A 56,724-nucleotide genomic window follows, 5' to 3' on the forward strand; every position below is an offset into this window, starting at 1 on the left:
CTACCCCGCCCCATGCAGGTGAGCCAAGTATCAACCGGCGACGGAATAATTGCTATCGAGAAAGCTAAAGCCGAAGGGGGTGCCCCTCACCCGCCCCCGCTCCGCCCTTTCAACCCGGCCCAGCCGGCCGGATCGGGGGCTGATCATCAGAGCCAGTGTCGCGCTTCTAACTGGATAACAGCGTCGCAGCCCTATTCAGCTTTGACATTGTATCATGCAGCGAGTGCGCGGCGAATGGCTTGCCCTCCTCGGGTTACAACGCTCTCAGCTGTTTGCGAAAGACCTCAGCCTGTCGCCGGTCAGCCGATAGCGAATCCACTCGTTCATCGGATCGGCGCCGATCGCTTCGTAGACACGGATCGCCGGCTCGTTCCAATCGAGCACGCTCCATTCGAAGCGGCCGCAGCCTTTCTCCAATGCGATCTGCGCCAGCCGTTTCAACATAGCTTTCCCGGCACCCAGACCGCGGGCCTTCGGCGTAACATAGAGGTCCTCGAGGTAAAGTCCGTTCCTGGCCTGCCAAGTGGAATAGCTGAAGAACCAGATGGCCATGCCGACCGGTTCGCCATGATGTTCGCATATCAAGGCGCGTGTCACCGACTTGGATCCAAAGATCGATTCCTCGATTGTCTCGACAGTCGCGGCAACTTCGTGTTCGGCCTTCTCGTAGATCGCCAGTTCGCGAATGAAACCGAGAAGCGTCGCCGCATCTTCACGGACTGCCTCACGTAAGGTCAGCGTCATGGAAAATCCTTTGGAAATAACCAGCTAAGACTGTTTTTGGAAGCAAGGCACGATGTCAGGTCCGCCTCGCGAACATTACTCGGCGGCACTCTTGATCTCCGGCGCTTCGAGTTCGTAGGAATATCCGTCGAGCATGCCATAAGCCTGCTCGATATTCCCGATTTCCGTCTCCGCCTTGCTGATTGCATCGTCGATGGCTTCGCAGCGCGATTTCAGCATGCGCCCGAGGACGTCCGCATCCGGCTTTCTGCCGATACGGTCGATGTGGTTGCGGATTCTCGCCCTGTGCCGCTCCATTTCGAGAATATGGAAGCGCGCATTGACGATCTTGTCGGTCAGCTTTCGGCGCATGGCCGCGACCGGATCGAAACTGCCCGGTTCACGTTCGTCCAGGATGATCTCGTTGACCAGCGTCTCCAGGATCACAAGCCCCTGCAGGTCTTTGGTATCGGCAAGTTCAGGATCGTAGCCGGTATCGTCATAGACTTTGCGCCGGACCGGGTCTGACAGCAATTCATAGGACATGGTGAGCTTACTGAAGGCGTCGACGTCGCCGCCGGTATCGGGGTGGACGCTTTTCGCACGTCTGCGATAGGCCGATTTGATGGCAGCGCCATCCGCCTCGCGGGAAACACCAAGCATCTCATAAGGGTCGATCACAGTGTCACCTGCTTTCGGCAATCAATTTCATCGTCGTAACGGCTAAGGCCCACGGGCTCAACCCATTATCCATTCTTGTGGCCAATTTAGGGGCACCCGCGCCCTGCCCGCTTTTCCCACACTCTATTTGAACCGCCAAAACCGCGATGGACGCCGGCCGTCAGAAACGGGCGCCATTAGGAAGCTTACGACAACGCAGGGCAACAGGACCAGGAATGTCGCGACGAGGCTGACGTGCTCGGCAATGAACCCCAGAAGCGGCGGGACACCGATGGTCGAGAGCATCAATGTCAGCGATAGCGCCGCGAGATTTTCCGAGGGCTTCCCATTGCCGAGCGTGATAGTCGCCGAGACGGCCAAAGGAAAGGCGAGTGCCACACCGCAACCGATCAGAAAAAGCGCTATTCCTGCAGATATAGGGCCGAGCGCGGTTACCAGAAGCGCGATGCCCATGGCAACCGAAACAGCCGACGCCCGCACCAGGATGATGGGGCCGAAACGGTCCCTCAGCATATCCCCCGAGAGCCGGGTCAAGCCCATGCCGATCGTGAAGGCGGCGTAGAGCACGCCCGCGACTGCCGGATCGGCGCCAAGCTCCTCCCGGAGGAAGAATATCCCCCAATCGTAAATTGCGCCTTCGACGATGCAGAGACCGAACACCATCACGCAGATCAGCAGGATTGTACGGTCCGGCAGGACGTAAGCCGATCGTTTTCGGTCCGGTTGGGTTTCGGGAGAGACGTCTCTTGGCGTAACAGCGAATACCAGCAGACAGGCTACGATCACGAACCCAGCCGCCAGCGTCTGCTGGACAAAGGGCGTTATCGCCTTCTCGGCCAGAAAGCCTGAGCACAGGGAGCCGACCAGAAGCCCAACCGACCAGAAGCCGTGGGAGCGCGCCAGCACCTTCGTCCCGCTGCGCTGCTCTATACCCGCCGAAATCATGTTGGCCGCAACATCGAAAATCGTGCGAAAGAACCCGAAGAGAAAGAAGCACAGAACGAAACCGCCGACCGGCAGAATGGTCAGCGCGGGCGTCAGCAAGGCGCAAAGCGGCAAAGTGGCGAGCGCCGTCAGCCTCGGGGTGAATCTATCCGTGACGCGACCGGCGATCGGCAGCGCCAGAAACGTCCCGACGGGCGCACTCAACAAGGCAAATCCGAGAACAGCCTTGTCGATGCCCATCGAAGCCTGGATGGCCGGCAGCCGCGTAAAGAGCGAAATGAACAGTATGGCGTTGCTGAAATAAAGCAGCGCGGGAGGCAAAAGAAACTTCATGAAATTGCTGTCCGGGCGAATCACAGATCCCGAACCATTCCTGCCAGCGGCGGAGGAAGCCGACAAGAACTGATAACGGAAGGCAGCCTTGCATCGGCAAGAGAAGAGGAAAATCGGCGAGAGGCTGATTGAGACACCCTCGCCCGCAGCGGCCATCGTTTTGGGTTCGGCTGCTGTTTCCAAGGCTCTGCTCGAAAAATTTGCAGGCGCCATCTTCCCCTTCCACGGAAAGGCGCTACGCTTCTTATACCCGCACCTGGAGAGAGCCGATGTCCGTTCGATTTATTGCCGTCGTTCTGAGTTTCGTTTTCTTTTCCGCCACCTCTCCCAGAGCGGAAGACCCGGTTGCGGAAGCTCAGGCCGTTATTTCCGACCAGATCGATGCATTGAAGAAAAATGACGCGGAGAAAGCCTATTCTTTCGCCTCACCCGGCATCCGCAGCCTTTATCCGAGCCAAGATCAGTTCCTGAACATGGTGCGCGAGACTTACGAGCCCGTCTATCACGCCGGCAACTATGCTTTCGGCCGCTCAAAAATGATCGGCGGCGGCGAGGTCGTGCTGCAGGAGGTGATGATCAGCGCCAAGGAAGGCAAGGACTGGACCGCCATCTACGAGATGCGGCTGATGGATGATGGAAGCTACAAGGTCAATGGCGTGCGGATGATCCGCAATACCGCAAGCCAGGGCATCTGATCCTTCCGTTCCTTGCCCGCAGCCTCACACCGGGTCGATATCGCCCTTTGCCCAGGTTTCCTGGGTCTCCGCATAAAAATCGCCAAAACGGCCTTCTGCAATCGACTGGCGAATGCCCTTCATCAGATCCTGGTAATAATGCAGGTTGTTCCAGGAGAGCAGCATGCCGCCGAGGGCTTCGTCGGAACGGACCAGGTGGTGCAGATAGGCGCGGGAATAGTCGCGTGCAGCCGGGCAGTCCGACTCCTCGTCCAGCGGGCGCAAGTCCTCCGCATGACGGGCATTGCGGATATTGACCTTGCCCCGCCGCGTGAATGCCAGCCCATGACGGCCGGAGCGGGTCGGCATGACACAGTCGAACATGTCGATACCGCGGGCCACGGATTTCAGGATGTCATCGGGAGTACCGACGCCCATCAGGTAACGCGGTTTTTCCGCCGGCAGCACCGGCAGCGTGGTTTCCAGCATCTTCAGCATGACGTCCTGCGGCTCTCCGACAGCAAGGCCGCCGACGGCATATCCCTTGAGGTCCAGCTGTCTCAGGCCTTCCGCCGACCGAATTCGCAGATCCGGCTGATCGCCGCCCTGCACAATGCCGAACATTGCCTTGCCTGGCTGGTCCCCAAAAGCGACGCGGCAACGCTCCGCCCAGCGCAGGGACAATTCCATAGCCCTTTCGATCTCCTTGGGCTCCGCCGGCAGGGCCACGCATTCGTCGAGCTGCATCTGGATGTCGGAGCCCAGCAGACCCTGGATCTCGATCGAACGCTCCGGGGACATATGGTGCAGGCTGCCGTCCACATGACTCTTGAAGGTGACGCCCTTCTCATCGAGCTTGCGCAGGCCCGAAAGGGACATGACTTGAAACCCGCCGCTATCGGTCAGGATCGGATGGGACCAGCGGATAAGGTTGTGGAGGCCACCCAGACGTGCGACCCGTTCCGCGCCCGGACGCAGCATCAGGTGATAGGTATTGCCGAGTATGATATCGGCGCCGGTATCGCGTACCTGGTCCAGGTACATCGCCTTGACAGTGCCGACAGTCCCAACCGGCATGAAGGCCGGTGTCCGTATCGCGCCGCGAGGCATGGTGATCTCGCCGAGACGCGCGCCGCCATCGGTAGCCTTGAGATTGAACTGAAACGTCTCGGTCATTTTGAGGCCCGGAAAAGAAGGCTTGCGTCGCCGTAGGAATAAAAGCGGTAGCCGGATTGGATTGCGTGGGTATAGGCCGAGCGCATGGTCTCGAGCCCCGAAAAAGCCGACACCAGCATGAAAAGCGTCGACCTTGGTAGGTGGAAATTGGTCATAAGGATATCTACGGCCTTGAAGCGATAACCGGGCGTGATGAAAATATCCGTCGCTCCGCTCCAGGCGTGAATTCGGCCGTCTTCACTCGCGGCGCTTTCGATGAGACGTAGCGAGGTCGTGCCGACGCAGACGATCCGGCCGCCCCTCGCCTTTACGGCATTCAGCCGCGCCGCCGTCTCGGCGCTCACGTGACCGATTTCCTCATGCATCTTGTGATCGGCCGTATCATCGGCTTTGACCGGCAAAAATGTACCGGCGCCGACATGGAGCGTCACGAAATGTCGCTCGATACCTGCAGCGTCCAGCGCCGCAAACAGCTCCGGCGTGAAATGCAGGCCAGCGGTAGGAGCTGCGACGGCGCCTTTCTCCCTGGCATAGATGGTCTGGTAGTCCTTCCGGTCGCGATCGTCCTCGGGCCGCTTGTCAGCGATATAGGGTGGCAGCGGGATGTGCCCTACGGCCATGATCGCCTCGTCGAGCGCAGGTCCAGTGAGATCAAACAGCAAGGTGATTTCACCCCCCTCGCCCTTTGCCTCGACCGTTGCGTTCAAAGTCCCGAGCAGACAGGCATTGCCGGTATGGCCGAAGGCGATGCGGTCGCCGACCTTGATACGCTTGCCAGGTCTGGCAAATGCCTTCCAGCGTTCGGGGCCGGCACGCATGTGAAGGGTCGCAGACACCGGAAGTTCGTTGCCACCCTCCCTGATCCGCTGGCCTTCGAGCTGCGCCGGGATCACTTTCGTGTCGTTGAAAACCAGCGCGTCGCCGGCCCTGAGGAAGCGCGCCAAGTCGGACACGCAGTGATCGGCAAGCAGCGGCTCGCCATCGGGCCGGACGACGAGCAGCCGTGCACTGTCGCGAGGGCTGGCAGGCCGCAGCGCAATATTCTCCTCCGGCAGATCGAAATCGAACAGATCAACGCGCATTGAAAAATCCAGAAAAGCGAAACCCGCCCCGCCGAAAAGGCAGAGCGGGCCTTCGTTCGATTGATATCAGACGTCTGCAGCGACCCGCAGCGAAACGATCGAATCCGGATCCTTGACGGGCTCGCCCTTCTTGATCTGGTCGACGAAGTCCATGCCTTCGATAACCTGCCCCCAGACCGTGTACTGCTTGTTGAGCCACGGAGCATCCGTAAAGCAGATGAAGAACTGCGAGTTTGCCGAGTTCGGGTTTTGCGAGCGGGCCATGGAGCAGGTGCCGCGGACATGAGGCACGGCGGAAAATTCAGCCTTCAGATCCGGCTTTTCGGAGCCGCCCATGCCGGCACGGGCCGGGTTGAAGCTCTCGCCCCCCTGCTTGCCGAACTTCACGTCGCCGGTCTGGGCCATGAAATCCGGGATGACGCGGTGGAATACCACGCCGTCATAGGCATTTTCGCGAGCAAGCTCCTTGATGCGCGCGACATGGCCGGGAGCCAGATCCGGCAGGAGCGAGATGACGACCTTGCCCTTGGTCGTTTCCATGATGAGAGTGTTTTCCGGATCCTTGATCTCGGCCATGTGCCTTCTCCTTTATACGGCGCCCGGGACGTTCGTCCGCGACTGGGCGACCTTTTGCCTACTTCTTGCCGACGGTGACCTTGATCATCTTGTCGGGGTTCGTCACCTCGCCGTTGCGGCCCTGGCCACGCTTGATCTTGTCGACGAATTCCATGCCGGACACGACCTTGCCGACCACCGTGTACTGTCCGTTCAGGAACGAACCCTCATCGAACATGATAAAGAACTGCGAATTGGCGGAATTGGGATCCTGTGAACGCGCCATGCCGACGGTTCCACGCTGGAACGGCACCTTCGAGAATTCGGCCGGAAGGTCCGGCAGGTCGGAGCCGCCGGTGCCGGCGCGCGCCGGATTGAAGTTCTTGCCATCCTGCTTGCCGAACTCGACGTCGCCGGTCTGCGCCATGAATCCATCGATCACCCGGTGGAACACGACATTGTCGTATGCTCCCTTGGCAGCAAGCGCCTTGACCTGGGCCACATGTTTGGGCGCCGTTTCCGGCATCAGCTGGATCACAACCGGCCCGTCCTTGAGTTGGACGGTCAGAAAGTCGTCAGGTGCTGCCGAAGCCGGCAGGATCATCGAAGCAAAGGCGAAAGCGCCGGCGATAGCGAGACGAAACAGTTTCATGACAAGAACTCCGGATTTCGGAAACGATCAGCGTTTCAGCTTGTTGTTCAGCGCGTTAAGGACCGCCGCGGGAACGAAGGCACTCACATCGCCGCCCATGGAGGCGATCTGCCGGACCAATGTGCCGGTAATGGGGCGAGTGGCGACGCCAGCCGGCAGAAAGACGGTCTGGATATCCGGCGCCATCTGGCGGTTCATGCCGGCCATCTGCATTTCATAATCGAGATCGGTGCCATCGCGAAGGCCGCGGATCAGCAGCCCCGCACCGTTGGTGCGGGCAGCATCAACGACCAGCCGGTCGAAGGAGACGATGGACAGGCTGTCGGCACGCCCCGGCAACGCCTCCTCGAGTGAGGCCCGGATCAGGTCGGCCCTTTCCTCGAAGGAGAACATCGGCGCCTTGCCCGGATGAATGCCGATGGCGACAATGAGTTTATCGGCAACGTTCAACGCCTGCACAAGCACGTCCAGATGGCCGTTCGTCATCGGATCGAAGGAGCCGGGATAAAAAGCGGTCGTCATGCTTTACGTCTTGGCCTGTTTCAACAGAATTTCCTGCGCCTTTTGTCATGGAAGCGGGGCATCCGCAAGCGCCTCCCCCTTTCTGAACAGGAGATGAATGGCCCGTTCAAGCGCGTTTCACAGCGAGTATGGTCTATAGGCATCGTGACGGAGACAATCCGTCCATACCGAGGGAGAAACGAAGGGAATGCTGGCAGTCATGGTATTGACCGCGGTTGTTCTTGCCTTGGCTGCGGAAGCCATAGTCGTTGCTTACGAGACGAGCTGGGCCTGACGAACCCAATTCTGAACGCCAGATGAACAGAGCGTTCAAGGATGCTTCAGAGCGGCCTAGGTAAGTTTCTCTCAAAATGCGGTGGAACCTGTTTGCGCGATGCGCGTTCAGGCAAACGAGAAGGACAGACGGAGATGATCGCGAAAAGGAAAACGGTCATGCCTGACAAGATCACCATGATCAACCTGGTGTGGACGGCAATGATCGCTGTAATGCTGACGGCAACAGTCACCCTTTATCAAGATAAATCCGATTTGGCAGATCTGAACTATCCGCAGGTGACCGGTCGTTATAACGACCTCTCCTATTACTGAGCGATACGCTCGCGAGAAAGGATGACCATGTTCGTGACGTTGACTGTACTTGCAGGCTTGATCAGCATCATGTTCGTGGCATCCGTGGCCTCCACGATTTCCGAGCTTCGCCGCGAACGCGACGATATGAAGGATTTTCGGGACTTCGCAAAACGGCACAGCGCGTTCTGACCATTTGACAGTAGCGAACTGAGCTTTAGCAGACTCCCGTCGCAATCAGTTCAAAGAAAAGCCGGAGGATCCTTGATCCTCCGGCTTTTACTTTATTCACTTTCCGGGACGGGCCGGCCTATTCTGCCGCACCCTCGTCATTTGCCGGACTTTCATCCGGAGCGGAGCCGAGATCGCCGGTTTCGGCGGTTATCTCTTCCGGCAGGCCGCTGCCGTTTTCGTCGTCGCTTTCCGGCTCGCTGATGCGCTCGACCGAGACGACCTTTTCATCCTTGGCGGTCGAGAAGATTGTCACGCCCTTGGTCGCACGGCTGGCTATACGGATGCCGTTGACCGGCACGCGGATCAGCACACCACCATCCGACACGAGCATGATCTGATCGGCGTCCTCGATCGGGAAGGCAGCCACAAGCTCGCCGATCTCCGCCGTCTTGGAGGTATCGGTGGCGCGGATGCCCTTGCCGCCGCGGCCCGAGGTGCGGAAGTCGTAGGAAGACGACCGCTTGCCAAAACCCCTCTCCGAGACCGTGAGCACGAACTGCTCGCGCGCCTTGAGCTCCTCATAACGCTCGTCGGAAAGCTGCCCTTCCTCAGTGACTTCCTCGCCCACGAGAGCGATATCCTCTTCATCCACACCAGCGGCGCGACGTTCGGCTGCAGAGCGCTTGAGATAGGCGGCACGCTCCCAGGGCTCTGCGTCCACATGGCCGACAATGGTCATGGAGATAATGCGGTCGTTATCGCCGAGCGTGATGCCGCGTACGCCGATCGAGTTGCGGCCGGCAAAGACGCGCACATCGCCGACGGGGAAGCGAATGCACTGGCCGAGCGCGGTGGTCAGCAGCACGTCGTCCTGATCGGTACAGGTCTCGACCGAGAGGATTTCGTCGCCCTCTTCCTCGAGCTTCATGGCGATCTTGCCGTTGCGGTTCACCTGAACAAAATCCGACAGCTTGTTGCGGCGAACGGTGCCGCGAGTCGTCGAGAACATCACATCCAGGTTATCCCAGGTTGATTCATCCTCAGGCAGCGGCATGATCGTGGTGATGCGTTCGCCGGGTTCCAGCGGCAGCATGTTGATCAGCGCCTTGCCGCGCGATTGCGGTGTACCGATCGGCAGACGCCAGACCTTTTCCTTGTACACGATGCCGCGCGAGGAGAAGAACAGAACCGGTGTGTGGGTGTTCGCGACGAACAGGCGCGTGACGAAATCCTCGTCGCGCGTCGCCATGCCGGACCGGCCTTTGCCGCCGCGGCGCTGGGCACGATAAGTGCCGAGCGCCACGCGCTTGATGTAACCAAGATGGGAAACGGTCACGACCATGTCTTCACGGGCGATGAGATCCTCATCGTCCATGTCCGGACCGCCTTCCATGATTTCTGTGCGGCGCGGCGTGCCGAATTCGTCGCGCACCTCGGCCATTTCGTCCTTGACGATCTGCTGGATGCGCAGTCTCGACGACAGAATGTCCAGATAATCGCTGATCTCGGCCCCGATCTTGTTAAGTTCGTCGCCGATTTCGTCGCGGCCGAGCGCCGTCAGGCGGGCCAGACGAAGCTCGAGGATGGCGCGGGCCTGTTCCTCGGACAGATTATAGGTGCCATCGTCATTGATCCGGTGGCGCGGATCGTCGATGAGGCGTATCAGCGCCTCGACATCCTGAGCAGGCCAGCGGCGTGTCATCAACTGCTCACGCGCAGTCTGCGGATCGGGCGCGCGGCGGATCAGAAGAATGATCTCGTCTATATTGGCGACGGCAATGGCCAGACCGACCAAGACATGCGCACGTTCACGCGCCTTGCGCAGCAAATACTTCGTGCGGCGGCTGACGACTTCCTCGCGGAAGGACACGAAAGCCCTCAGCATGTCGATCAGGGTGAGCTGTTCCGGCTTGCCGCCGTTGAGAGCCACCATGTTGCAGCCGAACGAGGTTTGCAGCGGCGTATAGCGATAAAGCTGATTGAGTATCACTTCCGCATTGGCGTCGCGCTTCAGCTCCACCACGACGCGATAGCCCTGGCGGTCGGACTCGTCACGCAGATCGGAAATGCCTTCGATACGCTTTTCGCGCACCAGTTCGCCGATCTTTTCGACCATCGCCGCCTTGTTCACCTGAAAGGGAACTTCGGTGATGATGATCTGCTCGCGGTCGCCGCGCATCGGCTCGATCGTGGCGCGGCCGCGCATGATCACGGATCCGCGCCCGGTTTCATAGGCCGACCGGATTCCGGAGCGTCCAAGGATCATCGCGCCGGTCGGGAAATCGGGACCCGGGATGATCTGCATCAGCTCGGGCAGTTCGATCGCCGGATTGTCGATCAGCGCGATACAGCCGTCGATAACCTCGGAAAGATTGTGCGGCGGTATGTTGGTCGCCATGCCGACGGCGATGCCGCCTGCACCATTGACCAAAAGGTTCGGGAATTTCGCCGGAACCACGACAGGCTCGGAGAGCGTGCCATCGTAGTTGTCGCGGAAATCGACGGTTTCCTTGTCGAGATCGTCGAGCAGGGCGTGGGCGGCTTTCTCGAGGCGGCATTCGGTGTAGCGTTCGGCCGCCGGCGGGTCGCCGTCGATCGAGCCGAAATTGCCCTGACCATCGATCAGGGGCAGGCGGAGAGACCAATCCTGCGCCATGCGCGCCAGCGCGTCATAGATCGCCGAGTTGCCGTGCGGATGGAATTTACCCATCACGTCCCCGGTCACGCGGGCGCATTTGACATATTTCTTGTTCCAGTCGATGCCGAGTTCCGACATGCCGTAAAGGATGCGCCGGTGGACCGGTTTCAGTCCGTCGCGCACATCTGGAAGTGCGCGGCTGACGATCACGCTCATGGCGTAATCGAGGTAGGACCGCTGCATCTCTTCCATAATGGAAATGGGTTCAATGCCTGGAGGCAGCTTTCCGCCGCCGGGTGTGCTTTGCTCAGTCAAATCGGATCACGATCTCTGTTCGGAATCAGTTTCTTTTTTATAGCGGAAAGCGGTTCCGAGCGCCAATTTCCACCGTGGTTTTGAACAGCTTTTGCGGTCTTTTCCAGGCATTTCCCCTGGGACGCGATGACGGCGGAAAGCCGTGAGGCGGGCTTTCCTAAACCGTGCGCCTGTCCTAACAATCTTCAAGTCCAACTGCAAGGATCGCAGAGGTCCAGGAGAAGATATGGCAAGCCCCGATATGCTGGTCAATGCGTTGACCACGATGCTCGTAACGCTCGATCCACCGGGGCTGGCGCCGGTCTTTCTCGGCCTGACGGTCGGCATGACGGGAATCCAGCGCCGCCACGTCGCCTTTCGCGGCTCCCTGATCGCGTTCGGCATCCTGGCGCTCTTTGCCCTGTTCGGATCGAACGTCCTGGGTCTGCTCGGAATATCGATCGGCGCCTTCCGCATTGCGGGCGGCTTGCTGCTTTTCTGGATATCCTTCGAAATGGTCTTCGAAAAGCGCCAGGAACGGAAGGAAAAGACGTCCCAGGCCGCAATCACGATCGACCACCTTCACAATATCGCTGTCTTTCCGCTGGCTCTTCCGTTGATAGCCGGGCCCGGTGCGATCTCCGCCACCGTACTGCTCGCCGGCGCCTTCCCGGGCCCACTCGACCGGACTCTGCTGATCGGCGTCATCGCACTCATTATGGGGCTCGTCTACGTGACGCTTCTGGTGGCGGAACGGCTCGACCGTTTCCTCGGTGTGACCGGCCGCGCAATTCTCACGCGCCTGCTCGGCGTCATCCTGGCCGCTCTCTCGGTGCAGTTCGTGCTCGACGGCGTTCGCTCGGCCTTCAATCTCTAATATTTCGAAAACGTCATATGGCGCGACATTGCAGGTTTTTCTGCTAAAAGCCGCGGCAAAGAGAATCAAAGAAGGTTTTGCCATGCGGCGTGTGTTGCGGCGGCTTTTTCCCGAAGCCACCTCCATCAGTGCGAAAGAACGGTTGCGCGCAGCCTCGGGAGCCCTGGCCGGGATCCTCGCAACAGGTTTGCTCGGCAGTCTGGCGCTGCGAGCTGACGCCTCTCTTCCGGCGCTGATCGCGCCGATGGGAGCCTCCGCCGTCCTTTTGTTCGCGGTCCCGTCCAGTCCCCTCGCCCAACCCTGGTCGATTCTCTGCGGCAATATCGTTGCCGCATTTGTAGGAGTCACCACGGCGCTCGCGATAGAGGACCCGTTCCTGGCGTCCGCGATCGCCATTGGCGTCGCAATCGCTGCGATGATGGCACTGCGATGCCTGCACCCGCCAAGCGGAGCCATCGCGCTGACCGCCGTTCTGGGCGGGCCTGCCATTCATGATCTGGGATACGGTTTCGTATTCTGGCCGGTCGCCGGCAACTCGCTCGCCCTGCTGCTTCTTGCCTTGGTCTTCAACAACCTGACGGGGCGCCCCTACCCTCATTCCATAAAGCCGCCGGCAACCGATCACGGTACCGCCGATCCCGCTCCGATGCAGCGGATCGGCTTTACTTCAGCCGACCTCGACGATGTCCTGAAGGAATACGATGAGTTTCTGGATATCGACCGCGAAGACCTGGAGACTATCCTCAGAAGAACCGAACTGCGATCCTACCGGAGACGCGCAACGCATCTCGACTGCGCCAGCATTATGTCTCGCGATGTAGTGGCGGTTGCGCCCGACAATTCGCTGAAAGAAGCGCAGGACGTGATGCGCAGCCACCATTTCCGGGCGTTGCCAGTCACCAACGATCGTGCCGAGGTCGTGGGCATCGTCACCCAGACGGATTTCCTGGATAAGGCGACCTGGACCAAGGGGCGCCCGAGAATTGGCCTTGCTCAGCGGATTAGGCTTGTGCTGTCGGGGGCAAGCGCCCCGAACGACACCGTCAAGGATATCATGACCACACCGGTCCGGACCGTTGCGCCCGACACGCCCATTGCCGACGCGATCGTCATCTTTGCGGAAGAAGGGCTGCACTATCTGCCGGTGACCGGCGGAACCAACAAGCTGGTGGGGATACTATCGCAGTCGGACGTGCTGGTGGCGATGCTCGCAGACAGCGCCAACCAGAATTACGAAGCGCGCCTGACCGCCTGAAAATAACGCGCGCGGGGCAATCCACAAGCAACACCGGATCGGCGAGTGCCGCTTGGATCAGAACGGAATATCGTCGTCGAGATCGCGGGAAAAATTGCCGCCGGCAGGCTGATTGCCGCCGCGGCTCGAGCCGCTGGAACCGCCCGAGGACCGGCGGTCATGATCATTTCCACCGCCATAGCCGCCGCCGAAGTCGTCACCGCCGAAGTCATTGCCGCCGCGGGCTCCGCGGTCGCCACCGCCCTCACCCCGGCCGTCCAGCATGGTCAGCGTCGAGTTGAACCCCTGCAGCACAATTTCGGTCGAATACCGGTCGTTGCCGGTCTGATCCTGCCATTTGCGGGTCTGCAGCGCGCCTTCGATATAGAGCTTTGCGCCCTTCTTCACATACTGCTCGACCACCTTGCAGAGACCTTCGTTGAAGACCACTACGGTGTGCCATTCGGTCTTTTCCCGCCGCTCGCCGGAATTGCGGTCGCGCCAGGTCTCGGAAGTCGCGATGCGAAGATTGGCGATCGGCCGACCGTCTTGCGTGCGGCGAATTTCCGGATCGGCGCCTACATTTCCAATCAGGATCACCTTGTTCACGCTACCAGCCATAACTTTCACCTCATCCGCCGCCTGCTTTGCGGCCTTGAAACCAATCGTATCACTTTAGCCCATCGACATGCCCGGTTGGGCATTCATGAATTTTAATCCACAGGCAAATTGTTCTTTATTTGTTCTATTTTATTCCTATAGTGCTGTCAACCGACTCGGAACGGTCCGCAATCGCAGCAGTTTCGTCTCGACAGGCACGGATCAATCACTACATAAGGACCTCGATCCTCCCAAAGAGCATGATGATGAGTGAACTCAAAACCATTTCCATACGTGGCGCGCGCGAGCATAATCTTAAGGGCATCGACCTCGATCTGCCGCGCAATTCGCTGATCGTCATGACGGGCCTTTCGGGGTCGGGCAAATCGTCGCTTGCCTTCGACACGATCTATGCGGAAGGCCAACGTCGTTATGTGGAGAGCCTGTCGGCCTATGCGCGCCAGTTTCTGGAAATGATGCAGAAGCCGGATGTCGATCAGATCGACGGCCTTTCGCCGGCAATTTCGATCGAGCAGAAAACGACCTCGCGCAACCCGCGCTCGACGGTCGGCACGGTCACCGAGATCTACGACTATATGCGCCTGCTTTTTGCGCGCGTCGGCGTGCCCTATTCGCCGGCAACAGGCCTGCCGATCGAAAGCCAGACCGTCAGCCAGATGGTCGACCGCATCCTCGCCTTCGAGGAGGGCACGCGCCTTTACATTCTGGCGCCGATGATCCGCGGACGAAAGGGCGAATATAAAAAAGAGCTCGCCGAGCTGATGAAGAAGGGTTTTCAGCGCGTCAAGGTCGACGGCCAGTTCTATGAGATCGCCGAGGTTCCGGCACTCGACAAGAAATACAAGCACGATATCGACGTGGTCGTGGACCGCCTCGTGGTGCGCTCCGACATTTCCGCACGCCTGGCGGACAGTCTCGAGACCTCGCTGAAACTGGCCGACGGGCTGGCGGTCGCCGAATTCGCCGACAAACCGCTGCGCGCCGAGGATACCGCAGCCGGTGGCTCCGCCAACAAGTCGCTCAACGAGACCCACGAGCGGGTGCTGTTTTCGGAGAAATTCGCCTGCCCGGTCTCCGGCTTCACCATTCCGGAAATCGAGCCGCGGCTTTTCTCGTTCAACAATCCCTTCGGCGCCTGCCCGACCTGCGACGGCCTCGGTTCGCAGCAGAAGGTGGATGAGGCGCTGATCGTGCCGGAACCCGCCCGCACGCTGCGCGACGGCGCGATTGCGCCATGGGCGAAATCCACCTCCCCCTATTACAACCAGACGCTGGAAGCGCTCGGAAAAGCCTTCGGTTTCAAGCTGTCCAGCCGTTGGAACGAGCTTTCCGAGGAGGCTCAGAAGGCCATCCTGCAGGGAACCGAAGAGAAGATCGAATTCCACTATGCCGACGGCGCACGCTCCTACAAGACGGTCAAGAACTTCGAAGGCATCGTGCCGAACCTCGAACGCCGCTGGAAGGAAACCGACAGCGCCTGGGCGCGCGAAGAGATCGAACGCTACATGTCGGCCGCTCCCTGCCCGGCCTGCAACGGTTTTCGCCTGAAGCCGGAAGCTCTCGCGGTGAAGATCAACAAGCTGCATATCGGACAGGTCACGGATATGTCGATCCGGCTTGCGCGCGACTGGTTCGAAGTGCTGCCGGAACAGCTGAACGCCAAGCAGAACGAGATCGCCGTCCGCATCCTCAAGGAGATCCGCGAGCGTCTGCGGTTCCTCAATGACGTGGGCCTCGATTATCTCAGCCTCTCGCGCAATTCCGGCACGCTTTCGGGCGGCGAGAGCCAGCGCATTCGGCTCGCCTCGCAGATCGGCTCCGGCCTCACGGGCGTGCTTTACGTATTGGACGAACCCTCGATCGGCCTGCACCAGCGGGACAATGCGCGGCTGCTCGATACGTTGAAGCACCTGCGTGACATCGGCAACACCGTGATTGTCGTCGAGCATGACGAGGACGCTATTTTGACGGCGGACTATGTGGTCGACATCGGCCCGGCCGCCGGTATCCACGGCGGTCAGGTGGTGGCACAGGGCGGGCCGAAGGACATCATGGCCAATCCCAAGTCGCTGACCGGCAAATATCTCTCGGGCGAACTCGGCGTGCCGGTTCCCATGGAGCGCCGCAAGCCCAAGAAGGGCAAGGAGATCAAGGTTTTCGGTGCTCGCGGCAACAATCTCAAGAATGTCACGGCCGCCATTCCGCTCGGCGTCTTCACGGCCGTTACCGGCGTATCCGGCGGGGGCAAGTCCACGTTCCTCATCGAGACGCTCTACAAGGCTGCCGCACGCCGTGTCATGGGCGCCCGCGAAATACCTGCCGAACACGACAAGATCGACGGTTTCGAATTCATCGACAAGGTGATCGACATCGACCAATCGCCGATCGGCCGCACGCCGCGTTCCAACCCGGCGACCTATACCGGCGCCTTCACGCCGATTCGTGACTGGTTTGCCGGCCTGCCGGAAGCCAAGGCACGGGGTTATGCGCCTGGCCGCTTCTCGTTCAACGTCAAGGGTGGCCGTTGCGAAGCCTGCCAAGGCGACGGTGTTATCAAGATCGAGATGCACTTCCTGCCGGACGTCTATGTCACCTGCGATGTCTGCCATGGCAAGCGCTACAATCGCGAGACGCTTGACGTGCATTTCAAGGGTAAATCGATCGCCGACGTGCTGGACATGACGGTTGAGGAAGGGGTGGAGTTCTTCTCCGCGGTGCCGGCGGTGCGCGACAAGCTGCAGTCGCTCTTTGATGTCGGCCTCGGTTATATCAAGGTGGGGCAGCAGGCCAACACGCTTTCGGGTGGCGAGGCGCAGCGCGTCAAGCTAGCCAAGGAACTGTCGAAACGCTCGACCGGACGTACGCTCTACATCCTCGACGAGCCGACGACGGGCCTGCATTTCCACGACGTGGCCAAGCTCCTGGAAATGTTGCATGAGCTTGTGAACCAGGGCAATTCGGTGGTGGTGATCGAGCACAATCTCGAGGTCATCAAGACGGCCGACTGGATCATCGATATCGGTCCGGAAGGCGGCACGGGCGGCGGTGAAGTGGTCGCGTCCGGCACGCCCGAGCAGATCGTCAAGGAAAAGCGGTCCTATACCGGCCACTTCCTCAAGGAACTGCTGGATCGCCGGCCAGCGAAGAAGGTGGAAGCGGCGGAATAGCAGTATTGCGTCATGGAGGGGAATTCATGAAGAAAGCCGGCACTATTCGCACAGGCATCGGCGGCTGGACCTTCGAGCCTTGGGAAGGAACGTTCTATCCGGAAAAACTGGCGAAGAAGAAACAGCTCGAATATGCGGCCAGCAAACTGAAGGTGATCGAGGTCAACGGAACCTATTACGGCTCGCAAAAGCCGGAGACTTTTGCCAAATGGGCTTCCGAAGTGCCGGATGGTTTCATCTTTTCGCTGAAGGCGAGCCGCTTCACCACCAATCGCAAGGTTTTGGCAGAAGCCGGAGAGTCCATCGAGAAGTTCCTGACCCAGGGTCTGACGGAACTCGGCGATCATCTCGGGCCGCTGCTGTGGCAGTTCGCGCCGACCAAGAAGTTCGAGGCCGACGATTTCGAGGCCTTCTTGAAACTCTTGCCGAACAAGCTCGATGGCTTGAAGCTGACCCATGCCGTCGAAGTCCGCAACGACACATTCAAGGTGCCGGAATTCATCGCGCTGCTGGCGAAATACAATATCGCCCCGGTTTGTGCCGACCATTTCGACTATCCCATGATCGCCGATGTGACCGCCGATTTCGTTTATGCCCGGCTGCAGAAAGGGTCCGACGATATCAAGACCTGTTATCCCGAAAAGGATATGAAGGCGTGGGCGCACCGGCTTGAAATTTGGGCGGAAGGCGGCGTGCCGGACGATCTGCCGCTGATCGACGAAAGCCACAAGCCGAAGAAGGAGCCGCGCGACGTCTTCGCCTTCTTTATCCATGAAGGCAAAGTCAACGCCCCCTACGGCGCAATGGCCATGAGCGAACTTCTGGAAACCAAAACTAACCGGTGAGTGTGACACTCGCATGGGCGGCCAGATCTTCAGCCGTCATGCCCCTGCCCACGCGCTTTGCCGCCTCGGCATGCAGGTAGACGCCAGCGGCTGCCGCTTCGAAGGCGGGCATGCCTTGCGCCAAGAGGGCGCCGATCATGCCCGCCAGCACATCGCCGGAACCCGCGGTCGCCAGCCATGGCGGTCCGTTGGCGTTAATGCAGGCACGGCCGTCCGGGCCCGCTATAACCGTATCCGCCCCCTTGTATACAATCACCGCGTGAGCGCGCTCGGCCGCTCTTAAGGCCTTCTCGACCTTGCTCTGATCCTGTTCGCGGGCGAGGTCGGGAAATAGCCGGCCGAATTCGCCCTCGTGCGGCGTCAGCACCAGGCGTGTTTCACCCCCGGCAAACGCATCGAACAATTCCGAGGGACGTTCTTTAAAGGACGTAATGCCATCGGCATCCAGCACCAATGGCCGATCCTTGAACGCCAGGACGAATTGACGAGCCTTCTCGCCAACGCTAAAGCCGGGGCCGAGCACGAAGGCGGAGAGTTTTGCCGAAGCCGTCCAGTTCTGGAGGTCGTCCAGGTCGTCGATCTGATGCAGCATGACGGCAGTGAGCGAGGAGGCATTGACGGGCAAGGCATCGGCGGGCGATCCAATGGTCACCAGTCCGGCCCCGGCTTTCAGGCCCGCTGTGGCGGCAAGCCGGGCGGCCCCCGTCTTCGTCCCCTCCCCGGAGAAGACAACCAGATGTCCGCGACGGTATTTATGCGTTGCCGCTTCCGGCGCCGGAACCAGATCGCGCCAGAGAAGCGGGCTGTTTTCGCAGATCCTGCCCGCGACGGAACGGATGATCCGAGCCGGAATACCGATATCGAAGACTTCGATGTCTCCGCAGAGTGACCGTCCCGGTAAAAGCAGATGTCCGGGTTTGCGGGCCATGAAGGTGACCGTATGTCGGGCTGTGAAAGACGCGCCGAGCGGCACGCCGCGGCGGCCGCAGAGGCCTGAGGGCAGATCGACCGCCAGGACCGGGACTTTGGCTCCGTCCACCTTGCCGATCACCAGTTGCACCGCTTCAGGTACGTCCCGCGCCAAGCCGGCACCGAAAAGGGCGTCAACGACGATATCACTCTGCTCGGGTTGATAGGATTCGAGCGGTTCGGACGATCCGCCCCAGAGATGGCGTGCATGGCGCGCATCTCCCTTCAGTCTCTCCGGGTCGCCAAGATGGAAGACATCGACGGAAGCACCGGCCTCTACCAGTGCGCGGGCGGCCACATAGCCGTCGCCGCCGTTATTGCCCGGCCCACACAGGACGGCGAAGCGCAATGCGCCGGGAAAATTCCGCAGGGCCGACGCTGCGACAGCTCGCCCTGCCCTTTCCATCAGATCGAACGAGACAATACCGGACCGGGCAGCGGCGGTGTCGGCTGCGGTCATTTCGTTCGGCGTCAGCAGTAGATGATCGATGGGAAAGCTCATACTGCTATTGAATGGAAACGTGATCAGAAAACAAGCGGCGATGTCGGCTCTTGATAGCATATTTAATATGCATTTGCCTAAATAATAGGCTCTATCGCGCTTCTATTTACATCTGCTTACATTCCGCAAAAACGAGGCAAAACGCTCGTTCCTGCGCCGCACCGCACAAGAATCAGAAAAAATGGAAGCATTTCGGCCACGGAACACGCCGTTCTGCGGGGATTTCGCCCAAAAACACATTATTTTTTTGAAAGTCCCTTCCGAGTTTGGCACGATAACTGCATTGGCATGGCCGAGCGGGTAAAGGCCTGCTTCAAGGGAGAAGCGGAGAGATAGTTTCTCATGAAAAAGATCGAAGCGATCATCAAACCTTTCAAGCTCGATGAAGTGAAGGAAGCCCTTCAAGAGGTCGGCTTGCAGGGAATCACCGTCACCGAGGCAAAGGGTTTCGGCCGTCAGAAAGGCCATACGGAACTCTATCGCGGTGCGGAATATGTCGTTGACTTCCTGCCGAAGGTTAAGGTGGAGGTTGTCCTGGCGGACGAGAACGCGGAAGCGGTCATCGAAGCGATTCGCAATGCCGCGCAGACTGGACGGATCGGGGATGGCAAGATATTCGTCTCCAATGTGGAGGAGGTCATCCGTATCCGCACTGGTGAAACGGGCGTAGACGCCATCTAATCCGCCCCGCGGCCGCCGGCCCGGGCTCAATCGTCATCTTACATCGAGGAAGGTCATATGACGAGCGCAAGCGAAATCATGAAACAAATCAAGGAAAACGACGTCAAGTTCGTGGACCTGCGCTTTACCGACCCGCGCGGCAAGCTGCAGCACGTCACCATGGACATTGCGTCGGTCGATGAGGACATGTTCGCCGACGGCGTCATGTTCGACGGTTCCTCGATCGGTGGCTGGAAGGCCATCAACGAGTCCGACATGGTACTCATGCCTGACCCGGCCACTGTCCATATGGACCCCTTCTTCGCGCAGTCGACGATGGTCATCTTCTGCGACATTCTCGATCCAATTTCGGGCGAAGCCTATAACCGCGACCCGCGCGGAACTGCCAAGAAGGCTGAAGCCTACCTGAAGGCATCCGGCATCGGCGACACCATCTTCGTCGGGCCCGAGCCTGAATTCTTCGTCTTCGACGACGTCAAATACAAGGCCGACCCCTATAACACCGGCTTCAAGCTGGATTCGTCGGAACTGCCGTCCAACGACGATACCGACTACGAGACCGGCAACCTCGGCCACCGTCCGCGCGTCAAGGGGGGCTATTTCCCGGTTCCGCCGGTCGACAGCCTGCAGGATATGCGCTCCGAAATGCTGACCGTGCTCGCCGAAATGGGCGTCGTCGTCGAAAAGCATCACCACGAAGTCGCCTCCGCCCAGCACGAGCTCGGCGTCAAATTCGACACGCTGGTGCGCAACGCCGATAAGATCCAGATCTACAAATACGTCGTGCATCAGGTCGCCAATGCCTATGGCAAGACCGCGACCTTCATGCCAAAGCCGGTGTTTGGCGACAATGGTTCGGGCATGCACGTGCATCAGTCGATCTGGAAGGACGGGAAGCCGACCTTTGCGGGTGATGAATATGCCGGCCTCTCCGAGAGCTGCCTTTATTACATCGGCGGCATTATCAAGCATGCCAAGGCAATCAATGCCTTCACCAACCCGACGACCAACTCCTACAAGCGTCTCGTTCCGGGTTATGAAGCGCCGGTGCTGCTCGCCTATTCGGCGCGCAACCGCTCTGCTTCGTGCCGCATCCCGTTCGGGACCGGGCCGAAGTCGAAGCGGGTGGAAGTTCGCTTCCCCGATCCGCTGGCAAACCCCTATCTCGGCTTCGCCGCCATGCTGATGGCCGGCCTCGATGGCATCAAGAACAAGATCCATCCGGGCAAGGCCATGGACAAGGACCTTTACGATCTGCCGCCGAAGGAGCTCAAGAAGATCCCGACTGTCTGCGGATCACTGCGCGAAGCGCTCGAAAACCTCGACCGCGACCGTAAGTTCCTGACCGCCGGCGGCGTGTTCGACGACGATCAGATCGACGCCTATATCGAACTGAAGATGACGGAAGTCATGCGCTTCGAAATGACCCCGCATCCGGTCGAATTCGACATGTACTACTCGGCCTGATCCGGCGATTCTGCCACTGGCGTTTTCGAACGGCGGGCTCAGGCCCGCCGTTCTTTTTTTGGCGCGGCATCGCCTCAGCGGCAGGGAATACCAGGGCCATAGCGGCGAACCGGTTTGAAGGCAGGATTCTCGATTATTGCCGGACCTCGGAATGCTCAGCCGTCGCAGGAAGTAATTTTGCGATTCCAGATCCGTCGGCCACAGATGACGCAAGTCTATCCTTGGAACAATGAAGGGCGGTGCGCATTACTCTCTTGATGTCAGAGAATTCTATTCCCACATTAGGATGCGAAAGGACATCGCACCATGAAACAACGCAACGCTAAGTTTACAATCGGAGAGGTGGTCCGCCACAAGGTCTTTCCGTTTCGGGGCGTCGTGTTCGATGTGGATCCGGAATACGCCAATTCTGAAGAATGGTGGAATGCCATTCCGGTCGAAATCCGGCCAAACAAGGACCAGCCCTTCTATCACCTGCTCGCCGAAAACGACGAGACGGAATATGTCGCATACGTTTCGGAGCAAAACCTGGAGCATGACGAGAGCGATACTCCCTTGCGCAATCCTCAGGTCTATCAGATCTTCGATCGCGGTCCATCAGGCCAGCTGAAACCCAAGGTCATCCTGGCCCACTGACTGGCGGCGACAATCAAAAAAGACGCCTGCATCTCCCGGCGTCCTGCCTACAAAAAAGCCGGCATCTCTGCCGGCTTTTTCTCAGATGAACATCAAGACGGTTACTGGCCCTGCTTGGCCGCGTTCTGTGCGTCTTCCAGCTTCTTGCGGGTTTCTTCCGCCTTCTTCTGCAGGCCTTCTTCGAGGCTGCGCTGACTCTGGGCGATCTGCTCCTGCGGCATGGCCGGGCCATCGAACACGCCGGTGAAGCCGGAGAGCGAAACCTTGATCGGGTTCGGCGCGCGGCGGAAATTGATTGACGTGAAGACCACGTCGTTGCCCTTCTTGAGGCTGGCGATCATCGCGTCCGTCAAGGGAACTTCCGCAGTGCATTTATCCGGCAGGCAGACGACATAATCCAGCTTCTGGCCCTTGCCGCCATCGATCTGCATGATGACGCCCGGCGGCACGAGGCGCGCGGTCGGAACCGAAACCTGCAGGATCTTGCGGTTTACCTTGCCTTCAACGGTGATCAGGCCAACAGCCGTGACCAACTGCCCGTTCTGGGCGGCGATGATGTTCTGCACGACGCAGATGTCGCTGTCATCCTGCTTGCTGCAAGTCTTGAACCAGCCGAGCGGCGGCGCACCCGGAGCGGCAGCGGCAGGTGCCGCGGCATCCTGTGCAAGGGCTGCAGCCGGCAGCGCACTTGCGCCAACCGAGAGAGCGAGAACGGACATTGCCGTCCGCAGAACTTGGGTTGCCTTAAGCATCATAACGAGATCCGTCTCCTGAAATCCGTGGGGCGGCAAGACGCCGTTCAAATCCCTCGGGGTGTCCTACTGCCCGTCACCTGTCGGCGAAATGAGGCATTTGAATGACCCGCCCGTCCGGCAAACCTGTTACATCGCGACGGCCACGATATCCAGCCCCCTCTTTCGTATTTTTTCACAAGGCGTTAACGCGCCTGTTCAATCTTTCGCGGGCGGTGCCGGGTTGGTCCCCCTAGGGGTATGCGTTATCTTGCCTTCGAATCAGCGAGGACATCTCCCACCATGAGTTCGATGCGACGCTTTGTTCCCCTTATCGCGGCCCTTTTGATCGGCGGGCCCGCAACAGCCGAGCCCCTGCACGGGATCGCAATGCACGGATCGCCGACCCTGCCACGAGACTATAAGCACTTTTCTTACGTCAATCCGGAGGTCAAAAAGGGCGGCAGAGTGGCCTATGGGGTGGTCGGCACGTTCGACAGCCTCAATCCGTTCGTCCTCAAAAGCATGCGCACGACCGCACGCGGCCTCTGGGACACCATCTTCGGGCATCTCCTCTACGAACCCCTGATGACTCGTTCCAGCGATGAACCATTCACGCTTTATGGTCTGCTCGCCGAGAGCGTCGAATGGGACGAAGACCGCACCTTCATACAGTTCAACATCAACCCGAAGGCAAAGTGGTCGGACGGCCAGCCGGTGACCCCGGAGGACGTGATTTTCACGTTCGAAATTCTGCGCGACAAAGGCCGAATTCCCTTTTCCAACCGGCTTGCGCCCGTGGAAAAGATGGAAAAGGTGGGCGAACGCAGCGTACGTTTCACCTTCAACGACAAGGCCGACCGCGAGTTCCCGCTCATCCTCGCTACCTCCACTCCAATCCTGCCGAAACACGTCATCGATCCTGCGACTTTCGACCAGTCGACTTTGAAGCCCCCTGTGGGCTCGGGCCCCTATCTCGTCAAATCCGTGTCACCCGGCGAACGCATCGTTTATGAGCGAAATCGGGATTATTGGGGCAAGGACATTCCATCGAAGATCGGTTTCGATAACTACGATCAGATCTCGGTAGAATATTTCCTCCAGGAAAACACTCTCTTCGAAGCCTTCAAGAAGGGCGTAATCGATGTCTATCTGGAAGGCAGCCCGACTCACTGGGCTCGTGCTTATGACTTTCCCGCTGTACAGAAAGGCGAAGTCATAAAAGACGCCTTCAAGCCGCAGCTTCCAACGGGCATGCTCGGCTTCGTGTTCAACACCCGTCGTCCAGTCTTTGCCGATGTCAATGTGCGCGCGGGTCTGTCTCTGGCCCTGGATTTCGAATGGGCCAACAAAAACCTCTTCGAAGGCGCCTATACCCGTACAGAAAGCTATTGGCAGGACTCGCCGCTCTCTTCCCTCGGCAGAGCCGCCGATGAGCGCGAACTTGCCATTCTCGGACCGGCCAAGGAGAGGATCGAACCTGCGGTTCTCGACGGCACCTATCGCCTGCCGAGAACAGACGGCTCCGGCGCCGATCGGAAGGTGATGAGAGACGCTGTCGACCTTCTGAAAAAAGGCGGCTACACGATCAAGAACGGCAAGATGTCCGATGCCAAGGGAAAACCGCTCGTCTTCGAGGTGATGACGCAGACCCAGGACCAGGAAAAGCTGGCGATCGCCTATCAGCGCACGCTGAAGATGATCGGCGTCGACATGGCGATCCGCACTGTCGACGACGCACAGTACCAGGCCCGCTCCGGCAGTTTCGACTACGACATGATCGTCAAGTCCTATCCGTCGACGCTGTCACCCGGCATCGAGCAGGTAGGCCGCTGGGGATCCTCTTCGCGCGACCGGCCGGGCAGCTTCAATTTCGCTGGCGTGGCCGACCCGGATGTCGACAAGCTCATCGGGTCCATCCTCTCCGCCCGTAGCAAGGAGGATTTCGAAGCGGCGGTGCGCGCCTATGATCGGTTGCTGATTTCCGGTCACTATATGGTGCCGCTCTATCACATACCGGAGCAATGGCTGGCGCGCCGCAGCTACATCAGCTATCCGGAGAAACTGCCGCTTTATGGCTACCAGCTCAACACCTGGTGGGACAAACGGGCGCAATAGCCGAATTCAGGTCGATCAAGTAAAGGAAGCCCGTCATGGAGCGCGTGACCATAGACATCGTTTCGGACGTCGTTTGCCCCTGGTGCTATCTGGGAAAGGCGCGGCTGGAGCTCGCCATCGCCGAAGTGCAGGACGAGATCGGGGTGGACATCAACTGGCGCCCCTATCGGCTCAATCCGGACCATCCGCCGGAAGGCGTCGATCACCAGAGCGATCTGGCCCGCAAGCTTGGGGGCAAGGACGCGGTGGATCGCGCCCATGCCATGCTGCAAAAGCTCGGCGAGGACGTTGGCATCCGCTACAATTTCGAGGCAATCAAGATCGGGCCGAATACGCTCGATGCACATCGGCTGCTGCATTGGGCAATGACCGAGGGGCGCGAAGTTCAGGACAAGGTCGCAACAGCCCTCTTCAAGGCAAATTTCGAGGAAGGACGAAATGTCGGCGATCCCGCAGTGCTGGCAGATATTGCCGAGCAATCTGGCCTTGACCGAAAGGTGATCGAAAACCTTCTGGCGACGGATGCGGACAAGGACACGGTTCTTTCCGAGATCGACGCGGCCCAGAAGATGGGCGTCACCGGCGTTCCTTTTTTCATTATCGACGGACAATATGCGGTGAGCGGGGCGCAGACACCGGATGTCTTCGTCAACACCTTGCGCGAGATTGCCAAGCTCAAGGCAGATGCCCGCAAAGGCATGATCTGATCCAGGGTCCCCTCGCCCGCAGACCAAAGGGGCTCGCAAGGCCCGATACCCGCGACACCCTGTCCATTCGTGACGTGCAGGATCAGGCTTTCGCCAGCTCCGCGAACTGTGTCATCACCTGCGCTGCAGCCGTCAGCCTTTTTTCCGGCGTGGGAAGCTCCCGCGTCAGGAATACGCTCTGATCCGGCCGAATCTTCGCGAGCGTTCCCTGCTTGGCGATATATCCCACGAGCGCTGCAGGATTCGGGAACTGCTTGTCGCGGAAGGTGACGACCACGCCCTTCGGCCCTGCCTCCAGCTTCTCGACATTTGCCTTCCGGCAAAGGGACTTGATGAAGACGACCTTCAGAAGGTTCTGCACCTCCGGCGGCATCGGGCCGAAACGATCCACCATTTCCGCGCCGAAACCGTCGATCTCAGAGAGTTCGGAGACCTCACCAAGACGGCGATAGAGCCCCATGCGCAGATGCAGATCCGGCACATAGGATTCCGGGATCATCACAGTGATGCCAGCGGAAATCTGCGGTGACCAGCCGGTATCGACGATCTCGTCGTCGCCCTTCACTTCCGCCACCGCCTCCTCCAGCATCTGCTGGTAGAGCTCGAAACCGACTTCCTTGATATGACCGGATTGTTCTTCGCCGAGCAGGTTTCCGGCGCCGCGGATATCAAGGTCGTGGCTTGCAAGCTGGAATCCGGCCCCGAGAGTGTCGAGCGACTGCAGCACTTTCAGGCGACGTTCCGCCGTCGTGGTGAGCGGCTTGTTGACCGGCAGGGTGAACAGCGCGAAGGCGCGCACCTTGGAGCGGCCAACGCGGCCGCGAAGCTGATAGAGCTGCGCCAGTCCGAACATGTCGGCGCGATGCACCACCAGCGTATTGGCGGTCGGCACGTCGAGACCGGATTCGACGATGGTCGTCGAGAGAAGCACGTCGTACTTGCCGTCGTAGAAGGCATTCATGATGTCTTCCAGCTCACCGGCCGGCATCTGACCATGGGCGACGGCCACCTTCAGCTCCGGAACGTCCGACTGAAGGAAAGCCTGAATCTCCGGCAGATCGGCGACCCGGGGACAAACATAGAAACTTTGGCCGCCGCGGTAATGCTCGCGCATCAGCGTCTCGCGGATGACGAGCGGATCGAAGGGCGAGATGAAAGTGCGGACCGCCATGCGGTCGACCGGCGGCGTGGTGATGAGCGAAAGTTCGCGAACACCCGTCATGGCAAGCTGCAGCGTGCGAGGGATAGGCGTCGCCGAGAGCGTCAGAACATGCACGTCGCTCTTTAGCTCCTTCAGCCGCTCCTTGTGCTTGACGCCGAAATGCTGCTCTTCGTCGATGATCAGCAGGCTGAGATTGGCGAACTTGATGCCGGCGCCGAGCAGTGCGTGGGTGCCGACGACGATATCCACCTTGCCCTCGGTCAGACCTTTCTTGGTTTCCGCCAGTTCCTTGGCAGATACCAGACGGGATGCCTGCGCAACGGTGATCGGCAAGCCGCGAAAACGGTCGCGGAAGGTCTTGTAGTGCTGGCGGGCAAGCAGCGTGGTCGGCACGACGACTGCGACCTGCGCGCCGTTCATCGCCGCAAAAAACGCCGCCCGCAGCGCAACCTCGGTCTTACCAAATCCCACATCCCCGCAAACCAGACGATCCATCGGCCGGCCCGCTCCCAGGTCGTCCCGCACGGCGTCGATGGCATTCGCCTGGTCGTCCGTCTCGTCGTAGGGAAAACGTGCGGCGAATTCGTCGTAGAGCCCTTCCGGCGTGGTCAATACAGGCGCACGGCGGGTGATGCGGGTCGCGGCAATGCGGATAAGCGCATCCGCCATGTCCAGCAGGCGCTTCTTGAGCTTGGCCTTGCGGGCCTGCCAGGCGCCGCCGCCGAGCTTGTCCAATTGCGCTTCGGCGGCATCCGAACCATAGCGCGACAAGAGATCGATATTTTCGACAGGCAGGAAGAGCTTAGCCTGATCGGCATAGTGCAGTTCCAGGCATGCCCGCGGCGCGCCGGCTGCCTCGATGGTCACGAGGCCGACGAAGCGGCCGATGCCGTGTTCTGCGTGGACGACCAGCGAACCTTCGTCGAGGCCCGCCACTTCCGTCAGGAAATCCGCTCCGCGCTTGCGGCGTTTGCCGCGGCGGACCATGCGGTCGCCGAGGATATCCTGCTCGCCGATGACGGCGATCTTGTCGGTTTCGAAGCCCGCCTCCAGGCTCAGCACCGCCGAGGCCGCTTCACCTTTTTCGAGTGTATCGAGATCGGAGAGCTTCTCGATCTGTTTGATACGCTTCAGGCCGCGCTCGTCGAGCACCTGCAACAGACGATCGAGCGAGCCGGCCGACCAGCCCGTCACCAGCACCTTGATGCCGGCCGCCCGCTTGTCGGCAATATGCTTGACGACCAGGTCGAATACATTGATCCGTTCGTCTCGCTCCTTGTCCTCGGTCTGCGATTTGGCCCAGCGCGGCCCTGCATGCGCATCGAGAGTCACCACCCGGCGACCTTCGGCATCCATTTCATTAAATGGCGTAAGACGCAGCGCATTGACCGCATCGAGAGCAGAGGCGAAAGCCTTGCCGTCGAGGTAGAGCTGGCCGGGAGAAACCGGCTTGTAAGGCGCGGCCTGCGCCGCGGCTCCTTTGCCCTGCGTCCCGCTGTCGCGCCGCGCCTCGTAATAGTCGAGGACAAGCTTGGAACGCTCGTTCGCAGCCTCTTTGGCAGTGTGATCGGTAACGATGCAAAAACCGTCGAGATAGTCGAAGGCCGTCTCGAGCCTCTCGTAAAAGAGAGGCAGCCAATGCTCCATGCCGGCATAACGCCGTCCTTCCGAGACCGCCTGATAGAGCGCATCGTCGCGAGTGGCTGCGCCGAAAAGGGAGAGGTAGTTCTTCCGGAAGCGGCTGATCGTGTCCGGCGTCAGCGTCACCTCGCTCATGGGATTGAGATCGAGAGAACGGGTCTGGCCGGTGGTCCGCTGGCTGGCAGGGTCAAATGAACGAATCGATTCCAACGTATCCCCGAAGAAATCCAGCCGCACAGGCTCTTCCGTGCCCGGCACGAAGACGTCCAGAATGCCGCCGCGAACGGCGAATTCGCCCACTTCGCGCACGGTCGCGACGCGCTCGAAGCCGTTGCGCTCCAACCGCGCTGCAATGTCGTCCATGCGGATCTGATTGCCGGGCCTCGCCGAAAAGGCAAGGCTCTCGATAATCTCCGAGGGAGCGATCTTCTGCAGCATCGCGTTGACCGTCACCAGTACGATCGCGGCATGAGGCTTCTTGCGATGCGAGATCAGACCGGAAAGGGCCGCAAGTCTGCGGGCGGAGACATCCGCGCTTGGCGAAACCCGGTCGTAAGGCAAACAGTCCCAGGCAGGCAGCGTCAAGACCGGGATTTCCGGCGCGACGAAGGACAGCATCTGCTCGAGATCGGGCATGCGCTGGCCGTCGGACATGATATAGGCCACCGGCTGGCCCGCCCTTGCCAGTTCGGCCAGCACCAGCGGTTCCATGCCGGGAGGCACATTGCCAATGGTCAGCGGCGTCTGCGCCGCCGCGATTTTCTTTGCATCAAATCCTGGAATCATTGCGTCGGCCCGCGCCTTGCTTCGAGCGAAGCTTTGGTGACAGGATCAAAATCGGGCTTGTAGGCTGCGACCCGCGCAAAAAGCGGCGTCCGCCTGTGTTCCGGCAGCGGCTTGGCCCCTGTGAGCCAGGCATGCAGATCATGATCGTCTTCGCCCATGATCGTCTCGAATTCGTCGAGTTCTTCGTCCGAAAGCCGGGCTATCTCGGCCTCCGCAAAGCTTCCGAAAACGAGGTCCATTTCGCGGATACCACGATGCCAGCAGCGATAAAGGATGCGGCGGCGGCGCGGGTCGAGATCCGCGCTGGTGCGCGATAGTCCTGTCATATCGGTGTCCTTGTTCCGCGGTTCATATAGGACGGAAATACGGCCTCGTCACCTTGCCAAATAGCCAAAGTTCATCGCATTTTGCACGCCATGCGTCCTGCCATCCTCGATCCGCTCTTCTCACCGGTCGCCTCTCTTGCGGGCGTCGGCCCGAAGCTTGCCGACCTGATCGCCCGCGTGACCGGCCGAGAGGACGCGGACGACTGCCGTGTCGTCGACCTGCTCTTCCATGCCCCTCATTCCTTGATCGACCGGCGCAATCGGCCAGGGATCGCCCTTGCGCCGCAGGGCGCGATCGTGACGATCGAGGGCCGTGTCGATCGACACCAGCCGCCGCCAAGGGGTAAACCCAACCTGCCCTACCGCGTCTTTCTGCATGATGATACGGGCGAACTGGCGCTGACATTCTTTCGGGCCAAGGGCAACTGGCTGGAGAAATCGCTGCCGATCGACGAGACGGTCATGGTGAGCGGCAAGGTCGAGTGGTTCAACGGCCGTCCATCCATGGTGCATCCGGACTTCATCGTGAAATCTTCGGAAGCGGAGAACCTGCCGCTGGTCGAACCCGTCTACCCGCTGACGGCAGGCCTTTCCCCGAAAATCTTGCGCAAGGCAATCGATGGTGCGGTCGCGCGCCTGCCGATTCTGCCGGAATGGGCCGATGCCAACCTGACGTTACGTCAGGGCTTTCCTTCCGTTACGGATTCCTTCCAAAGGCTGCACGATCCGCGCGACGAGACGGATGTCGATGCACAATCGCCCGCCCGCCGGCGGCTTGCCTATGACGAATTCCTGGCGGGTCAGGTGTCGCTTGCTCTCGTTAGGCAACGCATCCGCAAAGTGCCCGGTCAACCGATTCGCGTGAGGGGTGATCTGGCAGCAGAGATCATAGCCCACCTGCCTTTCTCGCTGACCCCGAGCCAGAAGAAGGCGGTCGACGATATTCTGAAGGACATGGCGGGTGAGGACCGCATGCTGAGGCTGCTGCAAGGCGATGTCGGTGCCGGCAAGACGCTGGTCGCCCTGCTGGCCATGGCGGCTGCCGTCGAGGCCGGCGGCCAGGCGGTTCTGATGGCGCCGACTGAAATCCTCGCGCGCCAGCATTTTTCTACGATCTCGAGGCTTGCAGGCGCCGCAGGCGTGACCGTCGAAGTGCTGACGGGTCGAACGAAGGGCCGCGAGCGCGATCAGATCGTCGAACGCATCGCATCCGGCGAAGCCCAGATCGTCATCGGCACCCATGCCCTCTTCCAAGATGCGATCAATTATCACAATCTGCTCCTGGCCGTTGTAGACGAACAGCATCGGTTCGGTGTCCACCAACGCCTGCGGCTGACGGCCAAGGGTATCTCGCCGCATATGCTGGTGATGACCGCGACGCCCATCCCGCGCACACTGGTGCTCGCCGCCTTTGGCGACATGGATGTCTCCAAGCTGACCGAAAAGCCAGCCGGCCGAAAACCTATCCAGACGGTTACCATTCCTACGGAGCGCATCGGGGAGATCGTTTCCCGCCTTAGAACGGCGATCGCCGACGGAAAGAAAGGCTACTGGATCTGCCCGCTCGTTGAAGAATCGGACATTTCAGACCTGATGTCGGCGGAGGAGCGCTATCAGGTGCTGGCGCAGGAACTTGGCCGCGACAATGTCGGTCTGGTGCACGGACGCATGAGCGGACCGGAAAAAGATGCGGTCATGAGTGCCTTCAAGAACGGCGAACTGCGGTTGCTGGTGGCGACGACGGTGGTGGAAGTCGGCGTCGACGTTCCGGATGCGACTATCATGGTGATCGAGCATGCCGAACGTTTCGGCCTTGCCCAACTCCACCAGCTTCGCGGCCGGGTCGGACGTGGCGACGAGGCCTCGACCTGCATCCTTCTATACAAGGGTCCCTTAAGCGAGACCGGCCGCGCACGGCTGTCGATATTGCGCGACAGCGAGGATGGGTTTCTGATTGCGGAAGAAGATCTGCGCCTGCGTGGTGAGGGAGAGCTTCTCGGGACTCGGCAATCCGGCACGCCCGGTTTTCGCATTGCGAGCCTCGAAGCGCACGCCGACCTATTGGAGATCGCCCGCAAGGACGCAACCTATCTGCTGGAACGGGACCCGGAGCTCACCAGCGAGCGTGGGCAGAATATGCGCGTGCTGCTCTACCTCCACCGCCGCGACGAGGCGATCCGCTTCCTGAGAGCCGGATAATTTACCCCTGAACGACGGGCGGCGGCAAAACCGCGGTCGGCGCTCCGGCACTCGGCCTGTAGTCCGGCGCAATCAGGCCGCCGGAAATCAGCAGCTTGGCTCCCTCTTCCGGCGTCATGTTCAGCATGATGACCTTGCTTCGCGGGACAAACATCAGAAAGCCCGCTGTCGGCACCGGCGTCGGCGGCAGGAAGACCCCGACCATTTCCTCGCCGTCCGCATTGAGCTTCGCCGCGATCTCGCCCTGCGCATCCCCGGAAATGAAGACCAGCGCCCACATGCCGGGACTGGGAAACTCGATCAGTCCGCATTTCTTGAAGGAGGTGGACTGTTCCTTCAGCACGGTCTCCAGGATCTGTTTGACGCTCCTGTAGATGGTGCGGACCAGCGGCATGCGATGCAGGATCGATTCGCCGAAATTGACGATGGAGCGGCCGATCAGGTTTTTGCCGAGAAAACCGATAATGGTAATCAGGACCACCGCCATCACCAGTCCGGTGCCAGGAATGGTGATGTTGAAATAGTATTGCGGGTCGTAGCGTTGCGGAATGTAGGGCGTGACCCAGCTATCGGCCCAGTCGATAAAGGCGAAGGTCAGCCAGATGGTAATGGCCAGAGGCGCGCAGATGATGAGCCCGGTCAGGAAGTTGTTCCGGAGGCGGCCGGCCAGCGATATTCGCTCTGGACTGTCGCTCATTCCGCTTCCTTGAATCACCTAAAGCACTGCCGCATTCATTTGAATGCGACAATGCAGGATGCGATGGTGCGATGCAAGGAAAAGCGGCGGATATCACTCGACGGTGACGGATTTCGCGAGGTTGCGCGGCTGGTCGACGTCGGTCCCCATGAAAACTGCTGTGTGATAGGCCAGCAACTGGATCGGCAGCGAAAAGATCATCGGCGCAATGATCTCATCGACATTCGGCAGCGCGATTGTCGCCATGGTCGGCAGTCGCGACGCGGCGGCGCCCTTTTCGTCGGTGATGAAAATGATCTTGCCGCCGCGGGCCGCCACTTCCTGCATGTTCGAAACGGTCTTTTCGAAGAACCGGTCATGGGGCGCAATGACGATTACCGGCATGTTCTCGTCGATCAACGCGATCGGCCCATGCTTGAGCTCGCCGGCAGCATAACCTTCGGCGTGGATATAGGAGATTTCCTTGAGCTTCAGCGCGCCTTCCATGGCGAGCGGAAAGCTCGTGCCGCGACCGAGATAAAGCACGTCCTTGAAACGGGAGAGATCGCGCGAAAGAACCTCGATCTGCGGCTGGATCTCGTTCAACACCCGGCTCATGATGCGCGGCATTTCAGCGAGATGCTTGACCATCGCCCTTTCGTCGCCGGCCGTCACGGTGCCGCGGGCACGACCGGCGCCAATCGAAAGCGCGGCCAGCACCGCAAGTTGGCAGGTGAAGGCCTTGGTGGAGGCGACGCCGATTTCCGGGCCTGCCAGGATCGGAAAGATCGCATCCGATTCACGCGCTATGGTCGATTCCCTGACGTTGACGACCGCACCGATCTTCAGACCCTGGTCCTTGCAGTACCGAAGCGAGGCAAGCGTGTCCGCCGTCTCGCCGGATTGCGAGATGAAGAGCGCCGCCTGGCTTGGCGACAGCGGCAGTTCGCGGTAGCGGAATTCGGAGGCGACGTCGATCTCGACCGGCAGGCGCGCATAACGTTCGAACCAGTATTTGCCGACCAGACCGGAGAGATAGGCCGTGCCGCAGGCGGAAATGGCAAGGCCGGAGACCTTGCCGAAATCAATCGCCGTTTCATTCGACTTCACCGTATAGGAGGCGAAATCGATATAGTGGCTGAGCGCGTGGGAAATGATCTCGGGCTGCTCGTAGATCTCCTTCTCCATGAAATGGCGATGGTTGCCCTTGTCGACCATGAAGGCGGAAGCTTGCGAAATCTGGCTTGGCCGCTTCAGGGGTTTGCCCTCGTAGTCGATGATCTCGACGCCGTTGTGGGTGATGATTGCGCAGTCGCCATCGACAAGATAAGTGATCTCGTTCGTGAAGGGCGACAGCGCTATGGCATCCGAACCCAAAAACATCTCGCCGCGGCCGTGGCCGATGGCGAGCGGCGGTCCGAAGCGGGCTGCCATGATCGTGGCCGGGTCGTCCTCGAAAATCACCACCAGCGCATAGGCGCCGGAAACGCGGTTCAGCATCGCGAGCATGGCCTCGCGGTGATCGAGCCCCTGGCGGACATATTTCGCCAGAAGATGGGCAACGACTTCGGTATCCGTCTGGCTCTGGAAAACCGCGCCTTCAGCCAGCAGTTCATCCTTCAGCTCGGAAAAATTCTCGATAATTCCGTTATGGACGACGGCGACGCCTTCGACGAAATGCGGGTGGGCGTTGGTCTCGTTCGGCACGCCGTGGGTCGCCCAACGGGTATGGGCAATGCCTATGGTGCCCGGCAGAGGCTCCGCATCAAGCTTCTTTTCGAGGTTGAAGAGCTTTCCTTCGGCGCGACGGCGGTCCATTTTTCCGTCGTGGATGGTCGCGACGCCGGCGGAATCATAACCGCGATATTCGAGCCGCCGCAGCGCATCGACCAGGCGCGCCGCCACCGGTTCTTTTCCGACGATCCCGACAATCCCGCACATAAACCACCCTCTTCGTTTCGTTGGAACCCGCGCAGTCCTAGCCGATTGCCGGCCCGACGCAATCGGCCCGGCGGTCACTTTCGATGTCGGAAAGTAATGCTCGGCAGTTAAGGCGCAATTGTTTATTTTGTTGCTTTTTTAGCGGCCTTGAACGCAAGGGCGCGTTCGCGGATCACTTTGGCACGCTCGAGCTTTACTTCCTGGCGTGCCCGACCGAAAGCCAATGCGTCCGCCGGCACATTCTCGGTAATGACGCTGCCGGAGGCGACGTAAGCGCCGTCACCGATCGACACCGGTGCGACGAGGGCCGAATTCGAGCCAATAAAGGTGTTCGCGCCGATGCGCGTTTCGTGCTTGTTCACGCCGTCGTAGTTGCAGGTGATGGTTCCTGCGCCGATATTCGCATGCGCGCCGATCACGGCATCGCCGATATAGGTCAGGTGATTGACCTTGGCCCCCTCGCCGATTTTACCGTTCTTGACCTCGCAGAAATTGCCGACCTTGGCGCCTGCCGAAAGATCTGCTCCGGGGCGCAGACGGGCAAACGGCCCGACCGTCGCCCCGGCACTGACATGCGCGCCTTCAAGATGCGAGAAGGCATGAATCACCGCGCCCGTTTCCACAGCCACCCCCGGCCCGAACACGACGTTCGGCTCGATCAGCGCGTCCTGGCCGATCTTGGTGTCGTAGGAGAGGAAGACCGTCTCCGGCGCGATCATGGTGACGCCCGAGACCATCAGTTCGTGACGACGGCGCTCCTGCCAGAGCTTTTCCAGAAAGGCGAGTTCGGCGCGGTTGTTGCAGCCGGCAACTTCCGTTTCCGGAGCATCGACGGCCACGACCCTGCCCCCGGCGGCACGGGCGATTTCCACGATATCAGTAAGGTAATACTCACCCTTTGCGTTGTGGTTGTTGATCTTTTCGAGAAACGACAATGCCTTCCGGCCGTCGATCGCCATCAACCCGCTATTGCACCAGGTGATCTTCCGCTCTTCCTCGGTGGCGTCCTTCTCTTCGCGGATCGCGATCAGCTCGTCATTTTCCACCAGGAGGCGACCGTAGCCGGTCGGCTTCTCGGTGCGGAATCCGATGACCACGACATCGGCACCTTGCGCCAACTTTTCGCGCGCCGCAGCAAAGGGCGCTGATGTCACGAGGGGAACATCACCATAGGCAATCAGAACATCATCATAGCTGCGGGCAATCGCCTGCTTTGCCATCAGCACTGCATGGCCCGTTCCAAGACGCTCGGTCTGAAGGAATGTCTCGACGGAAACGCCTTCCACCGCGCCGGCCCTGGCGACGGCCTCCGCGTCGCGCCCGACGACCAGCGCGGCCTCGGAAACGCCGGTCGATGCGATCGCCGCCATCACATGCGCGATCATCGGCCGGCCGGCGACCGGGTGCAGCACTTTCGACATCGACGATTTCATCCGCGTGCTATCGCCAGCGGCGAGGATGACGGCAAGGCAAGAACGGCTCATCGGGAATCTCCTTCCATGCGATTGCACGGGCTTTTAGCAGCAAGATTGTTGAAGCGCGATAAACGGCTTGTGTGCGGCCGCAACAAAAAGGGCCGGCTCGCGGCCTGTGTCGAACGTCCGGGCTACGGATTAACCGGGGCTTTTCGGGATATTCGGTGGTCCCACGCCGGCTTGTCTCTTGCTGAGGCAACATTCGCCTGCCCGTCTCAGATCAAGCCAATTCGCCCTCGTCATATTTTGCGCGGGCGGCCTTGACCGACGAGTGATTCTCTTCGGCCCATCGCAGAACTTTGGAGAGCGGTTCGAAGAGCGAGCGTCCAAGCTCCGTCATCCGATATTCGACGCTTGGTGGTTTTGTCGGGAAGACTTCCCGTTCGATATAACCGTCCCGTTGCAGATCGCGCAGCGTCTGGGTGAGCATGCGCTGGGAAATATCCGGCACCAGCCGCCGTAACTCCCCGAACCGATAGGGCCGACGCGACAGCGCTTCCAGCAGCAACGTCGACCATTTGCCGGCGATGCGGTCGATCACGTCGCGCACCGGACAATTTCCTGCATCCCACCCGGACATATCGCATTCCTGACCGTCGAGGACACGCTTATGCGCCGCCTTGAACACCATGACGGTGGTTCCCTTCAGATAACCATCTCCCCCAAAACTGCCTTCTTTACAGTCAGTCGTCAATTCCTATTTTAGCGCTAGTCTCTTTTTGAGACCAACATTTACACCCGCGCTGGAGCGCCGGTTTCATCGATAGAAGGATAAGATTTGAGATGACCAGACTTCTCGTCACCGGCGCCGCCGGACAACTCGGTCGCGCCGTCCTGCGTCACCTGACGCAGACCTTCAAAGTCGCGCCTGGCGATATCGTCGCGGCAAGCCGCGATCCTCAAAAACTGGCCGGGCTTGCAGCCGAGGGAATTGAAACCCGCGCTGCCGACTTCGACGATGAGGCAGGTCTGGTAAAGGCCTTCACGGGCATCGACCGCGTGCTGATCATCTCGACGGACGAACTCGCTGTCCCGGGAAAGCGACTCAACCAGCACAGGAACGCCGTCGCTGCTGCAGCCAAGGCCGGCGTGAAGCACATCGTCTACACCTCAATGCCCAACCCGGACAAATCGCTTGTCACCTTCGCTCCGGATCACCTCGGGACCGAAGAGGCGATAAAGGCGAGCGGTGTCGCCTACACCATCCTGCGCAATTCCTGGTATAGCGACAACTATCTCATGTCGATGCCGCACAATCTGCAGGTCGGACGGTGGTATACGGCCATGGGCGCCGGCAAGGTGGCAAACATCAGCCGCGACGATTGCGCGCGCGCTGCAGCCGCTGCGCTCGCCAATCCGCCCGCCGGCAATCAGACGCTGACGCTTACCGGTCCCGAATCGCTGTCGGCCGAAGACATCGCGGCACGCGTTTCAAAGGCTGCCGGAAAGCCACTTGAGGTCGTTCACGTCACGGATGAGCAACTCTCTCACGGTCTTGCCGGCGCTGGACTTCCGCCCTTTGTCGTAGAAATGCTGGTTTCGGCGGACGCCAACATTCGCGCCGGCAATTTCGACCTGCTGACGGACGCTTTCGAAAAGCTGACGGGAGCCGCGCCGCAACCGCTTGACACTTATCTGGAAACGCAGAAAGCAGCACTCTCCGGTTAATTCGGACGCGAAGGATTGCAAATCTCCAAAATCCGCGATAATTAGATAGAGTTGCTAAATTCCATCTGATTTGGAGAAAAAATGCGCGCTATTGGCTTGATTGGTGGGATGAGCTTCGAGAGCACCGCGGTCTATTACCGGCTCATCAACGAGATGGTCCGCGACCGCCTCGGCGGTCTGGCCTCCGCCAACGTTTTCCTCCATTCGGTCAATTTTTCCGAAGTCGTCGACATGCAGAAAGCCGGCCGCTGGGATCTGGCGGCCGAGCATCTCGCAAACAGCGCAAGCAGCCTCCAGAGCGCTGGCGCCGAATGCGTCCTGATCTGCACCAATACCATGCACCTCGTCGCGCCAGAGGTCCAGGCAGCAGTTGACGTACCCGTCATCCATATCATCGACGAAACGGCCAAAGCGCTGAAATCGCTGGGCCTGTCGCGTCCGCTTCTGCTCGCGACCCGATACACCATGGAACATGGATTCTACGGAGAGCGCATGAAATCGCTCGGCATCAACGTCATGGTTCCGGACGCCGATGACCGCATGGATATCCATAACATCATCTTTAATGAACTGTGCGCCGGGACCGTTGCCGAGGCGTCCCGCCACCGCGCGATTGCCATGATCGAAAAGGCAAAGGCCGAGGGCGCCGACAGCATCATCCTAGGCTGTACTGAAATCTGCCTCCTTCTCGATCCGGAAAACCTGCCGCTTCCGGGCGTTGATTCCACAACAGTCCACGCAAAAGTTGCCGTGGATTTCGCTCTCGGCGACGCGACAGCAAGTCAGGCCGCAGCTTAATTAGTTGACTCAGTCAAATATTTGGTGGAGAAAAAATCTCTTGATCTGAGGTTTTTGCCATGACTGACCTTGCCTTCCTGGACACCGTTCGCGCCTTCAACCGATTTTACACGAACAAACTCGGCTTGCTCGCGAAGGGCTATCTCGAGTCTCCTTACACACTGACGGAAGCGCGCATCCTTTACGAGATGGGGTCGCGCAAGCGCGTGTCCGCCACGGAACTCAACCATGATCTCGGCCTCGATCCCGCTTATCTCAGCCGGGTGCTGAAAAAGTTTCGAGAGAAGGGCTTTGTCGACAGCCAGCCCGATCCTTCAGACAAGCGAAGCCAGGTATTGGCTATCACGGCGAAGGGACGAGCCGAATACGAAATGCTCGGCGAGCGTTCGCGTCGGCAGATCGAAAACGATCTTGGCAATGTGGACGAGACCGACCGCGAAAAGCTGATCGACTCCATGCAGGCGATCCGTACGATCCTCGACCCCCAATCGACGATGCCCTCGCCGCCTGTGGTCATTCGGTCCCACCGGGTCGGCGATATAGGATGGCTCATTGAAGCCCAGGCGACCGCCTATGCCCGCGAATACGGCTGGAACGAAAAGTTCGAAGGACTGATCGCGGAAGTGGCCGGCAAGTTCATCGCCAATTTCAATCCGGAGCGCGAGCGCTGCTGGATCGCGGAACGCAACGGCCGCAGAGTTGGCTCGGTGCTGGTGGCCGATGGTGGCGACGGCGTCGCAAAACTACGCCTCCTCTACCTCGATCCGGCTGCCCGTGGCCTCGGCCTCGGCCGCACACTGGTGGATCAATGCATCAAATTCTCAACCTTGGCCGGCTACGGAAAACTGTCCCTCTGGACTAACGACGTGCTGTCGGCCGCCATCCACATCTATGAGAAGACAGGCTTCAAACTTGTCTCCGAGGAGAGGCATGCGATGTTCGGGCCGGAATGCACCGGTCAGACCTGGGAGCTTGAGCTCGGCGAGGCAAAACTCTCGGCTGCTTAGACTGCTTGTCCACATGCGCGGCGGAAACGGCGCACGGTTTCCGCCATGCCATATTCCAAGGCATCCGCGGTCAATCCGTGGCCGATCGAAACTTCGGCCAGGTGTGGGATCCGCCTCACGAGCGCGGGCAGATTGGCGACCGTCAGATCGTGGCCGGCGTTGACCCCGAGCCCTTCGCTCAATGCCGCGTCCGCAGTACGCCCGAGCATTTCAAGGATCTCTGCGCCGCGCTGCGGGTCATCGAAGCAGCCGCCGTAAGGGCCGGTATAAAGCTCGATGCGATCCGCTCCCGTCGCCTTCGCCAGCTTGATCGCCTCCACGTCTCCATCGCCATCGGCAAATAGCGAAACCCGCATGCCTTTCCTCTTGAGGCGCGCGACAATCGGCTTCAGCATTTCACCGGTGGCACGGAAGTCAAACCCGTGGTCCGACGTCGCCTGGCTCGGATCGTCCGGCACCAAGGTCACCTGTTGCGGTTCGGTCTTCTCGCAGAGCGCCAGAAAGTCTTCGCTGGGATAACCTTCGATGTTGAATTCCGCCGTCGGGAATTCGTCGTCGATCAAAGCGCGGATTACCGGCAGGTCGGAAAAACGGATGTGCCGTTGATCAGGACGCGGATGCACGGTCAGCCCGGCCGCTCCCGCCTGAAGCGCAATCCGCCCCAGTCCCTCGACGCTTGGCCAGGGAAGGTCCCGGCGGTTGCGCAACATGGCGACGGCGTTGAGATTTACGGAGAGCTTGGTCGGCATGGCAATATCCGTTTTTCAGAGGAGGTGCCGAGCTTTTAGGGCATGGATCGCGCAAACGCCACCGGCTTTGAGGAATTACACCTATAAAGAGTTTTCATCGACGAGAATCCACGTGGCTTGAGGGGCTATCATTTTCGAAAATTTTACATAATGTATTGCTAACAGAATTCGCCGGCCGGACCGAAGGCGGCGGGATACAGGGCTTGCCGGCGAATTCTGTTAGCCAATCATATCGGGTCCGCGTTTTCAGTACCGAGCGCTCAACCGAAGACGCGCCATACTCGTGCAACTCTGGGGTGAGCTGTAGATAGACGCCATTCGCAGGGAGGCCCGATGCGAAGCGACGCCAGATACCCGACAGCCGGACTCAATGCAGTGACAGCCGGTGGACAGACCAAGTTTCTTCCCCAGGTTTCCTTGCCCTTCGAATTACCGGAGGAACCGCTGGCGATTGCCGAGATGGCAGACCTCTTCGGCGTCACCCATCGCACCTTGCACTTTTACGAGGAAAAGGGACTGATCACCGCCGAACGGTCAGGCACCATGCGGGTCTATGGCAGCGAACATATCCAGCGCATGGCGGTGATCAATGCCTGCCGGGAGATCGGCATGTCGGTCGCGGTGATCCAGGAACTGATGGATGAACTGGCCGGCGCAGCCTCCCAGGCGGAAGCGGACGATCTGTTCCAGAACATGCTGTCGCGGCGCAAGCGAGAGTTGACCGCTGACATATCCAATATCCGCCGGCAGATGCAGCAGATCGAAAGCCTTCTTTCGACGGAAGATGAGGATGGCACGAGTGAGGCGGCGCGCCCCATGTCGCTGGTCTTGTCCGACATCGAGAAACGATGTCTGGCGCTGATGGCCGAAGGTTATTCCGCACCACGCCTTGCACGCACCCTCGATCTGCCATTCGAAGAACTCCGCGAGATGGAAGACGGCATCATCCGGAAATTTCAGGCCACCAACCGTTTCCAGGCTGTCGCGAAGGCGCTGCTGCTTGGCATGGTGCCGAATTGATCAGCGCACAATGGTCAATGTCTCGGCCGCACGGGTGATCGCGGTATAGAGCCAGCGCTCGCGCGTATCGCGAAAGGCAAAGCTCTCGTCGAACAGCACGACATTGTTCCATTGAGAGCCCTGCGCCTTGTGAACCGTCAGAGCGTAGCCGTAGTCGAACTCGTCGTAGCGCTTGCGTGTCGACCAGGGGATTTCCTCGTCGCTTTCGAACGCCTGCTTGAGGAGTTTGATCTTCGCCGCACCGCGATCCATGTCGTCGTCTTCGGGCCGGATCATGAGATTGATCCCGGGTTTTACGGTCTCCCGGGAGGAGCTCATCACCTGCCAGAGCGAACCGTTGAGCAAGCCCTTCACCTGATCGTTGCGCAGGCAGACCAGCTTGTCGCCGGATTGGGGGTAGTCTGCCGTAAAGCCCTTCAGCTCCCGGAGCCTTTGGTTGTAGCGCTTGCGGGTCTTGTTGGTGCCGACCAATACCTGGTCCGCCTCCAGCACCAGCGGCTGGGTCACCTCGTCGCGTGAGATTACTTTCGCCGTCCCGTAGTCGCCATACATGATCTCCTTGCCTTCGCGAACATTCATGGCGAGCTGGATGATCGGGTTGTCGCGAGCCTGACGGTGGATATCGGTGAGCAGATAATCCGGCTCCTGCTCGGTGAAGAAACCGCCCCCTGAAACCGGCGGCAGCTGGCCTGGGTCGCCGAGCACCAGGATCGGCGTACCGAAGCTCATCAAATCCTTGCCCAAAGCCTCGTCCACCATCGAGCATTCGTCGATGATGATCAGTGCAGCCTTGGCGACCGGGCTCTGGCGATTGATCGAAAACATCGGCGCGATCGACGTCTTGCCGGTTTCCTCGTCCTCCACGGCCTCCTCGCCGCGCGGGCGGTAGATCAACGAATGGATGGTCTTTGCATTCCGCGCACCCTTCGAACGCAGCACCTGAGCGGCCTTGCCGGTGAAGGCGGCGAACAGAACGTCACCATCGACATTTTCGGCAAAATGCTTGGCGAGTGTCGTCTTGCCTGTGCCGGCATAACCGAACAGCCGGAAAATCTGGCTACGGCCGTCCTTCAGCCAGCGTGAAACGGCTTTGAGAGCCTCGTCCTGTTGCGGTGCAAATTGCATGGGCGCGACTTGGCAGGATTCGAGGAGGAATCGCAACAGAAAAAGAACGAAAGTAGATCAAGCTGAGACGAAGACGTTCAACTGCTAGCAGATACATGCCGCGTAGACGGAAAATTCCGAGCCTGGGCCTTCACCGCAGCGGGTCGTTCTCAAGCTCAATCGGTCGGCCATGGGGTGTCGCTTCCGCCGCCCGCTGCCAGCTTTTCTGGAGAGAAAGAATGGCATCGGCGTCCGCAATGCCTTTATCGACCAGAAGACCGGACAGCGCGGTCACCCAGCAGTTGAAATAGTCGCTGCCGTCCTCGGCGCGGCCGGGCTTGTGCACCTCTGTGGAAAGCGCCTCCGCCCATTCGCTCCAGGTAAAGACACCCCTCTCGTGCAGATGCACGGTCATTGCGAAGGCTTCCGCGGCCCAGGGTTCGGGAAAGGTCGGATCTCCTTCCGGAGACTTCGGCAAACCGGGTGAACGCGCAAGCGGCGACGGAATTTTACAGGCGCTCAAGGTAACTCTCCCAGGCGTCGACCGAGATGGTCAATGTCGGATCGGCGCCCTCGCCCCAGATCTCGCCAGCGCCGAAGACGACCGTATAGACCCATTGCGGATTTTCGCCCTTACGGTGAGCATTGTCGTCTGGAAAGACGTAAGAACCCTGCACGGCCTCCACGACACCGACCTTGGCGCGGGCGTACCGCGGCAGCCGTGTATGGGTTTTCGGATTGAAATTTTTCGTCCTGACCTTGTCGCCCCGCCGGAAGAGCGGCTCGGTCTCCACCGGGCGGTCGCAAGGTCCGCCGCGGGCGAGCGCCGCCGGCACCATGTCGGCCTTCAGAATACGCTTCGGCGTTGCCGGCTCCATCTGCTTTACGCCTGCGTCGATCTCGCCTCTTGTGGCAAAACCATGCCTTTCGAGCAGCATTTCCAGTCCCCGCGTCCAAATCTCGTAATAGCTGGCGGAGAGATAATCCGCCGGCGGGATGTTTTCGCGCGCATGGCGGCTTTCGTCGATAGTCCAGGCACCGAAGGCGCCACAGGAGAGCGTAATCCCGAGTGCCCGCTTTTCCCACTCGGCGTGAAAATAGGGCTCGTCCTTTTCGGGCGCTACGGGGCCGAAGCCCATCTGCCCACCAAGATCATGTGGTCCGTTCATGCCGGCACCCCCGCAATCGCCGTGCCGATCATCGCGTCGCGGCTGACGAGTTTCGCAAGCTCCTCCTCGCTCATGTTCTCGGTGCCGTCCGGCCGTTCGGGAATGACGAGATAGCGAAGTTCGGCGGTCGAATCCCACACCCGTATCTTCTTGTCGTCCGGCAGCGTGAGCCCAAATTCGGCAAGCACGCCGCGCGGATCGATGACCGCCCGGGATCGATAGGGCGGCGCCTTGTACCAGACGGGCGGAAGGCCAAGCACCGCCCAGGGATAACAGGAGCAGAGCGTGCAAACGACGAGGTTATGCGTTTCCGGCGTGTTGAACACCGCCCGCATGTGTTCGCCCTGGCGGCCGGCATAGCCCAGACTCGCGATTGCAGCTGTCGCGTCCTCTTTCAGCCACTCGGCGAATTGCGGATCGCTCCAGGCCTTGGCGACAACGTGAGCGCCATTGCGAGGCCCGACCTTTGTTTCGTAAGTCTCGACGATCACGTCGATCGCCGCCGGGTCGATCAACCCCTTTTCCGTCAGGACGGTTTCCAGCGCCCTGACCCGCGCCTGCATGTCGCTATAGCGGTTGTCGTGGTGATGATCATGGTGATGGTGATGATGGTCTGCAGACATGCCCATTTCTTTCATCGCAGCATCGGCCAGAGGCTTGCGACGAGCAAGACGGCCATCGTGATATTGAACCATTTCAGCCGGACCGGCACGGACAACCACTCCCGCAAGGCGGATCCAAAACCCGCCCAGGTGGATACGCTCGGCACGTTGACGGCTGCAAATGCGAGCCCCACCAGGAGCACGGTCGGTACGTAATATTCAGGGTTGGTATAGGTCGCCATGGCGGTCACTGCCATGACCCAGGCTTTCGGATTGACCCACTGGAAGGCGGCGGCACCGAAAAAGGTCATCGGTCGCGCGCCGGTCTTGCCGTCCGAGAGGCTGCGCGAAGTGCCGATCTTCCAGGCGATCCACACCAGGTACAGCCCGCCTGCGAATTTCAACGTGGTATAGACGACCGGGACGGTCTGCAGCAGCGCCCCGAGCCCCAGCCCGACGGCGATCAGCAGCGAAAGAAAACCGACGCCGATGCCCAGCATGTGCGGGATCGTTCGCGCAAATCCGAAATTCACACCCGACGCGAAAAGCATCATGTTGTTCGGCCCTGGCGTGATCGAGGTGGTGAAGGCGAACAGGACAAGGGCCAGAAAGGTTTCCAGCGGCATAAGAACTCCCGAGCGCCAATCCGATCCCGTTATCTGCGTCGCCTCCTCTGCGGAAGGCCTTATGCCGTTGATAGGATCGTTCCGGTCGATCCGCAAGCGGAACTTGGAAGCTTGGGTTAAAGCTATATCTGAATAGCACGAACGCCTGCAATCGATAGGCCGAGGTCCCAATGCCCGATATCCCTACAGTCACTCTGCCCTCTGGCGTCTCCGTGCCGGCCCTCGGCCTTGGCACCTGGAACATGGGGGAGGACGTCCGCAAGGCAAGTGCCGAGATCGAAAGCCTGAAACGCGGCCTCGATCTCGGGATGACCTTGATCGACACCGCCGAAATGTATGCCGAAGGCGGAGCCGAGAAGATCACCGGCGCAGCCATTGCCGCCCGCCGCGACGAAGTATTCCTGGTCAGCAAGGTCTATCCGTGGAACGCAAGCCGCCAGGGCGTGATCGATGCCTGTGAACGCAGCCTGAAACGGCTGAGAACCGACCGTCTCGATCTTTATCTTCTGCACTGGCGCGGCGAACATCCGCTTGCCGAAACCGTCGCCGGTTTCGAGGAGCTGCGCCGAGCCGGCAAGATCGGCGCCTGGGGCGTCTCGAATTTCGATGTCGCGGATATGGAAGAACTGATGATCGTACCGGAGGGCAAGAATTGCGCCGCCAATCAGGTCCTCTATAATCTCTCCCGCCGCGGCGTCGAATATGATCTCCTGCCCTGGTGCCAGCAACGCGAAATCGCCATCATGGCCTATTCGCCGATCGAGCAAGGGCGGCTCGTCCGCAACGACACCCTGATCCACATTTCCAAGGCCTATCAGGCGACGCCGGCGCAAGTGGCTCTCGCCTTCCTGCTGGAGCGCGAGGGTGTGATCGCCATTCCCAAATCCGCCAATCCGGATCGGGTTGCCGAAAATGCCGCCGCCGCGGAGCTGGAGATCAGCGACGAGGACTGGGCAGCCCTCGATGCCGCCTTTCCACCGCCAACGGAAAAAAGACCATTGGCTATGATCTAGACGTTCTCAGTCCAGATCGAGCGCCTTCCGCCCGGCGGCCAACGCATCCACCGCCCGGAAGACGTCGATCTCTGCCCATGTCCGTGTGTCGCGGTAGCTGGGATAGAGCGCGAAGGTCGCGGCGACCAGTTGATCAACCGTCGGCCGCGCCTGCCGGCGCGGCACCATTGCCTTCGAAAACCGGCTTAGCCTGTCCTCTGTCAGTCCCCAGCCGGAGTAGAAGGGCGCGCCATAACAACGCACAGGCAGACCGCGTAGCAAGGCGTCCAGCCCGAACTGGCTGGAAACGGTCCAGACCTCGTCCACTGCCGCCAGTATGGAAGACACCGAGACCGCATCCGAGAGCAGGATCACGCCCGGCGTCCGGGCTGCTTTTTCCGTCAGATAGCCCTTGCGGAAACCGGCCATCACATCCGGATGCGTGCGCACCACGCATTGAGCGCCGCTTGCCACGGCATCATCGAGCATCCGTGCGAAGCTTTCCGGCGAGCCGCCGGACATCGGAACGGAAACGTCGCCGAACACCTGGTCCACCAAGAGAATACGACGCTTCGTCGTCCGCTCCAGTTTAAGCTCCCGATGCGGCAGGTTGTTGTATTTCGAGAGCCTGTTTTCCACGAGCGCGTTGCGGATATCCGACCCAAGCGCTCCCACATCCATCTGCGCCGAACCCGCGATCAATTGCTCCAGGCGAGACGCCCTGGAAGCATCCACCGGCATGCCCAGATCGTCGACAGCGATGGAAATCGGCAAGGTATTCTCCTTGCCTAGTCCCACGGAGCGAATGTACCCATCTTCGAGATACCAATATGGCAGCCTGCGGACCCAGGCTATGCGGCGCGCCAGCTTGGCGGTGGATCGTCCACCCCAGAACACGATACCCCTGATCCCCGGAGTAAATGCAGACTCCAATTTCTGCAAGCTGAAATAGTGCTTCAGCCATGGAGCAGATCGCGTCACATAATGGGTGGCGCCGAGGCGCATGCCGACAGGAGGGTACCAATCTTTCATGAAGTCGATCCCGACCCTCTCCCCGAACATTCCTGAACGGCTGCTCACATTCCCTGGGGACCGCGGTTCATAGCGGCAATGCCGGTACGGCAGACCTCGACCAGGCCGAGCGGCTTCATGACCGCGACGAACTGATCGATCTTGGAGGACTTGCCGGTGATCTCGAGGATGAAATGCTCGACCGTGGCATCGACCACCTTGGCGTGGAAGGCGTCCGCGAGCCGCAAGGCCTCGGCGCGATGCTCTCCCCGCCCGACGACCTTGACCAGGGCGACCTCGCGCTCGATCGGCCGCTCCTGACCGAGTTCGCGAGCGCGCACGGTCAGATCGACGACGCGATGGACCGGCACGATCCGTTCCAGCTGTGCCTTGATCTGCTCCAGAACCGTCGGCGTGCCGCGCGTCACGATGGTGATGCGGGAAAGATGGGCCTCGTGTTCAGTTTCCGAAACCGTGAGGCTTTCGATATTGTAGCCGCGCCCGGAGAAAAGCCCGATCACCCGGGCAAGCACTCCCGGCTCATTGTTGACGAGAACGGAGAGCGTGTGGCTCTCCGCCTTAGCCGTTTCCGGCGCAATGAAATAGGCAGATCCGGTCGGTTGCTGATGCGCATTCATGGTATTGGGTCCGTTTCTCAGAATTCAGTTTAAGGTTCGCAGCTCGCTTCAGACGAGCTGGCGGCCCTTCGCATCGATCGCATTGGCAACCGCTTCGTCACTTGCTTCGTCCGGCAGCAGCATCTCGTTATGCGCCTTGCCCGAGGGAATCATCGGGAAGCAGTTGGCGAGATTGGCAACGCGGCAGTCGAAGATGACCGGCTTCTTGACCGCTACCATCTCCTCGATCTTACCGTCCAGTTCCTTCGGATCGTCGCAGTACATGCCAACGGCGCCGTAGGCTTCAGCAAGCTTCACGAAGTCCGGCATCGCTTCCGTATAGGAGTTTGACAGGCGGTTGCCATGCAGCAGCTGCTGCCACTGGCGCACCATGCCCATATACTGGTTGTTCAGGATGAAGATCTTGACCGGCAGATTGTACTGGATCGCCGTCGACATTTCCTGGATGCACATCTGGATCGACGCGTCGCCGGCAACGTCGATGACGAGTGCATCCGGATGGGCGACCTGAACGCCGATTGCGGCCGGGAAGCCGTAGCCCATAGTGCCGAGGCCGCCGGAGGTCATCCAGCGATTGGGTTCCTCGAAGTCGATGAACTGCGCCGCCCACATCTGATGCTGGCCGACCTCGGTGGTGATGTAGGTATTGCGGCCTTTCGTCAATTCATGGAGCCGCTGCAGCGCATATTGCGGCATGATGACATCGTTGGAGTTCTTATAGGAGAAGGACTTGCGGGCCCGCCAGCGGGCGATCTCCTGCCACCATTCTTCCGTCTGCGCTTTCGCCGGCTTCTTTGGCAGAGCCCGCCACAACCGAACCATGTCCTCCAGGACGCTGCCGACATCGCCGAGGACCGGGATATCGACGTGAACATTCTTGTTGATCGAGGACGGATCGATGTCGATGTGAACCTTGCGCGAGTTCGGCGAGAATGCGTTGAGGCGGCCGGTGATGCGATCGTCGAAACGGGCGCCGATGCAGACCATCACGTCGCAATCGTGCATCGCCATGTTGGCCTCGTAGGAGCCATGCATGCCGAGCATACCGAGCCAGTTCGTGCCGGACGCAGGATAGGCGCCCAGTCCCATCAGCGTGGAGGTGATCGGGAAACCGGTGAGCTCGACCAGTTCGCGCAGCAGGCGCGAGGCCTCCGGTCCGGAGTTGATGACGCCGCCGCCGGTATAGAGGATCGGGCGGCGCGCCGTGGCCATCAGATCGATCGCGGCCTGGATGGCCTTCAGATCGCCCTGCGTCCTCGGCTGATAGCTGATATTTGCAGCAATTTCGGGTTTCGGCGTATAGGTGCCCGTCGCGAACTGGATGTCTTTCGGGATATCGACGACGACCGGACCCGGACGGCCGGTCTGGGCGATCCGGAAGGCTTCGTGGATGATGCCGGCGAGTTCGTTGACATCCTTGACCAGCCAGTTGTGCTTGGTGCAGGGGCGCGTAATGCCGACCGTATCGCATTCCTGGAAAGCATCCGAACCGATGAGCGTGGTCGGTACCTGGCCGGTCAAGCAGACCAGCGGCACAGAATCCATCAATGCGTCCTGAAGCGGCGTGACTGCATTCGTCGCACCCGGGCCCGACGTCACCAGCATGACGCCGACCTTGCCGGTGGAGCGGGCGTAACCTTCAGCCGCGTGGCCGGCGCCCTGCTCGTGACGCACGAGAATGTGCTGAACCTCCTCCTGCTGAAAGATCTCGTCATAGATCGGTAGAACGGCACCGCCGGGATATCCGAAAATGTGCTCGACGCCGTTGTCCTTCAGCGCTCTCAGAACGATCTCTGCGCCAGTCATCCGGTTATCTGGCATCTGGTTATTGCTGTCCGTCATTGTCTTGGTCCATTCGCTGCTGGATTTTTACCGGCGGCTCCTCCGAGCCGGATTGAAGGCACAAAAAAAGGCCCCTTGAGGAGCCTGTCTTTCCGCGCATGGGTGGCTGTCGCCGGATGGTTACACCATCCTGCCCATGCGCGTTCCCACCACAATAAGAGCGATCGATATTTTCATGGCGCGAAGTGTTAGCCAGATAAATTGCATTCGTCAACGCCACCTTGCACCAAAAAAAGCCATCCGCCTGATTTTGCTGCCCGTTACGCATTCGAGGCGACATCCCCCTATACCAGTTGTTAAGCCGGGACACCTATATTCGACATGTTGGAGGGTTACGACCCGGCCGACGGATGAGCCATGACCCGACCTCCACCCCAATGATAGGGGGTTACGTTTGCCGAACAATGATCCCCTCCGTTCCTCCTCTGCGGGAGAGCAGGATCGCCGCGATCTCCATAAACCGGGCAATCGCTTGCTCGGCCGTGTGGTCGCGTGCAACGGCGCTCATGCCACCATTTCAGCGATCGCCGAAGGTGGTGAGACCGACCTCACTGAGCTCTGGTCAGTGGGCCGGCTGATCTCGATCAGCGTTGGCGAAAACCGCGTCGTGGCATTGGCCTATGCCATGGAAACTGGCAGTCGTGGCTGGCGCGAGGGGGAAGACACAGGGTTCCAGATCGAAGCCGAACTGCTGGGCGAAGTCCGCAAGGGACCGAACGGCCGGGATGAGTTCTCCCGCGGCATCTCCCGTTATCCCTATCTCGGCGCCGTAGCGCACCGCATCCGGGCTGCCGATCTCCTGCGCATCTACGATACCGGCAAGGACGACACCTGCGCGATCGGCAAGCTCACGCAGGACGAGAACATCGACGCTGCAATCCACATCCCCTCGATGTTGTCGAAACACTTCGCTATTGTCGGCTCCACCGGGGTGGGCAAGTCGACGGCAGTCTCGCTGCTTCTCCACAAGGCGATCGAGGTGGACCCGAAGCTGCGCGTCCTGATTCTCGATCCGCACAACGAATTCGCCTCTGCCTTTCCCGAGCACGCCGTCGTCATCGACACGGATACGCTCGACCTGCCCTTCTGGCTGATGCGGCTTGAAGAGTTTTCCGAAGTGGTCTTCCGTGGCCGCCCCGCCGTGCCTGAAGAGCTCGACATCCTCCGCGACCTCATTCCGGACGCCAAGCGGGCCTTTCGCGGAAGCGATTCGTCGCTGATGCGGCGCACGACCGAAAAAAGCTCCGTGACCGCCGATACCCCCGTGCCTTACCGCATGGCGGATCTTCTGGCGCTGATAGACGAACGCATAGGACGCCTGGAAGGCCGGAACGAGAAGCCGTACCTGCGTTCACTGAAGATGCGCGTCATGTCGGCCATCAACGACCCGCGCTACCACTTCATGTTCTCCAACAATACGATCCATGACACGATCATGGAGACGATCGCGCATATCTTCCGCATTCCAGGCGGGGATAAGCCAATCTCCACCTTCCAGCTTGCGGGCATCCCCTCGGAAGTGGTCAATTCCGTCGCCTCGATTCTGTGCCGCATGGCGTTCGAACTGGCGCTCTGGAGCAACGGCGCCATTCATATGCTGGTCGTCTGCGAGGAAGCGCACCGCTACGTGCCAGCCGATCGCGAGCTCGGTTTCTTCCCGACGCGCCAGGCTATTTCCCGCATTGCCAAGGAAGGCCGAAAATACGGGGTCTCGCTCGGGATCATCACCCAGCGCCCCGGCGAACTGGATCAGACGATCCTGTCGCAGTGCTCGACCCTCTTCGCCATGCGCCTTTCCAACGACCGGGACCAGGAAATTATCAAGTCGGCCATTCCCAACTCGTCGATTTCGACCACCAGCTTCCTTTCCTCGATCGGAAACGGCGAGGCGATCGCCTTCGGTGAGGCCATAGCCGTGCCGATGCGCATGAAGTTCGCGCGTGTCGAGGAAAGATATCTGCCGAAGGCCAATGGCGTTGCCGACAAGGGCTGCGAAGACACACCTGATACGGTCGATCTGCGCGCCGTGGTCGCGCGCCTGCGGTCCGTCACCGGACCTGATATCGCTGCGTTTCAGCAGAGCTACGCTGCCGCCAACCCTGCATTCGGCGACAACACACCGGCGCCCGACGACGAAACGGATACCGACTTCCCGCCGGCAGATGAAGCCGAACTGGAACGATGGGCGCAGGAAATCCGGACCAACGGCCACGTCGTGATAAACCGCACGACGCCTCTCGACGACCCGCAGCCCGAACCCTACAGGCCGGACATGCTGCCGCGCCCGACTTTGTCGGAGCCGCCGATGCCGCGCCCGGATCGTTTCGCCGATCTGCGCCGTGAACGCGGTGGCGAGCCTTCGCAGCCGATATTTCAACGCCCACCCGCATCTCAAAACCCGCGTCCAAATCCGCTTCTCCGACGCGAAGGATCGCTCCGCGAGAGTTTGCTGAAGAAACCGCTCAGCAGCCTCTACGATAAAGACTAATCATACGATCCTCTCCCAGCTTTCGTCCATCTGGTTGCGGAACCAGGTCATCTGCCGCTTGGCATACTGGCGCGTCAAAGCAGAGCCGCGCTCTATAACCTCCTCCCGGCTCATCCGGCCTTCGAGCATCTCCGCGATCTGTGCCACGCCGATCGCCTTCATGACCGGCGCGTCAGGAGCGGGATGGAGCGCCATCAGCGCCCTCACCTCATCGACGGCGCCGCTGTCGAGCATCTTCTCGAAGCGTCTGTCGATCCTTTCATGGAGGATGTTGCGGTCCGGCAGGACCACGAGCTTTTTCGCCCGTGCAGGGTCGATCACCTTCGGCCCCTGTTTTCCCTGCAACTTTGAAATGGACCGCCCCGTTTCTTCCAGCACTTCCAAGGCCCGGACGATCCGCTGGCCATCTCTCGGCTTAAGACTTTCGGCAACCGCCGGGTCGCGGCGCGACAGTTCCGTATAGAGGGCTTCCGGTCCCTCCTCCTTCAACCGCAGCCGCAGCCGGCAACGGAGATCCTGGGAAATTTCCGGCATATCGGAGAGGCCACCCGTCAGCGCTTTGAAATAAAGCCCGGTGCCGCCCACGAAAACCGGCAGGCGCCCTCCGGCTCTCAATTCTGGCAGAAGCGCCGTCACGTCGCGCAACCACGCCCCCGTCGAATAGGTGCTTGTCGCCGGCACGTGCCCGTAAAGCAGATGCGGCACTCCCTCCATCTCCTCTTCCGAAGGCCGGGCGGTCAGGACCCTTAGAGTATCGTAGACCTGCATGCTGTCGGCATTGACGACGACACCATTCGCCTCTCGCGCCAGCCGAAGAGCAAGGGCCGACTTGCCGCTTGCCGTCGGCCCGGTTATCAGGATCGCGTCCAAATCATCCATAAGGTCGGTCATATGGCTTTCGTTGCCACGCTCATTGCCCATCCGTCAAACCCTGTTCTCACATCGAAGCTCGGAGAGCAGGCGGCCGAGGCGGCGAAAGCCTCCGGTCTCTACTGGCTGGCGGATGGCGTCGCCTGCGATATCGCGCTTCGTGACGATGCCGACCCGCGGGCCGCCGAGGCAAATCTGCGCGCCGTGATTGCCGGCGCGCCCATCGATGTCGTCGTGCAGGAGGCCGAGACCCGGCGGAAGAAATTCCTGATCGCCGACATGGATTCCACGATGATCGGGCAGGAATGCATCGACGAGCTCGCCGATGTGGTCGGCTTGAAGGACAAGGTCTCTGCGATCACTGCTCGGGCCATGAACGGCGAAATCGCCTTCGAGCCGGCATTGCGGGAGCGCGTGGCGCTTTTGAAGGGCCTGCCGATCACCGTGGTGGACGACGTGATCGCACAACGCATCACCCTCACATCCGGCGGCCCGCAGCTGATCGCCACGATGAAAGCCAAAGGGTTCTATACGGCGCTGGTTTCCGGCGGATTCACCGTCTTCACAAGCCGCATCGCGGAAACATTGGGTTTCGACGAAAATCAGGCGAATATCCTCATTGAAAGAGACGGCATTCTCACTGGCGAAGTCGCCGAACCCATTCTCGGCAAGCAGGCCAAGGTCGATGCGCTTCTGGCGATCAGCGAGAAACTCGGCATATCGCCGGACGAAGCCCTCGCGGTCGGTGACGGCGCCAATGACCTCGGCATGCTCGGCATCGCCGGCTCGGGCATTGCGCTGCATGCCAAGCCTACCGTTGCGGCCCAGGCGAAGATGCGGATCGACCATGGCGACCTCACCGCCCTCCTCTATATCCAAGGTTATCGCAAAACGGATTTCGTAACACTGTGAAAGAAGCAAAGATCATCCTCGAAACGGAACGCCTCCGGCTGCGCAGCTGGCTCGACACCGACCGCAATCTGTTTCGCGAGATCAATGCCGATTCCAAGGTTATGGAGTTCTTTCCGTTTCGACGAACCCACGAGGAGGCGGATGCGCTTCTCAAACGGCTGAACGCGTCGATCATCGAAACCGGCCTCGGCTTTTATGCGCTGGAACTGAAGGCGACCGGCGAGCCGATCGGCTTCTGCGGCCTGTCGCTTGCCAACATGCCGGAGATCTTTCCGGCGGAAACAGTGGAAATCGGCTGGAGGCTTGCCACGCGTTTCTGGGGCAAAGGCTATATTTCGGAAGCCGCTCGCGCGCTCCTCGATTTCGCCTTCGACAACAAGCATCTGGACGCCGTCGTGTCCTTCGCAGTCGCCGAAAATCACCGGTCGACCGCGGTCATGAAGCGGCTTGGCTTACACCGTGTCGCAAGCCTCGACTTCGATCACCCACGCGTGCCCGACACCCATCCGCATCTGAAGCGTCACATCGTCTACGCTGTGACGCTGGACGAGTGGCAACGCCAGAAGCAGCATAGGCGTAGAAACCCGTAGCGGGCTATTCCAGCGGCAAGGCCACGAAACGGAGGTTGCCGGCAGAATCTGCGATCATCACATGCGCGTTCCGGCGGCCTTCCGCCTTCAGTGCATTGATCCTCTTGACGACATCGGCGGGGTTCTCAACGAAGTCCTGCCCCACTTCCACGACAACTTCGCCGACCTTCAGGCCTTTCTGTGCCGCAGGCGAATTGGGTTCGACAGCGGTAATCACCACGCCCTCTACGCTTTCGGCGATGCTGAAAGCCTTGCGGCGTTCCTCGTCCAGCGCCGCAAGCGTCATCCCGAAGGTCGCCGCAGGTTTTTCAGCTGTCTCGCCGCCCTTCTGATCCCCCGGCGTGCCGTTGTCGGGTTCGAGGTTCTCGCCCTGTCCCTCGGGCAGACTCGGTTGCTCGGCATCCTCCTCAGGCTCGGCGCTGTCCTCCAGGCGTCCAAGCGTCACCTTGACGGTCTCTTCCTTTCCGTCCCGCATGATGACGACGTCGACTTCCTTGGCGACGGGGCTTTCGGCCACGATGCGTGGCAGGTCGCGCATCTCGTTGACCGGGTGGCCGTCGAAGGTCAGGATCACGTCGCCCGCCTTGATCTCGCCCTTCTGAATCGGTCCGCCGTTGACAACGCCAGAAATCAGCGCGCCGCGTGCGCGATCGAGACCGAGGCTCGCCGCCACGTCGTCGGTTACCGGCTGGATGCGCACACCGAGCCAGCCGCGGCGCGTTTCGCCGAACTCTATGAGCTGGTGGACGATATTTTCCGCGAGTTCCGTCGGCACGGCAAAGCCGATGCCGATCGAGCCGCCGGACGGAGAGATGATGGCGGTATTGATGCCGATGACCTCGCCGCTCATGTTGAACAACGGGCCGCCCGAATTGCCTTTGTTGATCGCCGCGTCCGTCTGGATGAAATTGTCATAAGGCCCGGCGTTGATGTTGCGGCCCCGGGCCGAAATGATGCCGAGCGTCACCGAGCCGCCGAGACCGAAGGGATTGCCGATCGCCATGACCCAATCCCCGATGCGCATCTTTCGGGAATCGCCGAAACGCGCGGCCTTCAATGGTGTCTTCGGCTCGACCTTCAGGACGGACAGATCGGTCTTCGTATCGGTTCCGACCAATCTGGCTTTGAGCTTGCTGCCGTTCGGGAAGATCACTTCGATGTCGTCGGCGCCTTCGATGACGTGGTTGTTGGTTACCACATAGCCGCTCGGATCGATCACGAAGCCGGAACCGAGCGAAGAAACCTTCTGGTTGCCGCCCTGGTTGCCCGGGCCGTCGAAGAAATCCTCGAAGAACTCCTGGAAAGGCGAGCCTTCCTGGATTTGCGGCTGCGGGCCTGCGCCTTGATCCTTGACGCTCTGCGAGGTCGAAATGTTGACCACCGCATCGAGCAGCCCTTCAGCCATATCGGCGATCGACGCCGGTCCTGCCGGGGCCATCGGGCTCGGCGGCGGTGGCGGATTGATCGTCGGAGACGCTGTCGGCGGAGCTGGCAGCATCGGGCCGGGCGAATTTCCATTTTGCTCGGGTGCCGGAGGCGTCGGCGCCTGCGCCTGCGCGACCGCCTGCAGAGGGTTCGCCAATACGGCAAGAGAGGCCGTCAACGTGACGAAGCGCGTGAAGGACGATCGAACCGTCTGGGCCATCTGGCATCCTCGCTATTGGATTTGCTGCATCGCCCCCGACGAGCGACACTCACCCGGGAAGATCATTGGAGCCTTTGAATCGGGCAGAGTTTCGACAAAGCATAAGGCGGAATGCATGCCGGGGAAATTACCTTTTCGTGAGCATACTGCGCCCGAGCGGGTGTCGCCTGCCGATCATCTCGAAACATGAGGGGCAGCTCGCCGCTGCCCCTCATGCGCAGGATGTCAGTTGGCAGGTGCTGCGGGTACTGCAGGTGCCGCCGGCGCTTGCTGCTCCGGCCGCGTTCCCGTCGGAGAATTGAAGAAGCGCAGGAACTCCGAATTTGGCGACAGGACCATGGTCGTCCCGGTATCGGCAAGCGAAGCCACATAGGCCCGCATCGAGCGGTAGAATTCGAAGAAGGCCGGGTCGCGCTTAAAGGCTTCGCCGAAGATCCGGTTGCGTTCCGCGTCGCCTTCACCGCGCAGGATTTCCGAATCCCTTTGCGCCTCGGAGACCAGTTCGACGACCTGACGATCGGCAATCGCCCGCCGACGCTGCCCCTGTTCATTGCCGCGCGCACGGATCAGTTCCGCCTCCGCAAGTCGCTCCGCCTTCATGCGCTGGAAGGTCTGCGCCGAGACTTCCTGCGTGAGATCGGTGCGACGGATCCGCACGTCCCGGATGGTGAGGCCCAAGGTCTCGGCCGCCGCGTTGAGATCGGTGTGAACCTCCTGCATCATCGAGGAGCGTTCGTCAGATAGCGCAGCATCGAAGTTGCGCAGGCCGTAGACTCGGCGAAGCGCCGCATCGAGACGAGTGCGCAGCCGAGATTCCGCCGATTCCCTGTCGCCGGACACCGTTTCACGGAACCGGCGTGGATCGGTGATCGAATAGACGACGAAGGCGTCGACCTCATAGAAGGCGCCGCCGCGCACCTGCACGCGGATATTGTCGAGATCGAAACGCAGCGCGCGGTCTTCGAGATACTGAACGCGGTCCGCATCCATGAAGGCGAAGGGCAGCTTGAAATAGATGCCCGGCTCGCGCTTGACGTCTTGAATCTGGCCGAACCGAACCACGATCGCCTGTTCCCGTTCGTTGACCACGAAGACGGATGAATAGAGCAGGACAAGAATGACGGCGAGGCCGATCAGAATTGCCGGAAGTCGATTGGAGTTCATCGTGCAGCTCCCGGCTGGGCCTGGGGCCGGTTGATCTCGTTGAGCGGCAGGT

General features: G+C 60.2%; 52 protein-coding genes (1 of these 52 only partly in view). 21 read left to right on the forward strand and 31 right to left on the reverse strand.

Annotated features, from left to right (window positions below; translation table 11 throughout):
• Window positions 1-264: 264 nt before the first annotated feature.
• The 3 genes from C5L12_RS19700 to C5L12_RS19710 all read right to left on the reverse strand — a co-directional run bounded on the left by C5L12_RS19700 (window position 265) and on the right by C5L12_RS19710 (window position 2,682).
• Window positions 265-744, reverse strand: a complete 480-nt coding sequence (locus C5L12_RS19700; RefSeq protein WP_105373770.1) for a GNAT family N-acetyltransferase — start codon at window positions 742-744, stop codon at window positions 265-267.
• A gap of 75 nt (window positions 745-819) precedes the next feature.
• Window positions 820-1,404: a J domain-containing protein gene (locus C5L12_RS19705; RefSeq protein WP_105373851.1), complete on the reverse strand. Its 585-nt coding sequence runs from the start codon at window positions 1,402-1,404 to the stop codon at window positions 820-822.
• A 123-nt stretch (window positions 1,405-1,527) separates the two neighbouring features.
• Entirely contained in the window at window positions 1,528-2,682 is a 1,155-nt protein-coding gene (locus tag C5L12_RS19710) for an MFS transporter (RefSeq protein WP_157949088.1), read from the reverse strand.
• 269 nt (window positions 2,683-2,951) lie between these two features.
• On the opposite strand from C5L12_RS19710, the gene C5L12_RS19715 reads away from it, so the two are divergent.
• Entirely contained in the window at window positions 2,952-3,377 is a 426-nt protein-coding gene (locus tag C5L12_RS19715) for a DUF4864 domain-containing protein (RefSeq protein WP_105373772.1), read from the forward strand.
• A gap of 24 nt (window positions 3,378-3,401) precedes the next feature.
• Here C5L12_RS19715 and tgt read toward each other — a convergent pair whose 3' ends face one another.
• The 5 genes from tgt to coaD form a co-directional block, all read right to left on the reverse strand.
• Entirely contained in the window at window positions 3,402-4,532 is a 1,131-nt protein-coding gene (gene tgt / locus C5L12_RS19720; protein ID WP_105373773.1) for a tRNA guanosine(34) transglycosylase Tgt, read from the reverse strand.
• Window positions 4,529-5,614, reverse strand: a complete 1,086-nt coding sequence (gene queA, locus C5L12_RS19725) for a tRNA preQ1(34) S-adenosylmethionine ribosyltransferase-isomerase QueA (protein ID WP_105373774.1) — start codon at window positions 5,612-5,614, stop codon at window positions 4,529-4,531. The genes tgt and queA overlap by 4 nt, the downstream gene beginning before the upstream one ends.
• A 66-nt stretch (window positions 5,615-5,680) precedes the next feature.
• A complete protein-coding gene (locus tag C5L12_RS19730; RefSeq protein ID WP_105373775.1) occupies window positions 5,681-6,190 on the reverse strand; it encodes a peptidylprolyl isomerase in 510 nt (169 codons plus the stop codon).
• A gap of 58 nt (window positions 6,191-6,248) precedes the next feature.
• Window positions 6,249-6,821, reverse strand: coding sequence for a peptidylprolyl isomerase (locus tag C5L12_RS19735; RefSeq protein ID WP_105373776.1), 573 nt, complete (start codon window positions 6,819-6,821; stop codon window positions 6,249-6,251).
• Window positions 6,822-6,848: 27 nt separating this feature from the next.
• Window positions 6,849-7,343 (reverse strand): pantetheine-phosphate adenylyltransferase, encoded by a 495-nt coding sequence (gene coaD, locus C5L12_RS19740; RefSeq protein WP_105373777.1) that lies wholly within the window; start codon window positions 7,341-7,343, stop codon window positions 6,849-6,851.
• Window positions 7,344-7,775: 432 nt separating this feature from the next.
• Here coaD and C5L12_RS19745 point away from each other — a divergent pair, with 432 nt between their 5' ends.
• Window positions 7,776-7,931 carry a hypothetical protein gene (locus tag C5L12_RS19745; RefSeq protein WP_157949089.1) on the forward strand — a complete coding sequence of 52 codons (156 nt, stop codon included), beginning with the start codon at window positions 7,776-7,778 and terminating at the stop codon, window positions 7,929-7,931.
• A 33-nt stretch (window positions 7,932-7,964) separates the two neighbouring features.
• Entirely contained in the window at window positions 7,965-8,102 is a 138-nt protein-coding gene (locus C5L12_RS28455; protein ID WP_165924251.1) for a hypothetical protein, read from the forward strand.
• Window positions 8,103-8,220: 118 nt separating this feature from the next.
• On the opposite strand, the gene gyrA is transcribed toward C5L12_RS28455, so the two are convergent.
• Complete coding sequence (gyrA, locus tag C5L12_RS19750) at window positions 8,221-11,037, reverse strand: DNA gyrase subunit A (RefSeq protein WP_170109118.1); 2,817 nt, start codon at window positions 11,035-11,037, stop codon at window positions 8,221-8,223.
• A gap of 226 nt (window positions 11,038-11,263) precedes the next feature.
• Between gyrA and C5L12_RS19755 the strand changes: the two genes are divergently transcribed.
• Window positions 11,264-11,893, forward strand: coding sequence for a MarC family protein (locus tag C5L12_RS19755; RefSeq protein WP_105373780.1), 630 nt, complete (start codon window positions 11,264-11,266; stop codon window positions 11,891-11,893).
• 82 nt (window positions 11,894-11,975) lie between these two features.
• Window positions 11,976-13,148, forward strand: coding sequence for an HPP family protein (locus tag C5L12_RS19760; protein WP_105373852.1), 1,173 nt, complete (start codon window positions 11,976-11,978; stop codon window positions 13,146-13,148).
• A 57-nt stretch (window positions 13,149-13,205) separates the two neighbouring features.
• Here C5L12_RS19760 and C5L12_RS19765 read toward each other — a convergent pair whose 3' ends face one another.
• Window positions 13,206-13,748 carry a single-stranded DNA-binding protein gene (locus tag C5L12_RS19765; RefSeq protein ID WP_105373781.1) on the reverse strand — a complete coding sequence of 181 codons (543 nt, stop codon included), beginning with the start codon at window positions 13,746-13,748 and terminating at the stop codon, window positions 13,206-13,208.
• Between the two features lie 245 nt (window positions 13,749-13,993).
• Here C5L12_RS19765 and uvrA point away from each other — a divergent pair, with 245 nt between their 5' ends.
• Together uvrA and C5L12_RS19775 are read left to right on the forward strand one after the other, a co-directional pair.
• A complete protein-coding gene (uvrA, locus tag C5L12_RS19770; RefSeq protein ID WP_105373853.1) occupies window positions 13,994-16,915 on the forward strand; it encodes an excinuclease ABC subunit UvrA in 2,922 nt (973 codons plus the stop codon).
• Window positions 16,916-16,941: 26 nt separating this feature from the next.
• The gene (locus C5L12_RS19775; protein ID WP_105373782.1) at window positions 16,942-17,760 is read left to right on the forward strand and encodes a DUF72 domain-containing protein; all 819 of its coding nucleotides are present in this window, start codon (window positions 16,942-16,944) and stop codon (window positions 17,758-17,760) included.
• Here the strand turns inward: C5L12_RS19775 and C5L12_RS19780 are convergent.
• Window positions 17,750-19,231, reverse strand: coding sequence for an NAD(P)H-hydrate dehydratase (locus C5L12_RS19780; protein ID WP_105373854.1), 1,482 nt, complete (start codon window positions 19,229-19,231; stop codon window positions 17,750-17,752). The genes C5L12_RS19775 and C5L12_RS19780 overlap by 11 nt on opposite strands.
• Window positions 19,232-19,573: 342 nt before the next feature.
• Between C5L12_RS19780 and C5L12_RS19785 the strand changes: the two genes are divergently transcribed.
• The 3 genes from C5L12_RS19785 (at window position 19,574) to hspQ (ending at window position 22,015) form a co-directional block, all read left to right on the forward strand.
• Window positions 19,574-19,912, forward strand: coding sequence for a P-II family nitrogen regulator (locus tag C5L12_RS19785; RefSeq protein WP_003515720.1), 339 nt, complete (start codon window positions 19,574-19,576; stop codon window positions 19,910-19,912).
• 57 nt (window positions 19,913-19,969) lie between these two features.
• Entirely contained in the window at window positions 19,970-21,379 is a 1,410-nt protein-coding gene (glnA, locus tag C5L12_RS19790) for a type I glutamate--ammonia ligase (protein ID WP_105373783.1), read from the forward strand.
• A 306-nt stretch (window positions 21,380-21,685) separates the two neighbouring features.
• Window positions 21,686-22,015: a heat shock protein HspQ gene (gene hspQ, locus C5L12_RS19795; protein WP_105373784.1), complete on the forward strand. Its 330-nt coding sequence runs from the start codon at window positions 21,686-21,688 to the stop codon at window positions 22,013-22,015.
• Between the two features lie 101 nt (window positions 22,016-22,116).
• On the opposite strand, the gene C5L12_RS19800 is transcribed toward hspQ, so the two are convergent.
• Window positions 22,117-22,770, reverse strand: a complete 654-nt coding sequence (locus C5L12_RS19800) for an invasion associated locus B family protein (RefSeq protein ID WP_105373785.1) — start codon at window positions 22,768-22,770, stop codon at window positions 22,117-22,119.
• 279 nt (window positions 22,771-23,049) lie between these two features.
• On the opposite strand from C5L12_RS19800, the gene C5L12_RS19805 reads away from it, so the two are divergent.
• Window positions 23,050-24,864 carry an extracellular solute-binding protein gene (locus tag C5L12_RS19805; RefSeq protein WP_105373786.1) on the forward strand — a complete coding sequence of 605 codons (1,815 nt, stop codon included), beginning with the start codon at window positions 23,050-23,052 and terminating at the stop codon, window positions 24,862-24,864.
• 35 nt (window positions 24,865-24,899) lie between these two features.
• Window positions 24,900-25,571: a DsbA family oxidoreductase gene (locus C5L12_RS19810; RefSeq protein WP_105373787.1), complete on the forward strand. Its 672-nt coding sequence runs from the start codon at window positions 24,900-24,902 to the stop codon at window positions 25,569-25,571.
• An 82-nt stretch (window positions 25,572-25,653) separates the two neighbouring features.
• Here the strand turns inward: C5L12_RS19810 and mfd are convergent, their stop codons facing one another.
• Window positions 25,654-29,160 (reverse strand): transcription-repair coupling factor, encoded by a 3,507-nt coding sequence (mfd, locus tag C5L12_RS19815; protein WP_105373788.1) that lies wholly within the window; start codon window positions 29,158-29,160, stop codon window positions 25,654-25,656.
• On the reverse strand, window positions 29,157-29,486 hold the full coding sequence (locus tag C5L12_RS19820; protein ID WP_105373789.1) for an FAD assembly factor SdhE: 330 nt from the start codon (window positions 29,484-29,486) through the stop codon (window positions 29,157-29,159). Before C5L12_RS19820 ends, mfd begins: the two co-directional genes overlap by 4 nt.
• 90 nt (window positions 29,487-29,576) lie before the next feature.
• On the opposite strand from C5L12_RS19820, the gene recG reads away from it, so the two are divergent.
• A complete protein-coding gene (gene recG, locus C5L12_RS19825) occupies window positions 29,577-31,685 on the forward strand; it encodes an ATP-dependent DNA helicase RecG (RefSeq protein WP_105373790.1) in 2,109 nt (702 codons plus the stop codon).
• Between the two features lies 1 nt (window position 31,686).
• On the opposite strand, the gene C5L12_RS19830 is transcribed toward recG, so the two are convergent.
• The 4 genes from C5L12_RS19830 to C5L12_RS19845 form a co-directional block, all read right to left on the reverse strand.
• Window positions 31,687-32,382, reverse strand: a complete 696-nt coding sequence (locus tag C5L12_RS19830; RefSeq protein WP_105373791.1) for a DUF502 domain-containing protein — start codon at window positions 32,380-32,382, stop codon at window positions 31,687-31,689.
• A gap of 93 nt (window positions 32,383-32,475) precedes the next feature.
• Window positions 32,476-34,302 carry a glutamine--fructose-6-phosphate transaminase (isomerizing) gene (glmS, locus tag C5L12_RS19835; protein WP_105373792.1) on the reverse strand — a complete coding sequence of 609 codons (1,827 nt, stop codon included), beginning with the start codon at window positions 34,300-34,302 and terminating at the stop codon, window positions 32,476-32,478.
• A gap of 122 nt (window positions 34,303-34,424) precedes the next feature.
• The gene (gene glmU / locus C5L12_RS19840; protein WP_105373793.1) at window positions 34,425-35,786 is read right to left on the reverse strand and encodes a bifunctional UDP-N-acetylglucosamine diphosphorylase/glucosamine-1-phosphate N-acetyltransferase GlmU; all 1,362 of its coding nucleotides are present in this window, start codon (window positions 35,784-35,786) and stop codon (window positions 34,425-34,427) included.
• Between the two features lie 211 nt (window positions 35,787-35,997).
• Complete coding sequence (locus tag C5L12_RS19845) at window positions 35,998-36,408, reverse strand: winged helix-turn-helix transcriptional regulator (RefSeq protein WP_105373794.1); 411 nt, start codon at window positions 36,406-36,408, stop codon at window positions 35,998-36,000.
• A 152-nt stretch (window positions 36,409-36,560) separates the two neighbouring features.
• Between C5L12_RS19845 and C5L12_RS19850 the strand changes: the two genes are divergently transcribed.
• The 3 genes from C5L12_RS19850 to C5L12_RS19860 all read left to right on the forward strand — a co-directional run bounded on the left by C5L12_RS19850 (window position 36,561) and on the right by C5L12_RS19860 (window position 39,250).
• Window positions 36,561-37,445 carry an SDR family oxidoreductase gene (locus C5L12_RS19850; protein WP_105373795.1) on the forward strand — a complete coding sequence of 295 codons (885 nt, stop codon included), beginning with the start codon at window positions 36,561-36,563 and terminating at the stop codon, window positions 37,443-37,445.
• Window positions 37,446-37,526: 81 nt separating this feature from the next.
• The gene (locus tag C5L12_RS19855; protein ID WP_105373796.1) at window positions 37,527-38,243 is read left to right on the forward strand and encodes an aspartate/glutamate racemase family protein; all 717 of its coding nucleotides are present in this window, start codon (window positions 37,527-37,529) and stop codon (window positions 38,241-38,243) included.
• Window positions 38,244-38,302: 59 nt separating this feature from the next.
• The gene (locus C5L12_RS19860; protein ID WP_105373797.1) at window positions 38,303-39,250 is read left to right on the forward strand and encodes a bifunctional helix-turn-helix transcriptional regulator/GNAT family N-acetyltransferase; all 948 of its coding nucleotides are present in this window, start codon (window positions 38,303-38,305) and stop codon (window positions 39,248-39,250) included.
• Here the strand turns inward: C5L12_RS19860 and C5L12_RS19865 are convergent.
• Window positions 39,247-39,999 carry a pyridoxine 5'-phosphate synthase gene (locus C5L12_RS19865; RefSeq protein WP_105373798.1) on the reverse strand — a complete coding sequence of 251 codons (753 nt, stop codon included), beginning with the start codon at window positions 39,997-39,999 and terminating at the stop codon, window positions 39,247-39,249. The two genes, C5L12_RS19860 and C5L12_RS19865, sit on opposite strands and share 4 nt — an antisense overlap.
• 333 nt (window positions 40,000-40,332) lie before the next feature.
• Between C5L12_RS19865 and C5L12_RS19870 the strand changes: the two genes are divergently transcribed.
• Window positions 40,333-41,019 (forward strand): MerR family transcriptional regulator, encoded by a 687-nt coding sequence (locus C5L12_RS19870; protein ID WP_105373799.1) that lies wholly within the window; start codon window positions 40,333-40,335, stop codon window positions 41,017-41,019.
• Here C5L12_RS19870 and C5L12_RS19875 read toward each other — a convergent pair whose 3' ends face one another.
• The 5 genes from C5L12_RS19875 to C5L12_RS19895 form a co-directional block, all read right to left on the reverse strand.
• On the reverse strand, window positions 41,020-42,144 hold the full coding sequence (locus C5L12_RS19875; protein ID WP_105373800.1) for an ATP-dependent DNA helicase: 1,125 nt from the start codon (window positions 42,142-42,144) through the stop codon (window positions 41,020-41,022).
• A gap of 130 nt (window positions 42,145-42,274) precedes the next feature.
• A complete protein-coding gene (locus C5L12_RS19880; protein ID WP_105373801.1) occupies window positions 42,275-42,646 on the reverse strand; it encodes a nitrile hydratase accessory protein in 372 nt (123 codons plus the stop codon).
• Window positions 42,633-43,292, reverse strand: a complete 660-nt coding sequence (nthB, locus tag C5L12_RS19885; RefSeq protein WP_105373802.1) for a nitrile hydratase subunit beta — start codon at window positions 43,290-43,292, stop codon at window positions 42,633-42,635. The genes C5L12_RS19880 and nthB overlap by 14 nt, the downstream gene beginning before the upstream one ends.
• A complete protein-coding gene (nthA, locus tag C5L12_RS19890) occupies window positions 43,289-43,915 on the reverse strand; it encodes a nitrile hydratase subunit alpha (RefSeq protein WP_105373855.1) in 627 nt (208 codons plus the stop codon). The genes nthB and nthA overlap by 4 nt, the downstream gene beginning before the upstream one ends.
• 11 nt (window positions 43,916-43,926) lie before the next feature.
• Window positions 43,927-44,520, reverse strand: a complete 594-nt coding sequence (locus C5L12_RS19895; RefSeq protein ID WP_105373803.1) for a LysE family translocator — start codon at window positions 44,518-44,520, stop codon at window positions 43,927-43,929.
• A 170-nt stretch (window positions 44,521-44,690) separates the two neighbouring features.
• Here C5L12_RS19895 and C5L12_RS19900 point away from each other — a divergent pair, with 170 nt between their 5' ends.
• Window positions 44,691-45,533, forward strand: a complete 843-nt coding sequence (locus C5L12_RS19900) for an aldo/keto reductase (protein WP_105373804.1) — start codon at window positions 44,691-44,693, stop codon at window positions 45,531-45,533.
• 6 nt (window positions 45,534-45,539) lie between these two features.
• Here C5L12_RS19900 and C5L12_RS19905 read toward each other — a convergent pair whose 3' ends face one another.
• Genes C5L12_RS19905 through C5L12_RS19915 form a run of 3 tightly spaced genes read right to left on the reverse strand, consistent with a single transcriptional unit; the run spans window position 45,540 to window position 49,003 of the window.
• Window positions 45,540-46,544 carry a capsular polysaccharide export protein, LipB/KpsS family gene (locus C5L12_RS19905; protein ID WP_245422976.1) on the reverse strand — a complete coding sequence of 335 codons (1,005 nt, stop codon included), beginning with the start codon at window positions 46,542-46,544 and terminating at the stop codon, window positions 45,540-45,542.
• A 44-nt stretch (window positions 46,545-46,588) separates the two neighbouring features.
• Window positions 46,589-47,161, reverse strand: coding sequence for an acetolactate synthase small subunit (ilvN, locus tag C5L12_RS19910; protein WP_105373805.1), 573 nt, complete (start codon window positions 47,159-47,161; stop codon window positions 46,589-46,591).
• 48 nt (window positions 47,162-47,209) lie between these two features.
• Window positions 47,210-49,003: an acetolactate synthase 3 large subunit gene (locus C5L12_RS19915; protein ID WP_105373806.1), complete on the reverse strand. Its 1,794-nt coding sequence runs from the start codon at window positions 49,001-49,003 to the stop codon at window positions 47,210-47,212.
• A gap of 394 nt (window positions 49,004-49,397) precedes the next feature.
• Here C5L12_RS19915 and C5L12_RS19920 point away from each other — a divergent pair, with 394 nt between their 5' ends.
• Window positions 49,398-51,491: an ATP-binding protein gene (locus tag C5L12_RS19920; RefSeq protein WP_105373807.1), complete on the forward strand. Its 2,094-nt coding sequence runs from the start codon at window positions 49,398-49,400 to the stop codon at window positions 51,489-51,491.
• Here C5L12_RS19920 and miaA read toward each other — a convergent pair whose 3' ends face one another.
• The gene (miaA, locus tag C5L12_RS19925; protein WP_105373857.1) at window positions 51,492-52,382 is read right to left on the reverse strand and encodes a tRNA (adenosine(37)-N6)-dimethylallyltransferase MiaA; all 891 of its coding nucleotides are present in this window, start codon (window positions 52,380-52,382) and stop codon (window positions 51,492-51,494) included.
• Here miaA and serB point away from each other — a divergent pair, their 5' ends adjacent.
• Both serB and C5L12_RS19935 read left to right on the forward strand, forming a co-directional pair.
• Entirely contained in the window at window positions 52,383-53,273 is an 891-nt protein-coding gene (gene serB, locus C5L12_RS19930) for a phosphoserine phosphatase SerB (RefSeq protein WP_105373808.1), read from the forward strand.
• Entirely contained in the window at window positions 53,270-53,863 is a 594-nt protein-coding gene (locus C5L12_RS19935; protein ID WP_105373809.1) for a GNAT family N-acetyltransferase, read from the forward strand. Before serB ends, C5L12_RS19935 begins: the two co-directional genes overlap by 4 nt.
• Before the next feature lie 4 nt (window positions 53,864-53,867).
• On the opposite strand, the gene C5L12_RS19940 is transcribed toward C5L12_RS19935, so the two are convergent.
• From C5L12_RS19940 to hflK, 3 genes are all read right to left on the reverse strand, one after another.
• The gene (locus C5L12_RS19940; RefSeq protein ID WP_105373810.1) at window positions 53,868-55,508 is read right to left on the reverse strand and encodes a Do family serine endopeptidase; all 1,641 of its coding nucleotides are present in this window, start codon (window positions 55,506-55,508) and stop codon (window positions 53,868-53,870) included.
• 225 nt (window positions 55,509-55,733) lie between these two features.
• Window positions 55,734-56,672, reverse strand: a complete 939-nt coding sequence (gene hflC / locus C5L12_RS19945) for a protease modulator HflC (protein ID WP_105373811.1) — start codon at window positions 56,670-56,672, stop codon at window positions 55,734-55,736.
• On the reverse strand, window positions 56,669-56,724 hold the final stretch of the coding sequence (hflK, locus tag C5L12_RS19950) for an FtsH protease activity modulator HflK (RefSeq protein WP_105373812.1). It continues 1,039 nt past the right edge of the window; 56 of the gene's 1,095 nt are visible here — the last part of the coding sequence; its start codon lies beyond the right edge, outside the window; it ends in the stop codon at window positions 56,669-56,671. The genes hflC and hflK overlap by 4 nt, the downstream gene beginning before the upstream one ends.

Source organism: Neorhizobium huautlense (assembly GCF_002968575.1).
GTDB classification, from domain to species: Bacteria; Pseudomonadota; Alphaproteobacteria; order Rhizobiales; family Rhizobiaceae; genus Neorhizobium; species Neorhizobium huautlense.

Coding starts and splice junctions, on each gene's coding strand:
- C5L12_RS19700 (WP_105373770.1), bottom strand. CDS start 744: ATGACGCTGACCTTACGTGAGGCAGTCCGTGAAGATGCGGCGACGCTT.
- C5L12_RS19710 (WP_157949088.1), bottom strand. CDS start 2,682: ATGAAGTTTCTTTTGCCTCCCGCGCTGCTTTATTTCAGCAACGCCATA.
- C5L12_RS19715 (WP_105373772.1), top strand. CDS start 2,952: ATGTCCGTTCGATTTATTGCCGTCGTTCTGAGTTTCGTTTTCTTTTCC.
- tgt (WP_105373773.1), bottom strand. CDS start 4,532: ATGACCGAGACGTTTCAGTTCAATCTCAAGGCTACCGATGGCGGCGCG.
- queA (WP_105373774.1), bottom strand. CDS start 5,614: ATGCGCGTTGATCTGTTCGATTTCGATCTGCCGGAGGAGAATATTGCG.
- C5L12_RS19730 (WP_105373775.1), bottom strand. CDS start 6,190: ATGGCCGAGATCAAGGATCCGGAAAACACTCTCATCATGGAAACGACC.
- C5L12_RS19735 (WP_105373776.1), bottom strand. CDS start 6,821: ATGAAACTGTTTCGTCTCGCTATCGCCGGCGCTTTCGCCTTTGCTTCG.
- coaD (WP_105373777.1), bottom strand. CDS start 7,343: ATGACGACCGCTTTTTATCCCGGCTCCTTCGATCCGATGACGAACGGC.
- C5L12_RS19745 (WP_157949089.1), top strand. CDS start 7,776: ATGCCTGACAAGATCACCATGATCAACCTGGTGTGGACGGCAATGATC.
- C5L12_RS19755 (WP_105373780.1), top strand. CDS start 11,264: ATGGCAAGCCCCGATATGCTGGTCAATGCGTTGACCACGATGCTCGTA.
- C5L12_RS19760 (WP_105373852.1), top strand. CDS start 11,976: ATGCGGCGTGTGTTGCGGCGGCTTTTTCCCGAAGCCACCTCCATCAGT.
- C5L12_RS19765 (WP_105373781.1), bottom strand. CDS start 13,748: ATGGCTGGTAGCGTGAACAAGGTGATCCTGATTGGAAATGTAGGCGCC.
- uvrA (WP_105373853.1), top strand. CDS start 13,994: ATGAGTGAACTCAAAACCATTTCCATACGTGGCGCGCGCGAGCATAAT.
- C5L12_RS19775 (WP_105373782.1), top strand. CDS start 16,942: ATGAAGAAAGCCGGCACTATTCGCACAGGCATCGGCGGCTGGACCTTC.
- C5L12_RS19780 (WP_105373854.1), bottom strand. CDS start 19,231: ATGAGCTTTCCCATCGATCATCTACTGCTGACGCCGAACGAAATGACC.
- C5L12_RS19785 (WP_003515720.1), top strand. CDS start 19,574: ATGAAAAAGATCGAAGCGATCATCAAACCTTTCAAGCTCGATGAAGTG.
- glnA (WP_105373783.1), top strand. CDS start 19,970: ATGACGAGCGCAAGCGAAATCATGAAACAAATCAAGGAAAACGACGTC.
- hspQ (WP_105373784.1), top strand. CDS start 21,686: ATGAAACAACGCAACGCTAAGTTTACAATCGGAGAGGTGGTCCGCCAC.
- C5L12_RS19800 (WP_105373785.1), bottom strand. CDS start 22,770: ATGATGCTTAAGGCAACCCAAGTTCTGCGGACGGCAATGTCCGTTCTC.
- C5L12_RS19805 (WP_105373786.1), top strand. CDS start 23,050: ATGAGTTCGATGCGACGCTTTGTTCCCCTTATCGCGGCCCTTTTGATC.
- C5L12_RS19810 (WP_105373787.1), top strand. CDS start 24,900: ATGGAGCGCGTGACCATAGACATCGTTTCGGACGTCGTTTGCCCCTGG.
- mfd (WP_105373788.1), bottom strand. CDS start 29,160: ATGATTCCAGGATTTGATGCAAAGAAAATCGCGGCGGCGCAGACGCCG.
- C5L12_RS19820 (WP_105373789.1), bottom strand. CDS start 29,486: ATGACAGGACTATCGCGCACCAGCGCGGATCTCGACCCGCGCCGCCGC.
- recG (WP_105373790.1), top strand. CDS start 29,577: ATGCGTCCTGCCATCCTCGATCCGCTCTTCTCACCGGTCGCCTCTCTT.
- C5L12_RS19830 (WP_105373791.1), bottom strand. CDS start 32,382: ATGAGCGACAGTCCAGAGCGAATATCGCTGGCCGGCCGCCTCCGGAAC.
- glmS (WP_105373792.1), bottom strand. CDS start 34,302: ATGTGCGGGATTGTCGGGATCGTCGGAAAAGAACCGGTGGCGGCGCGC.
- glmU (WP_105373793.1), bottom strand. CDS start 35,786: ATGAGCCGTTCTTGCCTTGCCGTCATCCTCGCCGCTGGCGATAGCACG.
- C5L12_RS19845 (WP_105373794.1), bottom strand. CDS start 36,408: ATGGTGTTCAAGGCGGCGCATAAGCGTGTCCTCGACGGTCAGGAATGC.
- C5L12_RS19850 (WP_105373795.1), top strand. CDS start 36,561: ATGACCAGACTTCTCGTCACCGGCGCCGCCGGACAACTCGGTCGCGCC.
- C5L12_RS19855 (WP_105373796.1), top strand. CDS start 37,527: ATGCGCGCTATTGGCTTGATTGGTGGGATGAGCTTCGAGAGCACCGCG.
- C5L12_RS19860 (WP_105373797.1), top strand. CDS start 38,303: ATGACTGACCTTGCCTTCCTGGACACCGTTCGCGCCTTCAACCGATTT.
- C5L12_RS19865 (WP_105373798.1), bottom strand. CDS start 39,999: ATGCCGACCAAGCTCTCCGTAAATCTCAACGCCGTCGCCATGTTGCGC.
- C5L12_RS19870 (WP_105373799.1), top strand. CDS start 40,333: ATGCGAAGCGACGCCAGATACCCGACAGCCGGACTCAATGCAGTGACA.
- C5L12_RS19875 (WP_105373800.1), bottom strand. CDS start 42,144: ATGCAATTTGCACCGCAACAGGACGAGGCTCTCAAAGCCGTTTCACGC.
- nthB (WP_105373802.1), bottom strand. CDS start 43,292: ATGAACGGACCACATGATCTTGGTGGGCAGATGGGCTTCGGCCCCGTA.
- nthA (WP_105373855.1), bottom strand. CDS start 43,915: ATGTCTGCAGACCATCATCACCATCACCATGATCATCACCACGACAAC.
- C5L12_RS19895 (WP_105373803.1), bottom strand. CDS start 44,520: ATGCCGCTGGAAACCTTTCTGGCCCTTGTCCTGTTCGCCTTCACCACC.
- C5L12_RS19900 (WP_105373804.1), top strand. CDS start 44,691: ATGCCCGATATCCCTACAGTCACTCTGCCCTCTGGCGTCTCCGTGCCG.
- C5L12_RS19905 (WP_245422976.1), bottom strand. CDS start 46,544: ATGAAAGATTGGTACCCTCCTGTCGGCATGCGCCTCGGCGCCACCCAT.
- ilvN (WP_105373805.1), bottom strand. CDS start 47,161: ATGAATGCGCATCAGCAACCGACCGGATCTGCCTATTTCATTGCGCCG.
- C5L12_RS19915 (WP_105373806.1), bottom strand. CDS start 49,003: ATGACGGACAGCAATAACCAGATGCCAGATAACCGGATGACTGGCGCA.
- miaA (WP_105373857.1), bottom strand. CDS start 52,382: ATGACCGACCTTATGGATGATTTGGACGCGATCCTGATAACCGGGCCG.
- serB (WP_105373808.1), top strand. CDS start 52,383: ATGGCTTTCGTTGCCACGCTCATTGCCCATCCGTCAAACCCTGTTCTC.
- C5L12_RS19940 (WP_105373810.1), bottom strand. CDS start 55,508: ATGGCCCAGACGGTTCGATCGTCCTTCACGCGCTTCGTCACGTTGACG.
- hflC (WP_105373811.1), bottom strand. CDS start 56,672: ATGAACTCCAATCGACTTCCGGCAATTCTGATCGGCCTCGCCGTCATT.